This window comes from Janthinobacterium agaricidamnosum, assembly GCF_003667705.1.
Taxonomy (GTDB): domain Bacteria; phylum Pseudomonadota; class Gammaproteobacteria; order Burkholderiales; family Burkholderiaceae_D; genus Janthinobacterium.
The window spans coordinates 2342639-2400309 of record NZ_CP033019.1; the positions used below are offsets into that span (position 1 = coordinate 2342639).

45 protein-coding genes (2 of these 45 running past the window's edge) are annotated in these 57671 nt (G+C 66.1%); 24 read left to right on the forward strand and 21 right to left on the reverse strand.

All coding sequences use genetic code 11. The features are described from left to right. Nucleotide 1: a 1-nt sliver of an ankyrin repeat domain-containing protein gene (locus D9M09_RS10695; RefSeq protein ID WP_121669232.1), read on the reverse strand. Its footprint begins 533 nt before the window's first position; just 1 of its 534 coding nucleotides falls inside the window; only part of the start codon is in view: it crosses the left edge, with 1 base visible at nt 1; its stop codon lies off the left edge, out of view. A 39-nt stretch (nt 2-40) separates the two neighbouring features. Next, nucleotides 41-1240: a YbfB/YjiJ family MFS transporter gene (locus tag D9M09_RS10700; RefSeq protein ID WP_121669233.1), complete on the reverse strand. Its 1200-nt coding sequence runs from the start codon at nt 1238-1240 to the stop codon at nt 41-43. 306 nt (nt 1241-1546) lie between these two features. Here D9M09_RS10700 and D9M09_RS10705 point away from each other — a divergent pair, with 306 nt between their 5' ends. From D9M09_RS10705 to D9M09_RS28895, 5 genes are all read left to right on the forward strand, one after another. Next, nucleotides 1547-2221 carry a CsgG/HfaB family protein gene (locus tag D9M09_RS10705; RefSeq protein WP_070288048.1) on the forward strand — a complete coding sequence of 225 codons (675 nt, stop codon included), beginning with the start codon at nt 1547-1549 and terminating at the stop codon, nt 2219-2221. Between the two features lie 17 nt (nt 2222-2238). Then, complete coding sequence (locus tag D9M09_RS10710) at nt 2239-2598, forward strand: DUF4810 domain-containing protein (RefSeq protein ID WP_205602385.1); 360 nt, start codon at nt 2239-2241, stop codon at nt 2596-2598. Then, entirely contained in the window at nt 2595-3257 is a 663-nt protein-coding gene (locus D9M09_RS10715; RefSeq protein ID WP_070221498.1) for a DUF799 domain-containing protein, read from the forward strand. Before D9M09_RS10710 ends, D9M09_RS10715 begins: the two co-directional genes overlap by 4 nt. Nucleotides 3258-3507: 250 nt before the next feature. Next, nucleotides 3508-4173: a response regulator transcription factor gene (locus D9M09_RS10720; RefSeq protein ID WP_070221497.1), complete on the forward strand. Its 666-nt coding sequence runs from the start codon at nt 3508-3510 to the stop codon at nt 4171-4173. Continuing rightward, nucleotides 4167-5477 carry an ATP-binding protein gene (locus D9M09_RS28895; protein WP_162995631.1) on the forward strand — a complete coding sequence of 437 codons (1311 nt, stop codon included), beginning with the start codon at nt 4167-4169 and terminating at the stop codon, nt 5475-5477. Before D9M09_RS10720 ends, D9M09_RS28895 begins: the two co-directional genes overlap by 7 nt. 69 nt (nt 5478-5546) lie before the next feature. Here the strand turns inward: D9M09_RS28895 and D9M09_RS10735 are convergent, their stop codons facing one another. The 3 genes from D9M09_RS10735 to D9M09_RS10745 all read right to left on the reverse strand — a co-directional run bounded on the left by D9M09_RS10735 (nt 5547) and on the right by D9M09_RS10745 (nt 14126). Beyond that, nucleotides 5547-12095, reverse strand: a complete 6549-nt coding sequence (locus tag D9M09_RS10735) for a DUF3320 domain-containing protein (RefSeq protein ID WP_121669234.1) — start codon at nt 12093-12095, stop codon at nt 5547-5549. Between the two features lie 285 nt (nt 12096-12380). Next, nucleotides 12381-13019, reverse strand: coding sequence for an NAD(P)H-dependent oxidoreductase (locus D9M09_RS10740; protein WP_070221495.1), 639 nt, complete (start codon nt 13017-13019; stop codon nt 12381-12383). A gap of 108 nt (nt 13020-13127) precedes the next feature. Further along, nucleotides 13128-14126: an aldo/keto reductase gene (locus D9M09_RS10745; protein ID WP_121669235.1), complete on the reverse strand. Its 999-nt coding sequence runs from the start codon at nt 14124-14126 to the stop codon at nt 13128-13130. A 114-nt stretch (nt 14127-14240) separates the two neighbouring features. On the opposite strand from D9M09_RS10745, the gene D9M09_RS10750 reads away from it, so the two are divergent. After that, the gene (locus D9M09_RS10750; RefSeq protein WP_121669236.1) at nt 14241-15131 is read left to right on the forward strand and encodes a LysR family transcriptional regulator; all 891 of its coding nucleotides are present in this window, start codon (nt 14241-14243) and stop codon (nt 15129-15131) included. On the opposite strand, the gene D9M09_RS10755 is transcribed toward D9M09_RS10750, so the two are convergent. Continuing rightward, complete coding sequence (locus tag D9M09_RS10755; RefSeq protein ID WP_070313146.1) at nt 15128-16213, reverse strand: ATP-binding protein; 1086 nt, start codon at nt 16211-16213, stop codon at nt 15128-15130. The genes D9M09_RS10750 and D9M09_RS10755 overlap by 4 nt on opposite strands. Beyond that, entirely contained in the window at nt 16213-16962 is a 750-nt protein-coding gene (locus D9M09_RS10760; RefSeq protein WP_121669237.1) for a response regulator, read from the reverse strand. Before D9M09_RS10760 ends, D9M09_RS10755 begins: the two co-directional genes overlap by 1 nt. A 133-nt stretch (nt 16963-17095) precedes the next feature. Here D9M09_RS10760 and D9M09_RS10765 point away from each other — a divergent pair, with 133 nt between their 5' ends. The 3 genes from D9M09_RS10765 to D9M09_RS10775 are packed head-to-tail and all read left to right on the forward strand — an operon-like array spanning nt 17096 to nt 22806. Beyond that, on the forward strand, nt 17096-18253 hold the full coding sequence (locus D9M09_RS10765; protein WP_121669238.1) for an efflux RND transporter periplasmic adaptor subunit: 1158 nt from the start codon (nt 17096-17098) through the stop codon (nt 18251-18253). Nucleotides 18254-18286: 33 nt separating this feature from the next. Next, on the forward strand, nt 18287-21433 hold the full coding sequence (locus D9M09_RS10770) for an efflux RND transporter permease subunit (protein WP_121669239.1): 3147 nt from the start codon (nt 18287-18289) through the stop codon (nt 21431-21433). Continuing rightward, entirely contained in the window at nt 21433-22806 is a 1374-nt protein-coding gene (locus tag D9M09_RS10775; RefSeq protein ID WP_121669240.1) for an efflux transporter outer membrane subunit, read from the forward strand. Before D9M09_RS10770 ends, D9M09_RS10775 begins: the two co-directional genes overlap by 1 nt. A gap of 8 nt (nt 22807-22814) precedes the next feature. On the opposite strand, the gene D9M09_RS10780 is transcribed toward D9M09_RS10775, so the two are convergent. Together D9M09_RS10780 and D9M09_RS10785 are read right to left on the reverse strand one after the other, a co-directional pair. Next, nucleotides 22815-23501 (reverse strand): DAPG hydrolase family protein, encoded by a 687-nt coding sequence (locus D9M09_RS10780; protein ID WP_121669241.1) that lies wholly within the window; start codon nt 23499-23501, stop codon nt 22815-22817. 4 nt (nt 23502-23505) lie between these two features. Next, nucleotides 23506-24687, reverse strand: coding sequence for an MFS transporter (locus tag D9M09_RS10785; protein ID WP_070288076.1), 1182 nt, complete (start codon nt 24685-24687; stop codon nt 23506-23508). A gap of 134 nt (nt 24688-24821) precedes the next feature. Here D9M09_RS10785 and D9M09_RS10790 point away from each other — a divergent pair, with 134 nt between their 5' ends. Then, entirely contained in the window at nt 24822-25580 is a 759-nt protein-coding gene (locus D9M09_RS10790; RefSeq protein WP_070224315.1) for an IclR family transcriptional regulator, read from the forward strand. Between the two features lie 198 nt (nt 25581-25778). Here D9M09_RS10790 and D9M09_RS10795 read toward each other — a convergent pair whose 3' ends face one another. Next, the gene (locus D9M09_RS10795) at nt 25779-27254 is read right to left on the reverse strand and encodes a phage tail sheath family protein (RefSeq protein WP_240453608.1); all 1476 of its coding nucleotides are present in this window, start codon (nt 27252-27254) and stop codon (nt 25779-25781) included. 181 nt (nt 27255-27435) lie between these two features. Between D9M09_RS10795 and D9M09_RS10800 the strand changes: the two genes are divergently transcribed. Genes D9M09_RS10800 through D9M09_RS10815 form a run of 4 tightly spaced genes read left to right on the forward strand, consistent with a single transcriptional unit; the run spans nt 27436 to nt 31229 of the window. Then, nucleotides 27436-28716 carry an arsenic transporter gene (locus tag D9M09_RS10800; RefSeq protein ID WP_121669242.1) on the forward strand — a complete coding sequence of 427 codons (1281 nt, stop codon included), beginning with the start codon at nt 27436-27438 and terminating at the stop codon, nt 28714-28716. Between the two features lie 45 nt (nt 28717-28761). Then, the gene (locus D9M09_RS10805; RefSeq protein WP_121671043.1) at nt 28762-29391 is read left to right on the forward strand and encodes an NAD-dependent dehydratase; all 630 of its coding nucleotides are present in this window, start codon (nt 28762-28764) and stop codon (nt 29389-29391) included. Between the two features lie 47 nt (nt 29392-29438). Beyond that, a complete protein-coding gene (locus D9M09_RS10810; RefSeq protein ID WP_121669243.1) occupies nt 29439-29915 on the forward strand; it encodes a GNAT family N-acetyltransferase in 477 nt (158 codons plus the stop codon). Nucleotides 29916-29939: 24 nt separating this feature from the next. Beyond that, the gene (locus D9M09_RS10815) at nt 29940-31229 is read left to right on the forward strand and encodes a glycosyltransferase (RefSeq protein WP_121669244.1); all 1290 of its coding nucleotides are present in this window, start codon (nt 29940-29942) and stop codon (nt 31227-31229) included. On the opposite strand, the gene D9M09_RS10820 is transcribed toward D9M09_RS10815, so the two are convergent. From D9M09_RS10820 to D9M09_RS10845, 6 genes are all read right to left on the reverse strand, one after another. Continuing rightward, nucleotides 31226-32173, reverse strand: a complete 948-nt coding sequence (locus D9M09_RS10820; RefSeq protein ID WP_240453609.1) for a DUF2145 domain-containing protein — start codon at nt 32171-32173, stop codon at nt 31226-31228. The genes D9M09_RS10815 and D9M09_RS10820 overlap by 4 nt on opposite strands. Then, nucleotides 32170-32601, reverse strand: coding sequence for a hypothetical protein (locus D9M09_RS10825; RefSeq protein WP_070224319.1), 432 nt, complete (start codon nt 32599-32601; stop codon nt 32170-32172). Before D9M09_RS10825 ends, D9M09_RS10820 begins: the two co-directional genes overlap by 4 nt. A gap of 92 nt (nt 32602-32693) precedes the next feature. Further along, nucleotides 32694-33491 (reverse strand): HDOD domain-containing protein, encoded by a 798-nt coding sequence (locus tag D9M09_RS10830; protein ID WP_227741955.1) that lies wholly within the window; start codon nt 33489-33491, stop codon nt 32694-32696. A 150-nt stretch (nt 33492-33641) separates the two neighbouring features. Beyond that, complete coding sequence (locus D9M09_RS10835) at nt 33642-34748, reverse strand: acyl-CoA dehydrogenase (RefSeq protein ID WP_121669245.1); 1107 nt, start codon at nt 34746-34748, stop codon at nt 33642-33644. Between the two features lie 68 nt (nt 34749-34816). Further along, complete coding sequence (gene gstA / locus D9M09_RS10840; protein ID WP_121669246.1) at nt 34817-35431, reverse strand: glutathione transferase GstA; 615 nt, start codon at nt 35429-35431, stop codon at nt 34817-34819. Between the two features lie 185 nt (nt 35432-35616). Then, nucleotides 35617-36336 (reverse strand): SDR family oxidoreductase, encoded by a 720-nt coding sequence (locus tag D9M09_RS10845; RefSeq protein ID WP_070288097.1) that lies wholly within the window; start codon nt 36334-36336, stop codon nt 35617-35619. Between the two features lie 96 nt (nt 36337-36432). Here D9M09_RS10845 and D9M09_RS29920 point away from each other — a divergent pair, with 96 nt between their 5' ends. The 3 genes from D9M09_RS29920 to D9M09_RS10855 all read left to right on the forward strand — a co-directional run bounded on the left by D9M09_RS29920 (nt 36433) and on the right by D9M09_RS10855 (nt 37928). Beyond that, complete coding sequence (locus tag D9M09_RS29920; protein WP_275528092.1) at nt 36433-36555, forward strand: hypothetical protein; 123 nt, start codon at nt 36433-36435, stop codon at nt 36553-36555. A 98-nt stretch (nt 36556-36653) separates the two neighbouring features. Continuing rightward, nucleotides 36654-37454 (forward strand): TOTE conflict system archaeo-eukaryotic primase domain-containing protein, encoded by an 801-nt coding sequence (locus tag D9M09_RS10850; RefSeq protein ID WP_121669247.1) that lies wholly within the window; start codon nt 36654-36656, stop codon nt 37452-37454. A gap of 24 nt (nt 37455-37478) precedes the next feature. After that, nucleotides 37479-37928, forward strand: a complete 450-nt coding sequence (locus D9M09_RS10855; RefSeq protein ID WP_099410861.1) for a VOC family protein — start codon at nt 37479-37481, stop codon at nt 37926-37928. A gap of 127 nt (nt 37929-38055) precedes the next feature. Here D9M09_RS10855 and D9M09_RS10860 read toward each other — a convergent pair whose 3' ends face one another. Then, complete coding sequence (locus tag D9M09_RS10860) at nt 38056-38301, reverse strand: hypothetical protein (protein ID WP_070224327.1); 246 nt, start codon at nt 38299-38301, stop codon at nt 38056-38058. A 294-nt stretch (nt 38302-38595) separates the two neighbouring features. On the opposite strand from D9M09_RS10860, the gene D9M09_RS10865 reads away from it, so the two are divergent. After that, the gene (locus D9M09_RS10865; RefSeq protein WP_176741231.1) at nt 38596-39996 is read left to right on the forward strand and encodes a PLP-dependent aminotransferase family protein; all 1401 of its coding nucleotides are present in this window, start codon (nt 38596-38598) and stop codon (nt 39994-39996) included. A 42-nt stretch (nt 39997-40038) separates the two neighbouring features. On the opposite strand, the gene D9M09_RS10870 is transcribed toward D9M09_RS10865, so the two are convergent. Beyond that, nucleotides 40039-41100 carry an NAD(P)H-dependent flavin oxidoreductase gene (locus tag D9M09_RS10870; protein ID WP_121669248.1) on the reverse strand — a complete coding sequence of 354 codons (1062 nt, stop codon included), beginning with the start codon at nt 41098-41100 and terminating at the stop codon, nt 40039-40041. Nucleotides 41101-41187: 87 nt separating this feature from the next. Between D9M09_RS10870 and D9M09_RS10875 the strand changes: the two genes are divergently transcribed. Together D9M09_RS10875 and D9M09_RS10880 are read left to right on the forward strand one after the other, a co-directional pair. After that, nucleotides 41188-42063 carry a LysR family transcriptional regulator gene (locus D9M09_RS10875; RefSeq protein WP_121671046.1) on the forward strand — a complete coding sequence of 292 codons (876 nt, stop codon included), beginning with the start codon at nt 41188-41190 and terminating at the stop codon, nt 42061-42063. Continuing rightward, nucleotides 42060-43190 carry a YbfB/YjiJ family MFS transporter gene (locus D9M09_RS10880; protein ID WP_240453610.1) on the forward strand — a complete coding sequence of 377 codons (1131 nt, stop codon included), beginning with the start codon at nt 42060-42062 and terminating at the stop codon, nt 43188-43190. The genes D9M09_RS10875 and D9M09_RS10880 overlap by 4 nt, the downstream gene beginning before the upstream one ends. A gap of 3 nt (nt 43191-43193) precedes the next feature. On the opposite strand, the gene D9M09_RS10885 is transcribed toward D9M09_RS10880, so the two are convergent. Genes D9M09_RS10885 through D9M09_RS10895 form a run of 3 tightly spaced genes read right to left on the reverse strand, consistent with a single transcriptional unit; the run spans nt 43194 to nt 46041 of the window. Then, entirely contained in the window at nt 43194-44240 is a 1047-nt protein-coding gene (locus D9M09_RS10885; protein ID WP_121669249.1) for a serine hydrolase domain-containing protein, read from the reverse strand. After that, nucleotides 44231-45028: an alpha/beta fold hydrolase gene (locus D9M09_RS10890; RefSeq protein ID WP_121669250.1), complete on the reverse strand. Its 798-nt coding sequence runs from the start codon at nt 45026-45028 to the stop codon at nt 44231-44233. Before D9M09_RS10890 ends, D9M09_RS10885 begins: the two co-directional genes overlap by 10 nt. Next, nucleotides 45025-46041 carry a M14 family zinc carboxypeptidase gene (locus tag D9M09_RS10895; RefSeq protein ID WP_121669251.1) on the reverse strand — a complete coding sequence of 339 codons (1017 nt, stop codon included), beginning with the start codon at nt 46039-46041 and terminating at the stop codon, nt 45025-45027. Before D9M09_RS10895 ends, D9M09_RS10890 begins: the two co-directional genes overlap by 4 nt. Before the next feature lie 207 nt (nt 46042-46248). On the opposite strand from D9M09_RS10895, the gene D9M09_RS10900 reads away from it, so the two are divergent. The 4 genes from D9M09_RS10900 to D9M09_RS10915 form a co-directional block, all read left to right on the forward strand. Next, complete coding sequence (locus tag D9M09_RS10900; RefSeq protein ID WP_162995632.1) at nt 46249-46992, forward strand: hypothetical protein; 744 nt, start codon at nt 46249-46251, stop codon at nt 46990-46992. Beyond that, nucleotides 46989-47564: an RNA polymerase sigma factor gene (locus tag D9M09_RS10905; RefSeq protein WP_121669253.1), complete on the forward strand. Its 576-nt coding sequence runs from the start codon at nt 46989-46991 to the stop codon at nt 47562-47564. The genes D9M09_RS10900 and D9M09_RS10905 overlap by 4 nt, the downstream gene beginning before the upstream one ends. Nucleotides 47565-47572: 8 nt before the next feature. Next, a complete protein-coding gene (locus tag D9M09_RS10910) occupies nt 47573-48544 on the forward strand; it encodes a FecR family protein (RefSeq protein ID WP_121669254.1) in 972 nt (323 codons plus the stop codon). A 153-nt stretch (nt 48545-48697) separates the two neighbouring features. Beyond that, nucleotides 48698-57671 carry the 5' portion of a filamentous haemagglutinin family protein gene (locus D9M09_RS10915; protein WP_121669255.1) on the forward strand. Its footprint extends 3656 nt past the window's final position, so the window shows 8974 of its 12630 coding nt (coding positions 1-8974); it begins with the start codon at nt 48698-48700; its stop codon lies off the right edge, out of view.

Sequence of the window (57671 nt, forward strand, 5' to 3'; positions counted from 1 at the left end):
TCGTGTGCTTTCTGTGAGGTTGGGCCAGGCTTGCAGTCTACTATGCGGCTGGCACCAGCGCCTTTTGCCGCGCAGCCAGCGCTGCACCGATGAAGAGGGCGATGGCCGAGGCGATCAAGCCCCGCTCCAGTCCGGCCGGGCCGTCGGCGATCCAGCCGACCACGATGGGGCCGGCGATCTGGCCCAGCGCGAACACGGTCGTGTAGGCGCTGATGCCGGCCGTCCACGATTGCTGCGGCAGGTTATGCCGCACCAGCGCCGTGGTCGACGCCACCACCGACAGGAACACGGCGCCGAAGACCAGGCCGGAGAGGAAGACGACGGGCACAAAGCTCGTCAGCGCGGGCAGGATGGTGACCACGCCCAGCACGCCATTTAATATCGCCAGCGATTCGCCGCCCCTGTAGCGGTCGAGCATGCGCGCCCAGATGCGCGACGAGGCCACCACCGCCAGGCCCAATACCGTATAGAACACGGTGATCAAGTTGGCACGCATGCCTTGCTGCTTGAGCAGGGCGATGACGAAAGTCATGTAGCCGATGTAGCCGACGCCAAACATGAAATAGCCAGCCAGGCTGGGAGAAAAGTCGCGCCAGGCGAAACGCCGCGGTGTGTCGACGGCGCGCGGCGTTTCGCCGATCGTTTTGGCCGGCAGGGCCATGAGGGCGGTGGCGGCCAGGCAGGCGAGTCCCAGGGCCAGCCACGGCCATTGCCAGGCATGCGCGGCGCCGTGGTCTTGCGCGGCGGCCAGTGCCGTCGGCACCAGCAGGGCCGACAGCGCGATGCCGAAGCCCGTGCCGCCGTAGTACAAACCGATGTAGAAGCCGGCGCGCTGGCTGTGCATGGAACCGAGCCGCGCCGCCAGCACGCCGCCGGCGATGAAAATGAAGGCGCTGGCCACGCCCGCACACACGCGCTGCAGGAACAGGGCGGCCGTATCGCTGACCAGGCCCGACATCAGCATGAAGACGCTGGCCAGCACGGAACCGGCGATCAGCAGGCGCCACACGCCCAGGCGGCGCATCAGGGCCGGCGTGGCCAGCGCGCCGAGAAAATAGCCGAGCGCATTGAAGGTGTTCATGGCCCCGGCCAGCAGGTAGGACCAGCCCAGATCGTCACGCATGGGCGGCAGCAGCAAGCCATAGGAAAAGCGCGACAGGCCCAGGGCGACTGCGGCACCCAGCGAGAGCGCCAGCGCCGTGGCCAGCGGATGGGACGGGGAATGATCGTGTGTCGGCATGGCCTCAATACCCGTTTATGTGAGAGCGTGGAGTGGGCGCCGGGCGGGGCAATCGGCGGGCAAGGTCTGTGCGGGACAGCGGCTGTGGCGCTGACGACACGCTTTTTTACTGCCAAGTTAATGAACAGGAGCCTGGAAGTCAAGCAGGGCCGCGCCTGTCATGGCAGTCAACAATGCAAATTCTGTCATCGTTACTTTTGGAGAGAATTGTGAGACATGCAATCTCATATAATTGCAATTAGGAAATTAACTTGCCAAAATTCAATTTTGCGGGTTGCTCCTGATCCTCCATATCTTAAGGGCACTATGAACAAGAATAAACCTGGCGCGTTGTTGATTGCAGCGCTGATTGGTGCGGCGTTGGCTGGCTGCGCTTCCGAATCGTCGCAAGCCCTGGCTGTTCCCACAGTCGCCAGTGCGGCCCGACCTTACGTCGGTCCACGCACGCTGATCGCTGTCGGCAAATTCGACAACCGCTCCAACTTTATGCGCGGCATCTTTTCCGATGGTGTCGATCGTCTGGGCAGCCAGTCGAAGACAATTCTGATTGCACACCTGCAAACATCCAACCGCTTCAACGTCCTCGACCGCGACAATATGGCCGAGCTCAAGCAGGAAGCTGACTTCAAGAAGCAGGGCCAGAACATCAAGGGCGCGGACTTTGTCGTCACGGGCGACGTGACCGAATTCGGCCGCAAGGAAGTGGGCGACAAGCAATTGTTCGGCATCATGGGCCGCGGCAAGACACAAGTGGCATATGCCAAGGTCACCTTGAACGTCGTCAATATCGCCACCTCGGAAGTCGTGTACTCGGCCGGCGGCGCCGGCGAATACAGCCTGTCGAACCGCGAAGTGCTGGGTTTTGGCGGCACCGCCAGCTATGACGCCACCCTCAACGGCAAAGTCCTGGATCTGGCCATGCGCGAAGCGGTCGAGCGCCTGGTGGCTGGCGTCGAAGCGGGCGCATTGCGCAAACAATAAGGTATTCCATGACAACAATGATGAACAAGGGCGCAGCCCTGCTGGCCATGCTCGCCTGTGCCGCCCTGACCGGTTGCGCCACGCAATCGAAGACCCTGTACCAATGGGAAGGCTACCAGCCGCAAGTGTACGAATACCTGAAGGGCGAAAGCCCGGAGCAGCAGATGGCCGCCATGGAAAAAGACCTGCAAGTGATCGCTGCCAAGGGCAATCATGCGCCGCCGGGCTTCCATGCCCACCTGGGCATGCTGTACTCGATCGCCGGCAAGCCGGAGCAGGTCGCCGCGCAGTTCGAAGACGAGAAAAAACTGTTCCCGGAATCGACGCCGTACATGGACTTCCTGTTGGGTAAATTGAAAAAAGGCGAGAAATTATGATGTCGCGCATGTTGAAAATGGCCCTGTGCCTGGGTCCCGCCATCTTCATGGTCGGTTGTGCCACCAAGCAGGCGGCATACGATTACACCGCCTTCAAGGCGGCCAAGCCCCGTTCCATCGTGGTCTTGCCGCCGTTGAACAACTCGCCGGAAGTCAATGCCGGCAACAGCGTCTATGCGCAAGTGACCTATCCGCTGGCCGAAGCGGGCTACTACGTGCTGCCGGTGGCCGTGGTCGGTGAAACCTTCAAGCAGAACGGCTTGACGAACGCGGCCGATATCCACGGCGTCGATGCCAAGAAGCTCAACGAGATCTTTGGCGCCGACGCGGGCCTGTACGTGACGATCTCCAAATACGGCACGACGTACGCCGTGATCGACAGCGTGACGGTGGTGGCGGTCGATGCCAAGCTGGTCGACCTGAAGACGGGCGCCTTGCTGTGGCAGGGCGCTGCCAGCGCATCGAGCAATGAAGGCAACAACAGCGGTGGCGGCGGCCTGATCGGCGCCCTGGTGACGGCGGCGGTCAAGCAGATCATCAACACCAGCACCGATGCCAGCCATCCTATCGCCGGCACGGCGAATGCGCGCCTGCTGTCGGCCGGCGTGCCGAACGGCTTGCTGTACGGCCCGCGTTCGGAACGCTACCTGGCGCAGTAAGCGTCCTGCCGCACCCGCACAGGCCCTGCATCCGCCAGGGCCTGTCGCAGGCCTGCCAGGCCGGTGTCGAAAGGCATGCCTGGCAGCGCCGAACTGTTCGTCCACGATCATCACATCCCGGCCTGCGCGATGTGCACCCGGACATGACGCAGCCCGCAGTCCGCGGAGCCTGTGAGACTTCGACTGGCGCAAGCCCACTTTCCCCAGCCACGTTAAGATAGCGGTATTTTCAAGACTGCGAGGGGACCAGGTGCGCGTGTTGCTGGTGGAAGACGATCCGATGATCGGGGAAAGCCTGGTCGAGGGCTTGCGCGGCGAGTGCTATGCCGTGGACTGGGTGCGCGACGGCCACGATGCGGAGCTGGCGCTGGCCGGCTTCGCCTACGATTTGATGCTGCTGGACCTGGGCTTGCCCGGCAAGCAGGGCATGGATGTGCTGCGCGCCATGCGCGCGCGGGGCGCCGAGTTGCCCGTGCTGATCATCACGGCGCGCGACGGCACGCCGGCCCGCGTGGAAGGACTCGACAGCGGCGCCGACGATTACCTGGTCAAACCATTCGACCTCGACGAGCTGCTGGCGCGCATCCGCGCATTGCTGCGGCGCCGGGTCAGCCGTTCGCGCTCCGTCATCGAGCATGGTGCGCTGATCCTCGACCTGGCCAGCCACGACGTCACGTTCGAGGGCGAGCAGATCAAGCTGCCGCCGCGCGAGTTTTCCGTGCTGCGCGCCTTGCTCGACCATCCGGGCAAGGTGGTGTCGAAGCGCCAGCTGAGCGAAAAGCTGTACGGCTGGGATTGCGAAGTGGAAAGCAATACCGTCGACGTGTACGTGTACCAGCTGCGCAAGAAGCTGGGCGCGGACGCCATCCAGACCGTGCGCGGCGTGGGCTACAAGATGCGGGTGGCGTCTTGCTGACCATCCGCCGCCAATTGCTGCTCGGCTTGCTGGCCGCCACCTTGCTGTGCGTGCTCGGTGCCGGCATTTCGCTGTTCCGCTCGCTGCTGGAAGAAACCAATGAACTGGCCGACTTGCAGCTGCGCCAGCTGGCCGTGGCCTTGCCCGACGAGTTCGAGCCGCAGGCGGGCCTGGCCGCCGCGCAGGAGCCGGAAGAGGCGTTCGTGCTGCAGGCGTGGGACGAGGAGGGCCAGCCATTGCCCGTCCTGCAGGGCCAGCCGGCATTGCCGCGCTATGCGCTGGCCGGCTTTGCCGATGTCACATTGCACGGCGAGGACTGGCGCCTGTACGGCGAGACGCGGCGCGGCCGCTACGTGCAGGTGGCGCAGGCGCAGGCCGTGCGCGACCAGCTGGCCTGGCAGATGACCATGCGCGCCGGCGCGCCCCTGCTGGTGTTCGCCCTGATCCTGGCGCTGCTGATCGTCGCCGTGGTGGGGCGCGCGCTGGCGCCGCTGCACCGGCTGGCCGAATCCGTGGCCGGCCGTTCGCCGGAAGCGCTCACGCCGCTGGCGGCCGACGACATGCCGCCCGAACTGCGGCCCGTGGCGCTGGCGCTGAACAGCTTGATGGGCCAGTTCGAGGCGGCGCTGACGGCGCAGCGCACCTTTGTTGCCGATGCCGCGCATGAATTGCGTTCGCCGCTGACGGCGCTGAAACTGCAGCTGCAGGTGGCCGAGCGGGCCGGCAGCGAGGAAGAACGCCGCGTGGCGCTGGCGCGGCTGCATGAAAGGCTGGACCGCAGCACGCACCTGGTGCGCCAGCTATTGAGCCTGGCGCGCCATGAAACGGCGCTCACGGCCAGTCAGCTGCACACGGTGGACCTGGGGCAGTTGCTGGAAGCGGCCGTGGCCGACCACAGCGCGCTGGCCGACAGCCGCGCGATCGACCTGGGCGTGGTGGAAACGCTGCCGGCCCCGGTGCTGGTACAGGCCGATCCCGACGGTTTGCAGGTCTTGCTGAATAACCTGATCGACAACGCCTTGCGCTACACGCAGCAGGGCGGCCGGGTCGATCTGCAGGCGGCGCTGGAAGAGGGCAGGCCCCTGCTGCGCGTCTCCGACAACGGCCCCGGCGTGCCAAGCCAGCACCATGCACGGCTGTTCGACCGCTTCTTCCGGCCCGACGGCAACGACGCCTGGGGCTGCGGCCTGGGCCTGTCCATCGTGCGCCACATCGCCGAGCACCACCAGGCGGACATTGTGCTGGCCGACGGCGAGGCGGGGCGGGGCTTGCAGGTGACGGTGCGCTTTCCGCAAGCGGCCTGAGTGGATAAGAAAAAATGGATGCCGATCAGCGTGACTTTACTGCTCAACACGCTAAAAGAAGAGCCGGCGCTAGCCCATGGCGTTGTCCAGCGCAGTCTCCAGCCTCTTGCGGCTGCTCGCCCGAACATGATGCATGCCAAGTCGCTTGGCCATCGCCATCACGGCATCGTCACCAGACCGACCTTCTTCCGCCACCAGTTGGGCAAGGGATATCAGTTCCGCCATACAAATTTCGTCTACGCTGCGCCCACCTTTGCCATCGTGGCTGAACAGGATAGGTAGCTCAGGCTCTCGATCACGTGCCCAGAAGAACATGCCGACGTCCTCCTCCGTGAATTTCAGGCACGACAGCGCTATTGAGGAGACGCGCTCCTGAATGCGCGCTCCGGTACGCTGCCAACCGTGCGCCCGCGCGATTCTGCGCGCCAGTACGGTGTCGCGTGACGGTCCATCGAGATCAACGATCTGCTCAATCATCTGTCGAAGCTGGCTGTCATAGGATGCATCAAAGAAAGTGTCGGCGTTCATGCTGCCCATTGTTGCCTGCTCGCTCATTTCAGATTGCGGACTTATCGTCGAGTGTATATCTTGACCGGCTTCAATACGTGAGGCGTATTGGACTTCAGGAACGGGTACTGTCTGTTCTTCCAATTCCACGGATGCGGCCGTTTCCGCTTGCGCCTGGGCCAGGATTTCTTTTGCTTCGGCCTCTGCCGCCTTGCGCTCTGCCACTTTGCTGCGCTGTTGCCGGCTGAGTTCAAGCAAGCGCTCCAACGCCGCGTGCGTCTTTTCCAGCGTACCTGCCCGGTCTATCCACCAGTCGGTAGACCAGATGCGCACGATTTCCCAGCCTAAACCGCGTAATACCTGCTCACGTAACATGTCACGGTCGCGTGCCGTTGCCGAGCGATGGTAGGTGGCACCGTCACATTCGACTCCGCACAGATAGATGCCAGGCGCATCGGGATGCACTACACCTAAATCCACCCTGAATGACGACGCGCCGATCTGCGTATGCACCAGCCAGCCGCGAGAGGCCAGGGCTGCAGCCACGGCTTCTTCAAACGGACTGTCGAAGCCACCGAGGCTACCTTTGGTCACTTCGGCCAGCGCCCGCGGACCACGTTCGGCAAACTCCAGAAAGTGCTTAAGGTCGCGCACCCCACTGGCCTGCGTGCGAGATAGGTCGAATTGCTCCGGCTTCAGACTGGAAAACACGCGCAATTCTTGACGTGCGCGCGTGATCGCCACATTCAGGCGGCGCTCGCCGCCATCACGGTTCATCGGGCCAAAGTTCATCGAAACCGTGCCTGCCAGGTCTGGACCGTAGGTAATCGAGAAGTAGATGATATCGCGCTCGTCACCCTGCACCGATTCCAAGTTCTTGATAAACAACGGTTCGAGTTCCGTCTCCGAAAAATATGGTTCCAGTAAAGGGTCCTTGCGGCGCTCCTCGTCAAGCAAGTCTTCGATCAGGTTCATCTGTTCGGTATTGAAGGTGACGACGCCGATCGTCAGTTTCGATTCCTTAAAGTTCGGCGCGCGCAGCTTTGCAACGATATCGGCTACCAGCTCCTTCGCTTCACGCTTGTTGATACGTGCGCCACCTTTCTCGTACACACCGTCGACGTGATGAAAGCTGACGGCGCGGTCGTCAGCGACCGGCGACGGGAATGTTACGAGGCCGCCGCCATAGTAACGGTGGTTGGAAAACGCGATCAGGGATTCGTGACGGCTGCGATAGTGCCAGGCCAGATTCATTGTTGGCAGGTTCGCACCCATGCATTCATCGAGAATGCTTTCCAGGTCGCCCTCGACATCCCCGTCATCCTCCGACGACTCGGCGCGATCAAAAAACGCGGTTGGCGGTAACTGCTTCGGATCCCCCACCATCACCACTTGCTTGCCACGCGCCATGGCGCCTATCGCATCCCATACCGGGATCTGCGATGCTTCGTCGAACACTACCAAGTCGAACGCACTCGCATCGGCTGCCAAATACTGTGCAATCGATAGTGGACTCATTAAAAGACATGGCGCCAGTTTTCCGAGCACCGAGGGAATCTTTTGTATCAATTCGCGCAATGGCATGTGCTGCTTCTTCTTGTTGATTTCACGACGCAGATCGCCCCATTCCGATTGACGCGTAACTTCGTCGGTGCGCGGCATGCCGGCGCATAGCGAGGCGCGTACCCATGCGCGCGTGACATCCGTAAATTGCCGGTCAAGAGCGCGGAAGTCCCCGATCCGCTTTTCATGTTCGACAGAAACGAAGTTGCGGATGACGGTTTCGTTGTCGACAGCCTGGTTGAGCCACCAGCGACTATAGTTGGTTTCAAAGGCGCGCAGTGCTTCTGCCGGCTGCACTGTACCTTTCTCCATTGCATCGACCAGCGACACTAGCGACAACGAAAGCGCTTCCGTGCGTACCTTGCGCCATGCACACCACGCCTTCAGGCGTGGTTCGACAGCAACGATATGCTGGCAGCAGGCGATCAGTTCGTTCAATGGCAGCTCGTTGAACTGCATGCTCACGCCTTCGCTGAACGTGCCGACGGTGGCAAGACTGGCGAGCGCGGGTTGCAAGGCATCAAGCGCGGCCCGATACTGCGTGCCGATGCTGGCTAGAAGACCGGATGGACTCAACAATGAGTTGCCATCAACCACCAATTGTTCGAATCCCTGACGCAGCACGCCAGCGTCTTCGACCGTCTCGGCCAAGTTGGCAATTGCCGTTGCAAGCACCGAATGAAAAGTTGCTACGCAGTCGATGTCGTCTGCGCGGGTCTGCAGGCCAGCCCAAGTGCCGCCGGTTGAGGCGCGCAGATAATCAAAGGCGCGCAGTTTATCTTCTAGGATGGCACGCTGTCGTACATGCTCGTAGTCAGCCGCCAGTTCCGGGCCACAGTCTGATGCCGCGACCTCGTCATGTTCGCCTTGCAGTGCGCCGGCATCCTGCACGGCGCGCAGGGCAAGCGCGAAGCGCATGGCCGCTGCCAGCAAATGCGGGTGTGTCGCCTGACCATTCCACAGTCCGGCTGTCTCTGCGGCCAGCGGCAGCATGTCGGCGATCTCGGCATTGAGCGTGCGCAGTTGCCTCAAGCGTTCCAACTCCAGTGCAAGCAACTTGCCGCAACGCTCGCTTTCGATCACGTCAAATCCCTGATCGTCCCAAGCTTCTTGCCGGCGTGCCTGTCCAAGTACATGCTGCAAGCGAAGCGCTGCCTGCACGAATTCAGGGCGCGTCTTTATGCCCGCCCAGATGCCTTCGCCCAGTGCACCCATTTCCACCTTCTCGATTGACGACCGTAATTCACGGATACGCACCAGTAAAGGCAGGTCGCGGGCAACATCGGCATCGCCGTCGCCGGTCACGCAATCGGTCAGTACTTTGGTGAGCTGGCGCTTGCGCATCCACGACAAGGGCCAAGCACTGCGTTCAGCCTCCATCCAACCACGTTGCAGCTGGTGCACGTTCAGTGCGTCCACCTGTTCACCATACTGCACGGACAGATTGCTTGCACTGGCAGCCAGATCGTCGAGTAGCTGCAATGCTTTTTCGAACTCGGCCAGAATGTCGTTAGACCAGGGATGGCCCAGTAGCGACATCACACGGTCACGCTCATCGAGTAGCGTCAGCGCTTTTTTGCATCGGGCGACGACCGACTCGGTCCATGCAGGACGGATGTGCGTAGTCAGATGACGATGCTGAAGCAGCAGTTGGTATCCTTCACGCAGATGAGACAGCAGCTCGCGCGCATCAGGGCGGAACACGAAGCCCCATTGATGGCCAAAGGCATCGGGCAGCGCCTGCGCCAAGTCGGCCATTGCCAGACGCGCCCGCCGGCCAGTCGGCAAGCCTGCGAGACCGGTTGCATTCTCAAAGCCGGTAATAGCCAATTGTAGTGCTTCAGCAGCCGGCACCACCGCCTTCGTCGCGCTGATGAACGACTGCTGCCAGGAAGGTGTCCACTCCGCTTGCCCGACTGCCATTAGCGGACCTTTAAGCAACTCCTGAGCGCCAACCGCCCCGGCATTGATCTCCAGACGGCTAGTCAATTCGCGCATCGCCTCAAGCTGGGTATGGTCGTGCGCATCGGCTGTGCTCCACGAAAGACCAAGTGTGGGTACATCTTCGCCATCGACCACGATGCCGATGGCCTTGTAAATCGTCAGTCCGTTACGATGTCGATGATGTAGCCGGGCGACATATTGGTTCAATTCGTCGCGCAGCCGCTTCAACTTAACCGCCTGCGCTTGCCATTCTTCAGGGTCAACCGCCCCCTGGGCCTCCCAAGCCCTTTGCAGCTGGGTGATCACATCGAGCTTGCGTGCCTTGCTTGAGTGCAGTTCGAGACAGAATTCGCCCAGGCCCACCTCGCGCAGGCGTCGGTACACGACATCGAGCGCGGCGATTTTCTCCGATACGAACAATACGCGTTTTCCTTCGGCCAGACACTGGGCGATCAGATTGGCAATGGTCTGGCTCTTGCCCGTACCAGGCGGCCCGATCAGGACAAAATTCTTGCCTTTGGCTCCAGCCATAACTGCCGAGAGTTGCGATGAATCGGCAGGAAGTGGACAGAATGTCTTGTCTGGAGAGAATTGCGCATCGAGTTCTTTCGCCAGCGGAAATGCTACCGTGGAGGGATAGGGCTCACGTGGACTGTCAATCAGGTGGCGCACGACCGGATTCTGGCGTAGCTGATCCGTGCGCTGTGTCAGGTCGACCCACATCAGGTATTTAGCGAACGAGAAAGAAGACAGCACCACTTCGTCCGATACTTCCCATCCCTTGATGTCGCGCACGGCATGTGAGACAGTACGCCAGATCAGCGCGACGTCAAGACCTGCGGCATCCTGCGGCAACTTGCCATCCATGACACCCAGGTTGAGATGGAAATCTTGCCGCAGCATCTCGATCAGCGTCGGATTGAAGCGTGGTTCGTCTTCATGCAGGCACAAGGTAAAACCGGAGCGCGCACTTTTGCGTTGCAACGATACTGGAATCAGGATCAGCGGCGCCTTGCACTTCTGTCCCGCTTTGTCTTCTCGCGTCCAGTTCAAAAAGCCCAGTGCCAAGAATAGCGTGTTGGCTCCGCCTTCCTGCAGCACCGTGCGGGCACTCCGGTACAGATCTACGAGCCGTGCCTCCAGCTCCAGCTCGCTCACGCTGACGAATACCTCGCGTCGTTTGAGTGCATCGAGGGCATGCTCGCGATGGACATCTTCGCGTGAGCGCTGTTCGTGTATCGCCAGGTTGCGTGGATCTTGCCCATCCATCAGGTCCGGTCTTGGCAACAGGCGTATCGGTGCCCCGTCGGACAGCACATCCTCCAGCATGCCAGGTTCCGGTGCATCGATCCTCAGCGATTTCTTGCCACTCTTGAAATTGAGGAGATTGTTACGTAGCGATAGGTCAAGCAGCTTGCGTTGCCATCGGGCCAGTCTGTCCTTCGGATCGAGCTCCGGCGCCTCGGTGGTCATCTCGTCATCCGGAAACTCAGGTGCGCTATTGTCAAACGTGCTTGCGGTCGCTTCCATCGCGCTATCGGCCGGCGGTACGATGACCTCGTTTGCACCACTGGCAAGCGGTTTGATCCGTTGCATGCGGGCACGCCGGATATCAATCACCAGCTCAAATTGTTCCTCGGCCTGTTCGGCGACCTGACTGGCGGCCAGATCGGTGGCATATGTAAAGGACGGTGCCGGTCGCGAAGTAATCAGCGTCGTTTCGAACAGAATCAGTTCTTGCAACCTGACGCGTTTGCGGATGGCCGTCACGTCATCGACAACTACTGTGGAAAATTCTTCCTGACGTAGCCATACGCCAGAGAACGCGTGCCCCTTCGTGAATATAACAAGCGGATTCAAGCCTGCCTGTTCCAGTGCAGAGCAAAACATCAGAGTCAGGTCGAGACAGGTGGCAATGCGGGCGTCCATCACCTGTGCTGTACTACGTACCTTCTGGCCACGGTGCTCGAAACTGGCTGGCGGCAATGCATAGTCCAGTCCCAGCGCTGCCACGGCGGTCCACAGTGCCGAAGCCAATTCCCACGCTCGTTTTGCGCCGCCGCGATAGCCGTCCAGCGCCGGGCTTTTGCCCGCCTGCCGCAATATCTCGGCGGCCTGCTTGAGCAAGCGGTCGATTGCCGGCTCATTTGGCTGCACGAACGCTGCAACGAGGTCAGGCAGGTGGGACAGCCCCCCCCATTGGTTGCGAGGCAACAGCTCGACCTTGCGCTCTTCTGTCGCCAGCACACGCTCCGTGATCGAGCCTGCTTTGCCAAGCAGTGTCAGAGTAATTGTTGAGGTCTCGGCCTCGGTCAGTTTGCCTAGTATGATACCGTCCAGCTGCACATCGCAATCCCTGATGTCGTAGTTGGATTTTGCCTGACAGGCATCGATTACCCAGGTTTTCGCTTTTAAAAATGGAGGAAACGATTCCAGGCGCAATCGCAAGTCAGTAATCTCGCCATTGCTGTCATTGACGATGGCCAGTTCACGCAGCAGAGGAATGGAGTTCTGGAAGTCTGCCAGGTTCAGCTTGCTGGCATTCGAGATTCGAATTGCGTATTCAGGTGTTGCAGGTGTTGCGTTGACGGGCTGCTCCGCCATGTTTTCTACTTGGTCCACGTACTTCCCCGTTAATGACTGCGATGAATTTTGTATCTATTTTGAAAACTAATTTGCTGTATAGACATTCATCGAACGACATTAACACATTGGAAAGAGGCAATTACTCACCAAATCTCACTTCATTGATATTCGGTGCCGTTAGTGTGTTCTTACAGCGATGCGTCCACGCTACTTGGCCAGTTAATATCATGAGGTAAGGGTGAGCCGCCATGAAAAAAGCGGATGCCGGCGAGGGCATCCGCTTTTCAGTCACGCGCGAGGCGCTTAGGCCAGCTCGGTGATGAATTGCTCGCGCGCGGGGCGCACTTTTTTCAGGTCCACCAGCCAGTCGCCCTCGTCGGCACGGTAGCCCAGCGGCAGCATGACGACGGAGCGCAAGCCTTTTTCACGCAGCTTCAGGATCTCGTCGACCTTGGCCGGATCAAAACCTTCCATCGGCGTCGAATCGACTTTTTCCTGCGCCGCGGCGATCAGGGCCGTGCCCACGCCGATATACGCCTGGCGCGCCGCGTGCTGGTAGTTGGTCTCGGCATCGCGCTGCGGATACGTGGCCAGGATCTGCTGGCGGTACGCTTCCCAGCCTTCATTCTTGAAGCCGCGTACGGTGTTGACCAAGTCAAAGCGGGCGTTGATGCGTTCGACCGTGTAATTGTCCCAGGCGGCAAACACCAGCAGGTGCGAGGCGTCCGTCACTTGCGACTGGTTCCACGCGTGCGGCTTGATCTGCTCGCGCAGGGCCGGATTCGTCACGACGAACACTTCGTAAGGATGCAGTCCGCTGGAGCTGGCCGTCAGGCGCACGGCTTCCAGGATGCGCTCGACCTTGTCTTGCGGCACCGTTTTCGTCGGGTCCATTTTCTTGGTGGCGTAGCGCCATTGCAGTGTTTCGAGCAAATCGGACATGTGAATCCCTTTCAGAGTGAATAGTTCAGATTGGAAATGATAGCGGATTCAGCCATTTCAAGTGCGGCCCCTCAAAGAGAGTTGTATAGATGAGCTGTCTCTTGCCCTTTACAGCCCCACCATGGCCAGCTCCACTGCCGGGTAGCGCTCGCCTTGCACGCTGGCGGGCGCGATGGCGGCGCCGATGGCGGCCAGCTCGGCGCCGCTCAGAGTGAGTTGCGCGGCGGCCACGTTCTCTTCCAGGTGGGCCAGGCTGCGGGCGCCGGGAATCGGCACGATGTCGTCGCCTTGCGCCAGCAGCCAGGCCAGGGCCAGCTGGGCCGCCGTGGCGCCGCACGCCGCCGCCAGGCGCTGCAATTCGGCAACGAGATGTCCGTTGGCCGCCATCGCCGGCGGCTGGAAGCGGGGCAGGCTGTGGCGGTAATCGTCCGGTGCCAGCGCGGCGCTGGATGCGAGCCGTCCCGTCAGGAAGCCCCGGCCCAGCGGGCTGTAGGGCACGAAACCGATGCCGAGCGCGCGGCAGGCGGGCAGCACGTCCGCTTCCACGTCGCGGCTCCACAGCGAGTATTCGGACTGCACGGCCGCAATCGGATGCACGGCGTGGGCGCGGCGCAGGGTGGCGGCCGACACTTCCGACAGCCCCAGGTGGCGCACCTTGCCCACCCGTACCAGCTCGGCCATGGCGCCGACGACGTCTTCGATGGGCACGGCCGGGTCCACGCGGTGCTGGTACAGCAAGTCGATGCACTCGATGCCGAGCCGGGACAGCGATCCTTCCACCGCCTGGCGAATATGTTCGGGGCGGCTGTCGACACCCGCCATGCGCTCCACGCCTTTTCCTTCAGGCAATATCTTGAAGCCGAACTTGGTAGCGATGCTGACTTTGCCGCGCAGCTGTTTCAGGGCGCGGCCTACCAAGTCCTCGTTGGCGTAGGGGCCGTACACTTCGGCCGTATCGATCAGGGTCACGCCCAGCTCCACGGCGCGGTGCAGCACGCGCAGCGAGGCGGCCTCGTCGGCGCCGCCGTAGGCAAAGCTCATGCCCATGCAGCCCAGGCCGATGGGGGCGACGCGCAAGCCGGAGTTGCCCAGTGTTCTGTGTTCCATTGTCATTTCCTTTCAAAAAAAGATGCAAGAAGTATGGATGACGGAACAGCATGCGATAAGATGGCTAATCCTGCATGCATTACTGAAGTTTTTTCATGAATTTTTTCCTCGACAATGGCTGACCTCAACGAATTGACGGCCTTTGCCGCCGTCGCCCGCCTGCGCAGCTTCCGCAAGGCGGCATTGGAGCGGGGCGTGTCCGCCTCCGCCCTCAGCCATGCATTGCGCGCGCTGGAAGAGCGCCTGGGCGTGCGCCTGCTGAACCGTACCACGCGCAGCGTCACGCCGACCGAGGCGGGGCAGCAGCTGCTGGCGCGGCTGGCGCCGGCCATGCGCGAAATCGACGATGCCTTGCAAGACTTGAGCGCCCTGCAGGATGTGCCCGCAGGCACGCTGCGCCTGAACGTGCCCCGTCCCGCCGCCCGGCTGCTGCTCGCGCCCATGCTGGCCGGTTTTGTCGCGCGCTATCCGCGCGTGCAGGTCGAAGTGGTCACCGATGACGGCATGATCGATATCGTGCGCGACGGTTTTGACGCGGGCATCCGCTTCGGCGAACAGGTGGCGGCCGACATGATCGCCGTGCCCGTGGGCGCGCCGCAGCCGTTCGTGGTGGTGGCGTCGCCCGCCTACCTGGCGGCGCATGGCGCACCAGGCACGCCACGCGACTTGCTGGCGCACGCCTGCATAGGCCGGCGCTTTCCCAGCGGGCGCCAGTATGCGTGGGAGTTCGGGCAGGATGGGGAAGCCGTCAGCATCGCCGTCGGCGGCCCGCTGGTGTTCGACGATGATGAACTGATGCTGCGCGCGGCCCGCGATGGGGCGGGACTGGCCTATGTGTACGAAGCCGACGCGCACGCCGATATCGCGGCGGGCCGGCTGGCGCGCGTGCTGGAGCGCTGCCTGCCGCCGCCCTCCCGTTACTTCCTGTACTACCCGAGCCGGCGGCAGATGCCTGCCGTGCTGCGCGCCTTTGTCGACATGGTCCGCGCCGACGGTCTTGCCTAGGCGGCGGCCGGCGGCGCGCCGTGCTCGACCGGCCACTTGACGGTAAACACGCTGCCGCCCGCCTTGCCGCGCGTGCAGGCCGCGCTGCCGCCATGCGCGCGCGCGATGGCTTCGACCACGGCCAGGCCCAGGCCGCTGCCCGCGTTCAGGTCGCCGCCGTCGCTGTCGCCGCGGCGAAACGCCTCGAACACGTGCGGCGCCAGTTCCTCTGCAATGCCGGGGCCCGCATCCTCGACGCTCAGGTAATACTGGCCGGCCTGCACGCGGGTGCGCACGCGCAGCAGGCCCGGCTGCGCATAGCGGCGCGCGTTGTCGAGCAGGGCCAGCACGATTTGCCGGATGCGCGCCGCGTCGCAGCAAACGGGATGGTCGGACAGGTGCAGTTGCAGCGTAAAGCCGGCCGCTTCCATCTCCTGCGCCAGCAGGCGGCCCACTTCCTCGATTTCCAGGGTCAGGTCCGTCCACGCCATGCGCAGCTGCATGTGGCCGCTGTCGGCCAGGCTCAGGGTGCGCAAGTCCTCGATCAGGCGGCCCAGGTCCTCGACTTGCGCCAGCAGGCTGGAAAACGGCACTTCCTCGGGCTTGAAGACGCCATCGACGACGCCCTGCAAGGTGCCGCGCAGGATGGTCACGGGCGTGCGCAGTTCGTGCGCGATGGCGGCATTCCACGTTTCGCTTTCCTTGGCGCCCCGCTGCAGGCGCTCGGCCATGCTGTTGAAGTCATCGACCAGCATGGCCGTTTCGCCCAGGCTGCGGTCGCCCGCGAAGGCGCGCGCGGACAGGTCGCCGTGGGCCACGCGGCGCACGCTGTCCATCACGGAATTGATCGGTTTCAGGATGCGCGCGGCCAGCTTGAAGGCGAAAAAGGCGGCCAGCCCCAGGCCGAAAATGGTGATGGCAAAGATCCACAGCCATTCGACGGTGCTGGGCGACCAGTCGTCGGGCTCGGACAGCATGCCGGGATCGATCTTGAAGGCGACGGCGAAGAAGATCCACGAGCCGATCCAGATGATCAGGATGCTGCACACCATCAGCACGGACATCGACAGCACGATCTGCCGGTTCAGGCCTGTAAAGCGCATCAGGCGTCGCTTTCCAGCCGGTAGCCCACGCCGCGCAGGCTGGCCGGCATGTTCATCACGCCCGCTTCCTCGAGCTTCTTGCGCAGCTTGCTGACGTGGCTGTCCACCGTGCGTTCCATCGAATTGCTTTCGGGCATGCACGACTCCAGCAATTCCAGGCGGCTGCAGACGCGGCGCGGCGTGCGCGCCAGGTGCGCCAGCAGGCGAAATTCCGTCAACGTCAGGCTCAAGGGCACGGGCGCGCCGTCGCGCAGCACGCTGGCCACGTACGTTTCCTGGTCGATCTCGATGGGGCCGCAGCGCAGGCGCTGGCCGCCGACCGGGTGGTGGCGCACGCGCGAACGGCGCAGCACGGCCGCCACGCGGGCCACCACTTCGGCCGGATTGAAGGGCTTGATGATGTAGTCGTCGGCGCCCACGCGCAGGGCGGCCAGCTTGTCGGCATCCTGGTCGCGGGCCGTGAGCATGATGACGGGCGTCTCGCCGCGCCGCCGCACTTCGGCCAGCACGGCCCAGCCGTCGACGCGGGGCATTTGCACGTCGAGCAGCAGCAGGTCCGGCGCCAGCGCCAGGTGCTGCTGCAGCGCTTCCTGTCCATCGAGGGCGAAGGCCGTGCGGTAGCCGTCGCGCTCCAGATAACCGGCGAGGATGCGGGCGATTTGCGGTTCATCTTCGGCGATCAGGATGAGGGCGGAAGGGGGCGTGGTGGCAAGAAAAGAGGGCTGGCTGGCGCTGTGATGATAGTTCATGCAAATAGTCTAGCATTCTTCTTTCTCTCCATCGAATCTCCACATTTCTTTGACGAAATATCCACCTTGGCCTTTTATGCTGCGCTTATCTGTCGACCGGACCGCCGGTTGGGATCTGCCATAGAGAAAGACCATGCATCCGAGCCACTTCACCAAGAAAAACATGTTGATCGCCGCGGCACTGCTCAGCCTTGCCGCCTGTTCCAAACCCGCGCAGGAAGAAGCGGCCGCGCCGCCCGCCGCCGTGACCGTGCTCAAGCTGCAGGCGGCGCCCGTCGTCCTCAGCGATGAATTGCCGGGCCGGGTGGCCGCCTTCCGCACGGCCGATATCCGCCCGCAGGTGGGCGGCATCGTGCTGCGCCGCCAGTTCGAGCAGGGCGCCGACGTGACGGCGGGACAGAAGCTGTTCCAGCTGAACCCCGCGCCATTCCAGGCGGACGTCGATTCGGCCGCCGCAGCCCTGCAGCACGCGGTGGCCACGGCGAACCGCGCCAGCAGCCAGGCAGACAGGTTAAAACCGCTGGTGGAAGCGGACGCCATCAGCCGCCAGGCGTATGACGACGCCGTGGCCCAGCGCGAGCAAGCTGTGGCTACCGTGGCGCAGGCGCGCGCGACCCTGGCGCGCCGGCGCCTGGACCTGGCCTTTGCCAGCATCGAGGCGCCGATTGCCGGGCGCATCGGCTCCGAACTGGTGACCGAAGGCGCGCTCGTAGGCGTGGCCGATGCTGCGCCGATGGCGCGCATCCAGCAGATCGACAAAGTGTATGTCGACGTGCGCCAGCCGGCCGCCGCGCTGGCCGCGCTGCAAGCCTCGGGTACGGGTGGCGCGGACAAGCTGCCCGTGACCATTCTGGGCGCCGACGGCCAGCCGCATCCCGTCACGGGCCGCATCCTGTTCTCGGGCATCAGCGTCGATGCGGGCACGGGCGACGCCGTCATCCGCGTGCTGGTCGACAATCCGCAGCGCCAGCTCTTGCCCGGCATGTTCGTGCGCGCCCGCATCGCCCGCGCCGTGCAGGCCAACGGCGTGCTGCTGCCGCAGCAAGCCGTCTTGCGCAGCAGCGGCGGCCAGGCGCAGGCCTGGGTGCTGGACGGCACGAACAAAGCCAGCCTGAAACCGATCGCCGTGGGCGACGTGGTCGAGCACCAGTATGTGGTCAGCGGCGGCCTGAAGGCGGGCGACACCGTCGTCATCGAAGGCCAGGAACGCCTGCAGCCGGGCGCCATCGCCGCGCCGCAGCCATGGAAGCCGGCCGTCGTGGCAGCCGCAGCTGCCGCCAAAGCGCATTGATGCGCCATTTGAATCCAATGAAAGTCTAACGACATGCCTCAATTTTTCATCAACCGCCCCGTCTTTGCGTGGGTGGTGGCGGTCTTCATCGTCCTGTTCGGACTGATCGCCATACCGCAATTGCCGATTGCGCGTTTTCCTTCCGTGGCGCCGCCCAGCGTCAGCATCAGTGCCGTGTATCCGGGTGCCACGCCGCAAACCATGAACGATTCCGTGGTGGGCTTGATCGAACGCGAACTGTCGGGCGTCAAGCACCTGCTGTATTTCGAGTCGTCCACCGACACCTCGGGTTCGGCCTCGATCACCGTCGCCTTCCAGCCGGGCACGGACCCGGAAATGGCGCAGGTGGACGTGCAAAACCGCCTGAAAGCCATCGAGCCGCGCCTGCCGCAGGCCGTGCGGCAAAACGGCTTGACGGTGGAATCGGCGTCGTCCGGCTTCCTGATGATCGTCAGCCTGATTTCCGAGAATGGCCAGCACGATGAAGTGGCGCTGGGCGACTACCTGGCGCGCAACGTGACGGAAGAGCTGCGCCGCATTCCCGGCGTGGGCAAGGTGCAGCTGTTCGGTTCCGAGCGGGCCATGCGCATCTGGGTCGACCCGGCCAAGCTGGTGTCGTACAACATCGCCATGGGCGAGCTGACGGCCGCCATCGCGCAGCAGAATGCGCAGATCGCCCCGGGCCGCCTCGGCGATTCGCCCGCCGTGCACGGCCAGCGCGTGACGATTCCGCTGACGGTGCAGGGCCAGCTGCAAACCCCGGCCGAATTTGCCGCCATCGTGCTGCGCGCGAACGCGGATGGCTCGAAAGTGACCATCGGCGACGTGGCGAAAGTGTCGCTGGGCGCGCAAAGCTTCAATTTCAGCATACGCGAAAACGGCCAAGCCGCGTCGGGCGCCGCCATCATGCTGTCGCCCGGTGCCAACGCCGTGCAGACGGCGGCCGCCGTGCGTGCGCGCATGGCCGAACTGGCGCACACCATGCCGGCCGGGATCAAGTACTCGGTGCCGTTCGATACGGCGCCGTTCGTGAAGATATCGATCGAAAAGGTCGTCGTCACCTTGCTGGAGGCGATGGTGCTGGTCTTCCTCGTCATGTACCTGTTCCTGCAAAAGATACGCTACACCCTGATTCCCGCCATCGTCGCGCCGATCGCCCTGATGGGCACATTTACCGTGATGCTGATGGCCGGCTATTCCATCAACGTGCTGACCATGTTCGGCATGGTGCTGGCCATCGGCATCATCGTCGATGACGCCATCGTGGTGGTGGAAGCGGTGGAGCGGCTGATGGCGACCGAGGGCCTGTCGCCGAAGGAAGCGACCTCGAAAGCGATGCGCGAAATCACGGGGGCCGTGGTCGGCATCACCCTGGTGCTGACGGCCGTGTTCATCCCGATGGCGCTGGCCAGCGGTTCCGTGGGCGCCATCTACCGCCAGTTCACCCTGGCGATGGCCGTGTCGATCCTGTTCTCGGCGTTTCTGGCCTTGACCCTGACGCCGGCCCTGTGCGCCACGATGTTGAAACCCATCGGACCGCATGATCATGATAAAAAAGGCTTTTTCCTGTGGTTCGACCGCCAATTTGAGCGCATGACGGCACGCTATGAAAAAGGCGTGGTGGCGATGCTCAAGCGCGCCGGCCGCTCGATGGTGCTGTACGGCGCCATCGTCGCGGCGCTGGGCGTGGCCTTCATGCAGCTGCCGTCGGCCTTCCTGCCCGAGGAAGACCAGGGCTACTTCATCACCTCGATCCAGCTGCCGTCCGACGCCACCATGGAGCGCACGCTTGATGTCGTCAAGCTGTACGAGCAGCACGTGGCCACGCGTCCCGGCATCGAAGTGAACCAGTCGATCCTCGGCTTCAGCTTTTCCGGCGCGGGACCGAACGCGGGCCTGGCCTTCACCATGCTGAAGGACTGGAAACAGCGCAACGGCGCCACGGCGCAGGAAGAAGTGGCGCTGGCGCAGGCGGCCATGTCGCAGGCGAAGGAGGGCGTGATCATGAGCCTGATGCCGCCCGCCATCGATGAACTGGGCAATTCGTCCGGCTTTTCGATGCGCCTGCAAGACCGCGCCAGCCAGGGCATCGCGGCCCTGCAGGCGGCGCAGAACCAGCTGCTGGGCCTGGCCGCGCAAAGCAGCAAGGTGGCGGGCGTGTATCCGGACGGCTTGCCGCCCGGCGCCAGCGTGCGTCTCGACATCGACCGCACCAAGGCCGAAGCGCTGGGCGTGCCGTTCACGGCGATTGCCGACATGCTGACGGCGGCCATGGGGTCGACCTATGTCAACGATTTCCCGAACGCTGGCCGCATGCAGCAGGTGATCATCCAGGCCGACGCGCCGTCGCGCATGCAGCTCAACGACGTGCTGGCCTTGCGCATCCGCAATAACGCGGGCGGCATGGTGGCCCTGGGCGAGCTCGTGCGACCCGTGTGGAGCGAATCGCCGCTGCAGCTGGTGCGTTACCAGGGCTACCCGTCGGCGCGCATTTCCGGCAGCGCGGCGCCCGGCGTGTCCAGCGGCGACGCCATGCTGGAAATGGAGCGGCTCGTGAAGCAGTTGCCGCCGGGCTTCGCGCTGGCGTGGACGGGCCAGTCGCTGCAAGAGAAGGAATCGGCGTCGCAGGCGCCCATGCTGATGGCGCTGTCGATGCTGGTGGTCTTCCTCGTGCTGGCGGCCCTGTATGAAAGCTGGTCGATTCCCGTCTCCGTGATGCTGGTGGTGCCGCTGGGTTTACTGGGCGCCGTGCTGGCCGTGATGTTGCGCGGCATGCCGAACGACGTGTTCTTCAAGGTGGGCATGATCACCATTATCGGCCTGTCGGCGAAGAATGCGATTCTGATCGTCGAGTATGCGCGCCAGTTGCAGGCGCAGGGCAAGGGGCTGGTCGAGGCGACGGTGGAAGCGGCGCGCCTGCGCCTGCGCCCGATTTTGATGACGTCATTGGCGTTCGCGCTGGGCGTGGTGCCGCTGATGCTGGCCACGGGCGCCAGCGCCGAGACGCAGCACGCGATCGGCACGGGCGTGTTCGGCGGCATGATTACCGCCACCGTGCTGGCCGTATTTTTCGTGCCCGTGTTCTTTGTCGTGGTGCTGGGCGCCGTCGACAAGATGGGCACGTACTTCAACAAACGCAGTGATCGCATCGCCGTCAAGGCGGTGGAAGGAGAGTTGTAATGCGTTTATTTTTTCTCACGCCCCTGGCCGCGCTGGCCTTGTCGGCGTGTTCCCTGACGCCGCCGCTGGTCAAGCCGGCGGCACCGATACCGGCCAGCTATGCAGAGATTGCCGCGCCAGCCGCGGCCGACACCGCGGCCGACCTGGGCTGGCGCCAGATGCTGCTCGATGCGCGCCTGCAGCGCCTGGTCGATATCGCGCTGGAAAACAACCGCGACTTGCGCGTGGCTTCGCTCAATGTGGAAGCCGTGCGGGCGCAGTACCAGATACAGGATGCGGGCCGCTATCCTGCCATCGGCGCGAATGCGGGCGGCGTGCGCCAGCGCGGCGCCGACGCTGTGACACAGAATCAGTTCACTGCCGGCATCGCCATGAGCGCGTTCGAGATCGACCTGTTCGGCCGTCTGCGCTCGCTGTCGGACGCGGCGTTTGCCCGCTATCTGGCCACCCAGCAGGGCCAGCGCGCCGCGCATATGGCCCTGATCGGCGCCGTGGCCGACGCCTACCTGGAGCAGCGCCTGGCCGAGGAACAGCTGGCGCTGGCCCGGCAAACCCTGCTTGACTGGCGCCAGGCGCTGGTCTTGACGCAGCGCCTGCACGGCGCGCAGCAGGGCAGCGGCCTGGACGTGGCGCAAGCCGAAGGCCAGGCCGCCACGGCGGAAGCGGACGTGCAGGCGCGCGTCCGGGCCAGCTCATTGGCGCGCAACAACCTGGAACTGCTGCTCGGTGCGCCGCTGCCGGCCGATCTGCCGGCGGGCCGCGCGCTCGATGGCCAGCCCGTGCTGACGCAGCTGCCGCCCGGCCTGCCGTCGGACTTGCTGGCGCGCCGGCCCGACATCCTGCAGGCCGAATTTGCGCTGGCGGCGGCGAATGCGGAAATCGGCGCCGCGCGCGCCGCCTTCTTCCCCCGCCTGTCGCTGACGGCGTCGCTGGGCTTTGCCAGCCCGGAGCTGGGCGACCTGTTCCGCGGTAGCGCGCGCAGCTGGTCGTTCGCGCCGCAAGTGACGCAGCCGCTGTTCCAGGGCGGCCAGCTGCGCGCGGAACTGCAGCTGTCGCGCCTGCGCAAGGACGTGGCCGTGCTGCAGTACGAACAGGCGATCCAGGCGGCGTTCCGCGAGGTGCGCGACGGCCTGGCCGGCAGCGCCACGTTTGCGCAGCAGATCGCCGCGCAGGAGCGCGTGGTGGCGGCGGCGCGGCAGCGCCAGCGCCTGTCGCAGCTGCGCTACGACGCGGGCCAGGACAGCCGCCTGGAATTGCTCGACGCGCAGCGCCAGTCGTATGCGGCCCAGCAAGCCCTGCTCGACGCGCGGCGCGACCAGTTCAAGTCGGCCGTGGCGCTGTACAAGGCGCTGGGTGGCGGCCTCGAGGAGTAAACCTCCGTCTACCAGGGCAGCGCCACGGGCACGCTGTCGCGGTGCTTCGCCTGGTAGTGGGAACGCAGGAATTGCGCCAGGAAGGTGAATTCGTTGTAGCAATGCATGAGCAGGGCGCGGGCGAATGCATCGGGGAAGAGGGCGGCGATCTCTTGCGGGCTGTGGCCGGCGTCCGGCAAGTCCTGGCCCATGTAGAAATGGCTGCGCAAGGTCATGCCCCAGGCCGTGTCGCGGCCCATGTGCAGCAGGCGCCCGCCAAGGACGGCGCCGTCCGCGGTGCGGGGCGGCGCATAGCTCATGCCCACCCTGGCGCATACGGCGGCAGAAATGCGGCCCTCGGCCCGCGCCGCCTCGTATTGCCGTCCCTCGAAGAATTCACGGGGATCGCGGAACTGGATGGCCAGCTGTTCGGCCGGCATGCCGCTGAAAAACTCTTCCGCCAGATGGATGGAGCCGACGTGCGTCCCGGCGCTGCCTTCAGCCCAGCCGCTGGCCAGGTGGTCGACCGGGTGCCACATCAGGTAGCGCTCCGTGTCGGGCCGCGAGCGGAACCACCATTCAAACATCTCGCCAGTGCAATTTGGCAAGTCGGTGCGGCACGCCACGTGCAGCACGCCGCTGGGCAGCCGTTCGAAGCCCGTTTCCAGCGCCAGGGGAGCGGGGTGCAGCAGGGCGTGGACGTCGTTGAGATCCATGGTCTTACCTTTCAGTGTGGGTGGTGGAAACAGCGGTGGTGCCGGCCGGGCGGCGGCGCAGCAGCGGGGCGGCCGCCACGGCCGCGCCCAGCAGGGCCAGTGCGGCCGTGGCCGCAAACATCGCCGCGTGGCTGCCGGGCAGATACGTCATGAAGGAAGAGAGAAATTGCCCGCCGAAGATGGCCATCGACAGATAGGCGAGGTTGCGGTTGCGGCTGGGCAAGTGGCTGCGCTCGACCGTCATGTGCGTGCACAGGGGCACGGACAGGCCGAAGCCCATCCCCAGCGCCACGGCGCCGGCCAGCAGCGTGGACAGCGCGGCGGCCCCCGCGAACAACAGGTGTGCCAGCGCATAACAGGCGAAGGCGGCGCCCAGGGTGCCGTGTTCATGCAGGCGCCGGACCACCTGGGGCATCAGCCAGGCGGCCGCCACGGCCACCAGCGACACGAAGGAAAGCAAATACCCGGCCCGGTCCTCGCTCCAGCCCAGCTGCTGCAGGCGCAGGGGCAGGATGATGATGGCGGCGAAAAACACCGTCATGGAGAGTGCCGCCAGCGCATGGACGAAGAGCAGGGCGCGCGACGGGCCGGGCGCTGGCGGCGCGCCATCCATGCCGGCATCCCCGGCAGGGGCAAGTGCCGGCACGCAGCGCCAGGCGCATGCCAGCAGCACCCACGAAGCCAGATACAGCAGGAAGGGATAGCGCCAGCCCGCCGTGGCCAGCAGGCCGCCCAGGGCGAGGAACAGCACGCCGCCCAGTTCGATCGTCATGCCTTGCCTGGCGATCATGCGCAGCCTTGCCTGGCCGCTGAACAGGGCCGAGATCAGCCCCGTGCCCGATGCCATCACCAGCGCCGTCGGCGCGCCCAGCAGGAAACGGTTGGCGAACACGGCCAGGTGGCCATGCAAAAACATGCCCGAGACGCCCAGCAAGCCGTACAGGAACAGCCCCGCCAGCAGGCTGCGGTGCAGTCCCAGGCGCTGCATGAGCATGGCGGCGAAGGGGCCGGACAGCACCACGCCCAGCGAGGGCAGCGTGACGAGCCAGCTGGCGGCGTCGGCCACGCCGAGGCGCGCGGCGATGGACGGCAATCCCGGAACCAGCACGCATCCCACCATGATGGTCAGGCTGGCAACGGAAAGGAGCGTGCACGTTGCTGTCTTCGATATACTGCGGCTGGACATGCGCCTCCCCCGGTGCCTGAGTTGAAAACCGTTAATCGGAACACTGTTCCGAATGATGGAACAATTATAGGGCCATGTACAATGCCGGTCAATGCCGTCACGGCAGCTATCGTCATGCACAATTGGGTAAAGAAATGAGTGAAGAAAACGAAGGCAATAGCGGCAAGCAAGTCATTGCGCGCGCGGCGGCGGTGCTGCGCGCGCTGGAAAACCAGACGGGCGGCCTGAGCCTGGCGCAGATCGCCAAGGGCGCGGACTTGCCGCGCACCACGGTGCACCGCATCGTCGCCGCGCTGGAAGCTCAGCAACTGGTCAGTTCCGGCGCCGGCGGGGTGAAGCTGGGTCCGGCCATCGCGCGTCTGGCGGCGTCGGCGCATACGGACGTGGTGGCGGTCCTGCGGCCGTATGCGGAAGCGTTGGGCCGGCGCACGCGCGAAACGGTGGACGTGTGCGTGTACCGCGGCCTGCATGCGGTGTCGGTGGACCAGTACTGTTCCGACCATGAGCTGCGCGTCGTGTCGGCCGTGGGAACGGCCTACCCGATCCACTGCACCGCGCATGGCAAGGCCTTGCTGGCACAGATGCCGGAAGACGCGCTGGCCCGGCTGTTCGGCGAGCGCCTGGAAGCGCGCACGGACCAGACCATCACGGCGCTTGCGCAACTGCTGCCGCACCTGGAACAAGTACGCGCGCAGGGCTACGCCGTCGATATGGAAGAGCACGCGCCGGGCGTGTGCGGCATCGGCGTGGCCCTGAACACGGGAACGAGCGAGCGCTACGCGCTGTCGCTGGGCGTGCCGGCCCTGCGTTTCCACGCCCAGCGGGAACAGCTGCTGTCGGCGCTATTGCAGTGCAAGGCGGAAGTTGAAGCCGTGCTCGGCGTCAAGCCGTAAGCGCCGATCGGGCGCTTGCGCGCCAGGCTCAGCCCGCTTGCTGCACGTGGTCGCTCCAGAGGATTTCCCTAAAGTTCAGCTTGAATTGACCGGACGGCATGTCGTCGGGATGGCTTTCCAGCTCGATTTCGCTGACTGACAGATATCGCCATCACCCTCAAGTGAGCGGGGTAAGCCCGGCAGGCTGCACCCGCTGCCTCACGACTTCTGTATTTGCTGCTGGAAGGTGAGCTCGATGAACTCGTCCGGGCGGCTGATGGCGACCAGGACGGTGACCCGCAAGATGCCTTCCAGGATGTCGTCGGGCGTCATGGTTTCACCCAGGCCGACGTGTACGCTGAAGGCATCGTCCGGTGTGGCGCCCGCCAGGCCGCCGCGCTTCCAGATGCCGGTCAGGAAGTTAAGGGCCATGCTCTTGATCGTGAGCCAGGTGCTGGCCACGTTCGGCTCGAACACATACGCCTTGATCGCCAGGCGCAGCGACTCCTCGAGCATGATCATGGTGCGGCGCACGTTGATGTAGCGCCAGTCGAGGCTGTTGCCGTCGAGGGTGCGCGCGCCCCATACCAGGGTGCCTTCGCCTTCGAAGCTGCGGATGGCGTTGACCGACTTGCCGCTGCTGCTCACGTTGAGGTCTTCCTGGTCCTCGTGCGTAATGTTGACGGCCGGCGCACTCACTGCCACCAGGCCGATGTTGGCCGGCGCCTTCCACACGCCGCGCGCGTTGTCAGTCATGGTGTAGAGGCCGGCCATCGCGGCGCCTGGCGGCAGCAGATTGAGTTGGCCGTGCATGTCCCGCAGTAGCTGCCGGTACAGGGGACTCACGTCGCGCAGTGCACGATCGATGGCGGCGATGCCGCCGGCCTGACCGTTTTCTGAAGACTGCGCGATGGCCATTTGCTCGAACAGGGCCGACACTTGCCGCTGCCCGCCGGCGTCCAGCGGCTGCAGCAGCACGTCTTGCAGCGCACCCCACTGGCTACGGCGGATGTGGGTGAAATTGAGTTCCTCCAGCGAAACGACCGTGGCCTGTACCCACGGATAGTAGGCGGCGCCAAAGGCCAGCGAGTCGCTGCCGATAGCATCCCGGAAAGCGGTCACTGGTCCATCCGTCAACGGCGCCGTGCCATGGTGGATGTCGAGGATGGCGAAGCGGTTCCGCATCTGTTGGCCGCAATGCATGAGCATGTGCCGTTGCAGCGCATGGCAGTCGTCCAACGCCAGCAGCATGGCGTCGGGCACGGCCAGCAGCGTCGCGCCCGGCTCCCGCAGCAGCGCATCGATGCCGGCGCACAATGCGCCGATGTCCGGCGTGTCATGATAATCGCCGACGGAGACGATATGGCAGGCGCCGCCGCCATTCATGAAGAAGAGCAGTATGCTGTGATACAGCAGGAACCGGCCGGCGGCCTGGCGCAGCGTGCACGACGCGCCAGCCGTGCGGCCCGCCTCCAGCATGAATTCGGGCACGGGCGCGCCGCCGAAGCAGGCTTCAAATTCCGCCATCGAGCTGATGCGCGACGGCTGCTTGCGCAGGGAGCGGCCGTCGTGGCTGGCGCTGGCGGTGTAGCCGACAAAGCCCGGCGCGGCCGTCGCCACTTCGACGACGGCATTGGGAAACGCGTTTTGTTCCACGATATACACGCCGGGAGTCTTGTATTGCGCCATGTGCATGCTTTCCTGGTTGGTCAGAGGGAGCGGGGCTGCATCGGGTCACGCATCGGGCCACGCATTGGGCCAGTATAGCCAGTGATAGCACGGGCATGGGCATTTCTCGCTTTACATTTATTTGATAATTCCAGTATTATTGAAATATTGAATATTTATTCGCGCTTTTTCCTGGACCACTGCCCCCATGCTCACCGCCTTCCTGATCTTTCTCGCCACCTTAACCCTCGTCATCTGGCAGCCGCGCGGCCTGGGCATCGGCTGGAGCGCCGTCATCGGCGCCGGCGCGGCGCTGCTGGCCGGCGTGATCCACTGGGGCGACATCCCCGTCGTCTGGCATATCGTGTGGAACGCCACCGGCACGTTTATTGCCGTCATCATCATCAGCCTGCTGCTCGACGCGGCCGGCTTCTTCGAGTGGGCGGCGCTGCACGTGGCGCGCTGGGGCGGCGGCAGCGGGCGCAAGTTGTTTACCTTGCTGGTCTTGCTGGGCGCGCTGGTGTCCGCCGTGTTCGCCAACGACGGCGCCGCGCTGATATTGACGCCCATCGTCATCGCCATGCTGCGGGCATTGAAGTTTTCAGCCAAAGCCACCCTGGCCTACGTGATGGCGGCCGGTTTCATCGCCGACACGGCCAGCCTGCCGCTGGTGGTGTCGAACCTGGTCAATATCGTCTCGGCCGACTATTTCAAGATCGGCTTTGCCGAGTACGCGTCCGTGATGGTGCCCGTCAACGTCGTCGCCGTGGGCGCCACCCTGGCGGCCTTGCTGATCTTTTTCCGCCAGGATATCCCGCGCGACTATGACGTGGTGCAGCTGAAACGCCCGCGCGCCGCCATCCGCGACCTCGGTACCTTCCGCGCCGGCTGGCTGGTGCTGGCGCTGCTGCTGGTAGGATTTTTTTCGCAGGAAGCCCTGGGCGTGCCCATCAGCCTGATCGCCGCCGTCGGAGCCGCGCTGCTGCTGGGCGTGGCGGGCAAGGGGCACGTGATTTCCACGCGCCACGTGCTGCGCCATGCGCCGTGGCAAATCGTCGTCTTTTCGCTGGGCATGTATCTGGTCGTGTATGGCTTGCGCAATGCGGGCTTGACGGCTTACCTGACGGGAGTGCTGAACCACTGTGCCCAGTACGGCGTGTGGGGCGCGGCCATGGGCACGGGCGTGCTGACGGCCTTGTTGTCGTCCGTGATGAACAACCTGCCGACGGTGCTGGTGGGCGCGCTGGCCATCGACCCGACGACGGCGCAGGGCGCCGTGCGCGAGGCGATGATTTACGCCAACGTCATCGGCAGCGACCTGGGCCCGAAGATCACGCCCATCGGCAGCCTGGCTACCTTGCTGTGGCTGCATGTGCTCGACAGCAAGAATATCCACATTTCCTGGGGATATTACTTCCGCATCGGCATCGTGCTGACCGTGCCCGTGCTGCTGGCGACCCTGGCGGCGCTGGCGCTGCGCCTGTCCTGAGTTCCGTGTATGGTGGTGGCTGACAGCAACTTTAACGGGAAAGCCATGAAATTATTGCTTGTGGGCGCCACCGGCCTCGTGGGCCGCGAAGTGCTGCGCCTGGCGCTCAGTGACGCGCGCGTCAGCCAGATCGTCGCCCCCGTGCGCAAGCCCTTGCCCGCGCATCCCAAACTCGATGCGCCGCTGGTCGATTTCGACCGCTTGCCGCCCGGCGCGCCGTGGTGGCAGATGGATGCCGTCATCTGCACCCTGGGCACGACCATGAAGGTGGCCGGTACGCGGCAGGCGTTCCGGCGCGTTGACCACGACTATCCGCTGGCCGTGGCGCGCCTGGCTCTGGCGGCCGGCACGCGCGCGTACGCGCTCAATTCCGCCGCCGGCGCCAATCCCGGCTCGCGCATCTTCTACAACCGCGTCAAGGGCGAACTGGAACGCGACCTGGAGCAGCTGGGTTTTGCGTCGCTCACGTATGTGCGGCCCGGGCTGATCGGCGGCGAGCGCGACGTGACGCGCGCGGGCGAGGGTGCCGCCTTGCGCCTGCTGCGCGTGCTGGGGCCCGTGCTGCCGCGCCGCTGGCGCATCAATCCCGCGCCGCGCATTGCCGGCGCCCTGCTGGAAGCGGCGCTGGCCGCCGCGCCGGGCGTGCATGTCGTCGGTTCGGAACAGCTGGCCTGAGTGCACAGCCCGTATAATCGGCGTTCATGTTCTTTTGAGTACGCAAAATGCAAACAGTACGTCCTTACCGGGCCGGCGACCGCGACGCCTGCCTGGCCCTTTTCGACGGCAATACGCCGCGCTTTTTCGACCCGTCCGAGCGCGCGGCCTTCGTCGCCTGGCTGGAAGCATCAACGCAGCCGTATCTGGTCATCGAACGTGCGGTCGAGGGAACAACGCGCATCGTCGCCTGCGGCGGCCACGCCATCGAGGCGGGCGGCATGGTCGCCAGCCTGTGCTGGGGCATGGTGGCGCAGGACGTGCACGGCCAGGGACTGGGCCGCGCGCTGACGCAGGCGCGCCTGGACGCGATACGCGCCGTGCCGCAAGTGGCCAGGGTGAGCATGAACACCAGCCAGCACACGCAGGGCTTTTATGCGCGCTTCGGCTTTGTGCCGGTCAAGGTGACGCCGGATGGCTTCGGACCCGGCATCGACCAGTGGGACATGATGTTGCAACTGCCGGCGCGTGGGGCGCACCGATGAGCGCCGCCAGGCACGGAGGCCACCATGGCGGATGACCGCCACCCGACGGCGCCGCTCGTCATCGTCGCCAGCAACGGCACCGGCGGCGACATGCAACCTTTTATCGCGCTGGCGCAGGGCTTGCGGCAACGGGGGCGGCGCGTGCTGCTGCTGGTGCCGGGCTGGCAGGAAGCGGCTGCGCAGGCGTCAAGGCTGCCGTATCGCACCTTCGGCACGCAGGAAGAGGGGGAGGCCATGCTGGGCGACCCGGGCCTGTGGGATGAGCGCAAGGGCTGGGGCGTGGTGTGGCGCGGCCTCGTGCCGTACCTGGGCGCCGTGCGCGACGTCGTGCAAGGCTTGCCGGACGGTGAAGAGTGCGTGGTGCTGTGCCATCCCTTCCTCGTGCCGATGGCCGCCCTGGCACGCTCGGTACGCCCGGACCTGCGCATCGTCGCGGCCTATCTGGCGCCATCGAACCTGTGCAGCAGCCATGATTTCCTGGCGGCCGGCTCGCTGCGCATTCCCGCCTGGGTGCCGCTCGCCTGGCGCCAGGCCCTGTGGCGGCTGATCCACCGCGGCATGGTCGACCCAGCGCTGCTGCCCGGCCTGAACGGTGCGCGCGCGCAGCACGGACTGCCGCCCGAAGCGCATTTTTTCGCGCACATGCTGGCCGCGCCCGATGCCTCGCTGGGGCTGTTTCCCGCCTGGTTCGCCGCCCCGCAGGCGGACTGGCCGCCGCATTTCGTGCAAGCCGGTTTTGCCGGCGCCGCCCCGCATGGCGCCGCGGCGCTGCCGCCGGAGCTGGAACGCTTTCTGGGCGAGGGCGAGCCGCCCATCGTCTTTACGCCCGGGACCGGGCACCAGCACGCGCAGCGCTATTTCAGCATTGCCCTGGACGTGTTGCGGCGGCTGGGGCGGCGCGGCTTGTTCCTCACGTCCCATGCGGCGCAGGTGCCGCAGCACTTGCCCCCCAGTGTCATGTGGCAGGCGTACGCGCCGTTCGCGGCCCTGCTGCCGCGCGTGGCGGCCGTGGTGCACCATGGCGGCATCGGCACCTGCGCGGACGCTTTTCGCGCGGGCATCCCGCAACTGATCGTGCCGTTCGCCTACGACCAGTTCGACAACGGCTGGCGGATCAAGCGGCTCGGCGTGGGGGATGTCTTGCTGGCCAGGCGTTTGTCGGCGGGGCGCATGCGGCGCCAGCTGGCGCGTTTGCTGGCCGCGCCCGAGGTTCAATTGGCGTGCGGCGAGGTGGCCCGCCTGATGGGACAGGGGCCGCAGCCGGCGCACTTGCTCGATCAGGTCGAAGCGGCGCTGGCCGCCCGGACTGCTTAGGGCGTGTCGTGCGGCGTATCGTCGAGGGCGATGACGCGGTCGTGCGGGCCGGGCACGCAGCCGTCGGCGACCGGTTCCCAGCCCCGGTGCACCACCACCTGTTTGCCGTCGTGGCAGATTTCCACGCGCTCGCTGGCGGGCAGGCGCTGGCGCGCGAACGCTTCCAGGCTGGCCGGCAGGCTCACTGCCAGCCGCATCGTGCCGATGGCTTCGGGCGGATGGTCGTCCATGTGCACGAGGGGCACGAAGATGGAACCGAGCATCAGCCAGCGGGCGCCCACGTCGACGGCGGCGGGGTTGTAAGGCGCGGCGCGCAGCCAGTCCTGGGCGCGCGCGCGCAAGTCGCTGCCCGCGGCCAGCTCCCCCCAGGCGGCGGCCAGCATTTCCGCCACCCACTGATTGCAGTTCTGGTATTTCAAATTGAAAGCGTACGCATTGGCGCTGTAGCGGCCCGCCAGCAGCTCTTGCACGCGCACGGGGTCGAGCAGGGCGCGGCGCAGGGGCGGCACGGTTTCGGCCGGCAGTTTCACCAGCGCGATGTAGCCGAGCGCAGGATTGGCCGTGCCCATGGCGAAACCGGCCGTGCCCTGGTCGAAGATGCGCGGACGGCCTTCGTCGCAGGCGTAGTACAGCTGGCGCGCGGACCAGCCGCTGTCGTTGTCGTGGCGCCAGGCCAGCGCCGCGTGCGAATAGCGGATGCCGAAGCGGGCCAGGTCCAGGCCGGAGCGGCTGATGAGGGCCACGCTGCCTTCGCTGGCGGCCAGTTCCTCGCGCACGACGGCGGCAAAGCGCAGCAGCCGGTCCTGTTCCGTGGCCGTGAGCTCCTGCGCGCGGTCGCAAAAGCGCGCGGACGCCAGCGAAGCACCCGCCTGGGCGGCGCCAGCGCTGAAGATGGCGCAAACGCCCAGCAGCAGTGCCGGGCGGTGCGGGAGAAAACGAATCAAAGGCTGACGGGACGCGTGGCCAGTTCGCCGTACCAGTCGTCGGCCAGCACGAGGAAGAAGGCGGCGCGCGTGTCGTTGCGCGAAAATTCGATGCCGTAGGCGCGGTTTTGCGCATGCACCATGTCGCCTTGCGCCAGTTGCTGTTTGTCGAGCGCCGCCTGCGGCAAGTCCAGCACCAGCGGCGTCGCCGTGGCCTCGGCCTGCATGGTCAAACGCGTCATGCCGTCGCGGCCCGGCACGGCGGCCACGTCGATGATGCGGTAGGGGCCATTGGCCACCTTGTTGTCGCGCGAGGAGCTGTTGCTCGAACCGTTGAGCGAATCGGATATGCTGCCGCTCGACTGGGAGCCGGCGCTGGAGGCCGAGGAAACGAAACTGTCGGCGTTGGCGTTGCACGCCATGGTCAGAGCTGCGGCCAGGCCGAGCATGCGTAGGGAGGTAGTCAAGGCAGTTTTCCAGTGCACGTCAATGAAAGCGGGCCGGGTCCGTCCGGGCCTGCGCCATCATAGCAGATCGGCCGTCAGCTGAGCAGCACCTTGATCAGGGCCTTCGCTTCGGCCGACGGCTGCGTGCGCAGCGCCTGCAGCACGGGGTCGTGCTCCAGGTAGGCCTGCAGTGGCGCGCTGATGGTGACGTAAGCCTGCGGCAGCGGCGAAGGCACGGGCGCCAGCGCCTTGGCCAGCAGCAGGGTGTCGCGCAAGCCTTCGGGCGGCAACATGATGGTCGAGCCGGGCAAGGCGTTGACGGCATCGGCCACCGACAGCGGCACGCCCAGCTGGCGCATCAGCGCGCGGCCGATCACTTCCAGCGTGGAGGCCATCTGCGTTTCCAGCTCGGCGTACAGGCCCGGGGTCTTGTCGGCCTGGGCCAGCAAATAAAATCCGGCTACTTCATGCACGATACCGGCGAACAGCGCCGTATCGGCATCCGTCTGCGTGACGGCGCCTGCCAGCGCATGCGCCAGCGCCGCCACATGCACGGTGTGCGCCCACAGCTGGGTGGCGCGGGCGCGCAAGGCTTCGTCGCGGATGCCCGCGTTCAGCTGGCGGATGACGGCCGCCGTCGCCAGCGCATACAGGTTGCGGTGGCCCAGCCGCTCGACGGCGGCGCGCACGCTGGTGATGGCGGGCGTGTGGCCGGACGCGAACATGGCCGAATTGGCCAGCGCCACGGCGCGCGCCGACAAGGTGGGTTCGCACAGCAGCAGCCGGCTGATGTCGGCCGAGTGGCAATCCGGGTTGGCCAGTTCCTTTTGCAGGAGCAGGGCCGTGTTGATACTGGTGGGAAAGGCCAGGGTTTCCGTTTCGGCGCTGGCCAAAAGTTGCGCAAGGCTGCTGAGCGTGTTGACGTGCATGGATAAGAGGGAGCGAGAAGTAGCAATGTCCCCATATTATCAGGCAATCCGGCTGGCATGGCGTTCGCATGCCCAACCGGCCATGCCCGCCATCGGGAGCTGCGTTCCAGCGCCTTATGGCAGCAGCAAGGAGTGCTGGCTGGCCGTATGGAAATCGCGCCACACGCGGTTGATGGCGCTGTCTTCGCGGGCCGCGTACAGGCCGCAGTATGGATACAGTCCATCGACTGCCGCGCGGCAGGCGGCGACCAGGGCCAGCGCACGCTCTTGCACGGCCTGCATGGCGTCCGCGTCGAGCGTTGCGCCGGCGGCCACCGTTGCCCAGCTGTCATCGAGCACGGCATAAAAGCGCGCGCGGGCGGCGATCAATGCGCCTTGCTTGTCTTGCAACATGGATATCACTTCCGACACCTCCAGCAGCGGCAGGCCGGCGCGCGCGTGGCGGCGGTGGCGCATGCATTCTTCGGCCAATTCCATGAAATGGGCGGCCATGCCGGCCACGTTGGCGGCCAGGGTCACGTAGGCGAGCGAATAAAACGGGTAGCGGTACAGGGGGCCGTCGGCCGTCGCGGCCGCGGGACTGATGGTGAAACCGTGTTCCTTGCCGAGCCACTGGCCGTCGATGCGGTAGCTGTGCGAGGCGCTGGCGCGCATGCCGATGCTGTTCCACGAGGGCACCAGCCGCACCAGGGCGGCGGGCACGAGGAAGGCGCGGATGCGCGGCTGGCCTTGTTCGTCGAGCAGGGGCTGGCCAGCGCGCCGCAGCCGGGCGTTCAGGGTGAAGTGGGTGGCCATGGGCGCGCCGCTGGCGTAGTCCCAGCTGCCCGTGATGCGGTAGCCGTCGCCTTCTTCCTCCGCGTCCCCGGTGGCCGCGCCGCTGCCGCCCAGGCAGGCGCGCGGCGTGCCGATGATGGCGCGCGCCATGTCGGGCGCCAGAAAGCCCGCGAACCAGCCGGCGCCCGCGCACAGGGTCAGCACCCAGCCCATGCTGCCATCGACGGCGGCCACGGCTTCTTCCAGGCGCACCACTTGCGGCAAGGGCAGCTCGGCGCCGCCCGCGCTGCGCGGCGCCAGCATCGTCAGCCAGCCGCGCCGGTGCAGCAAGGCTTGCTGCACTGGATGCAGCAAGCGGGCGGCGTCGGCCGCCTGGGCGTGGCGCGCGATGCGCCGGGCATCGCGCCCGGAAAGGGCAGCAAGGGTAGCGAGGGCAGCGTGCGGCATGGGCAAAGTCCGGCAATGGCGAAGGCGGGCATTTTCGCACAGAGCCGGGCGTGCCGCGACACGGCCGTTCAAGCGGCCTTGCTCAATCCTTCCGCTTCCCAAGCAGCCTTGACGCTGTCGCGCTGGGACACTCGGCCCAGGAAGGCTTGCAGATTTGCCAGCGCGGACAAGTCCACGCCCACGTTCGGCGCCCAGCCCGTGATGACGAACAGGTAGGCGTCGGCTACCGTGAACGTGTCGCCGGTCAGATAGGACCGGCCTTCCAGGCGGCTGTCCACCCACTTGAATTTTTTGCCCAATTGCTCGATGAACAAGGCCTTGGTGGCGGCGTCGAAGCGGGGATCGAACAGGGGACTGAACGATTTGTGCAGCTCGGACGTGATGTAGTTCTGCCATTCCAGCACCTGGTAGCGGGCAAAGCTGCCCACGGGCGGCAGCAGGTCCTGCCTGCCGGCCTGTTCGGCGATGTACTGGGCGATGACGGGGCCTTCGCTCAAGGTCGTCCCATCGTCGAGCGCCAGCAGCGGCACCTGGCCTTTCGGGTTGAGTTCATAGTAATTGCCGCCTTCCTGTGTGCGGTGCTGGCCCAGGTCGACCTTGGCCAGGGTGAATGGCATGCCCGTTTCGCGCAAAATAATGTGCGGTGCTTGCGAGCAGGCGCCCGGCGAGTAAAAGAGTTTCATGGCGATCCTATCCTCGAACAGGTTGGGAAGACGCCACTATAGTCCTGCGGGAGCCGCCGGTAAATGCGTGTTCGTGCGGTGGCTGGTCACGCCCGGCGAACGATTGCGCTGGCTCAAAGCCCGGGATAGCGCAAGGGGGCAAGCAGCAAGAAAAACGCGTGCGCCATGCTGCTGGTGCGGATGGCTCACGCGCGCCCGCCGAGGCTGCCTCCGCCATCCACTGCCAAGACTTGGCCTGTCACGTAACTGGCTTGCTCCGATAGCAGGAAGCCGGCGGCGGCAGCGACTTCATCCGGCTGTCCCAGCCGCCGCATCGGTATCGTGGCAAGCACCTGGCGTTCCATTTCGCTGCCGACGGGGCGCGTCTTGCGGAACAGTGCCGTTTCCACGGGGCCTGGGGCGATCGCATTGACCGTCACGCCGTGCTGGGCCAACTCCAGCGCCCAGGTTCTCGTGCAGCCGACCAGGGCGCTTTTGGCGGCGGAATAGGCGGTGCGGTCCACGCTGCCGTAGACTGCACGGCTGCAGATATTCACGATGCGGCCATAGCGGCGCTGCTTCATCGCATCCACGAACTGCTGTGTCACCTGGATGGCGGCGCGCACGTTCAGGTCGAACACGCTCTGCAAGGTGGCAAAGTCGATTTGACCCAGCGGCTGGGGCGAGGCAATGCCCGCATTGTTGACGATGCCATCGATATCAAACTGTTTTTCCAGCGCCTTGAGAACCTGCGCCGTCTGCGCCAGATCGGCCAGATCGCAGGCCACCAAGGTGCCCGGAAAGTCGACGCCCGCAACGTGCCGCGCGATGCCGATCACCCGATGTCCTTGCTGATGCAGCAGGGTGCAGATGGCATGGCCGATGCCGCGTGTCGCGCCGGTGACGAGGAAAGTACGAGATGTCATGGGGAGGAGGTCCTTTGGCCTGGAAATGCCCGCCTTCGAAGGCTACACTTTTTTGCAAGGTCACGTCGCCGCAGCGGCTGACCATTCGCGCAGCAATTGCCCGAACGCTTCGGCGGCCGCCGTGGCGCCGGCGTGGCCCAGCTTGCGCTCGCGCAAGGCTTTGGCGCCGTGATGCTGTACGGCGGCGTGGCCGCCTGCCTGTTCGCCGTGGCCAGCTAGCTGGTGTTTGGCGCCGGACGGGAAGGTGCGTCAAGGGCGGGGAGGCTATAATCGGGGCATGTTGGCAAGTCTTGCTCAACGTCATTACGAGGCCGCCCATGCATAAACTGATTTCCGAACTCACCCGCCTGTACCTGTTCGAGGAACAGCAGCACTACGTCGATGCGCAGGGCGGCGTCCAGCCTTTGACGCCGGCCGTGCTGGCACGCCACCTGTCGGGCGAGCAGACGGTGGCCGTGCAACTCGTGACCGAGAGCGGCCTGACGCGCGCGCTGGTGCTGGAGTTTGGCGGCAAGGGCGGCGGCGAGGCGCACTGGAGCGCGCTGTGCATGATCGCCAATGCCGTGCAGCACGAGCTGGACTTGCCGGCGCCCGCCGTCAGCATCTCGGGCACGGCGTTCCAGTTATGGCTGTCTCTGGCCATGCCCGTGCCCGTTGCCCAGGCGCGCCAGTTCGTGCAGCTGCTGCGTTCCACCTTTTTGCCTGCTTCGACCGACATCCTCGCCGCAGCGCCGCCAGACTACGTGACGCAGGCGGCGCTGCCGCCATGCCTGCAGCCATCGGGCAAGTGGGCCGCCTTCATCCACCCCAGCATGGGCGCCGCCTTCGTCGACGAGCCGGGCCTGGACATGCCGCCGCCGCCCGCCGCCCAGCTGGGTTTCCTGGAAAGCTTGCGCAGCATCACTCCGGCACAATTCGCGCAGGCGCTGGCGAAGCTGCAGGGACATGCGGGGCTGGCTGATGCCGTGCCCGCTCGCGCGCCCGTCGCCGCGCCATTACCGGCGGTAAAGCCCGTTACGCAGCCAGGCTTGCTGCTGCAGGACGCCACACTGGAGGACATCGTGCGCTGGCTGCATGCGCGTAACATCGAGCCGACGTTCCGGCACAGGTTGCCGTAGCGGCTTAGACACCCAGGAGGCAATATGACAGTCAAGCGCATGGACAACGTCGGCATCGTCGTGGAAGACATCGATGCCGCCATTGAATTTTTCACCGAACTTGGACTCGTTCTCGAAGGGCGCGCCCCAATTGACGGCGACTGGGCCGACGGCGTCACCGGTCTGCGCGGCATGCGCGTGGAGATTGCCATGATGCGTACGCCGGACGGTCACAGCCGTCTCGAGTTATCCCGTTTCCTCGCGCCGGCCGTGGTCGCCGATCACCGCGACGCCCCAGTGAACGCTCTCGGTTACCTGCGTGTCATGTTTACCGTCGAGGATATCGACGATACGCTCGTCCGGCTCGTCCAACGCGGCGCGAAGCTGGTCGGCGAAGTAGTCCGGTACGAACACATGTATCGGCTCTGCTACATCCGTGGTCCCGAAGGCATCCTCATCGGACTTGCCGAACAGCTCCCGCGGCAGACGCCCTGAGGGAAGCCGCCGGAAGTAGAAAGCCAAAGGCTCGCCGTCCAATCGCTTGCTGAGGCAGGCCTGCGCGAAACGCCGCGGCGGGAAATTGCTGCCGCATCGCCGCATATCGGCCGGCGCCTTTCTGTCATCAGGGCATGGTCATGTCCAGACCGACCATGCTGACGACGAAGAAGGTGACGATCCCGAGTGCCAGGAGCAATAGCGCGAAGATGGCGACCACCTTGCCGCTCGCGCGCAGCACCGCGCGATTCTGCTTCGCCTTGTCCTTATCCTTCTTGCCTTGATCGTAATGCCACTTGATGGCGAAGAACATGCCGGTGGCGAGCACGAGTGCCTTGAATGTCACGAAGACTATAGGGGTCCAATCGATCATTTTGCGTATTTCCAGTCTATTACTTGATTACTTGACACTATCTGTCGTGAGGCGCACTGCCCCAAATTGCTGCTTCAGCAGCTTCTGTTCCAACTTTTTCTTCCACTATCCCCCCAGGCATCCTGTTTGACTCTTTCATTATAGCCAGCTCTGAAATAACGACGGTATCGAGCGCAGCGATGTGCCGCATGCGGATGAGTGAGGAAAAAACGTCTGCGACTGCCATGCAAGGATGGTGTTGCTGCACGTTATAAGGCATACTACCTTAAAACAATCTCCATACATTGAGACAAAATGTCCCAGTTAAAAACCATACAAGATGAAAATTTGACGGGCTGGTTGCCGCGATTGGCCGGGAACAAGGGGCCCCGTTTTTTGCAAATTGCGGATGCCTTGCAGGTGGCGGTGGCAGACGGCTCGCTGACAGCGGGCGACCGTCTGCCGACGCAGCGCCAGTTGGCGGCACAGCTGGGCGTCGACCTGACGACGATCACGCGCGCCTACGACGAAGCCAGACGCCGCAACTTGCTGGAGGGGCGCGGCGCGCGCGGCACGTATGTCGCGGCGCCGAAAGTCGAATTGACCGCTATCCTCGACCTGAGCATGAATACGCCGCCACCGCCGGAGGGCGTGGACTTCGACGACATGTTGCGACAAGGTTTGTCTCAAGTACTGATGCGCGCCGATAATGAGTTGCTGATGACCTATCACTTGGGCGGGGGAAGCGACTCCGACCGCAAGGCCGGAGCAAGATGGCTGGAACCGATGTTCGGACCTCTGGATTCAAGGCAGGTGGTTGTCTGCCCCGGTGCGCAAGCGGCGATCGCCGCATTGATCCTTGCGCTGACGGAGCCTGGCGATGTGATCCTGGCGGAGCCGACGAGTTATCCGGGCTTGCGTGCCGCAGCGGCCCAGTTCGGCCGGCACGTCATCGCGGTGGGCGCGGACAAGCACGGGATGCTGCCTGAGCTGCTAGAGGAAGCGTGCCGCCAGCACCAGCCCGCGCTGGTCTACCTCAATCCGACATTGCAGAACCCGACCGCCATCACCATGCCGGAACGCCGGCGCAGGGAGCTGGCCGGCATTGCGCAGCGCTGCGATGTACGCATCGTCGAGGACGATCCCTACTGGCTTCTTGCCGATGCGCCGCCGCCGCCCGTTGCCGCGTTTGCCCCGGCACAGGTGCTCTACATCTCGACGCTGTCGAAATGCCTGACGCCCGGCTTGCGTGTCGCCTTCGTGCTGATACGCGACCCGGCGGAGCGCGAGCGTTTCCTGGTCGCGCTAAGATCATTTGCGCTGATGGTCGCTCCTCTGACGGCCGCCCTGGCCACGCAGTGGATACTCGACGGCTCGGCCGACAGATTGATGGAAGGCGTACGCAAGGAGGCGCGCCTGCGCCACCGGATGGCGCGCGATGTGCTGGCGGGACGCTACAGCGGCGCCGGAGACGGTCTGCATGTATGGCTCGAGTTGCCCGCGTATTGGAACTCCTCGCAGCTTGCGCTCGCAGCCGCCAGCTACGGCATCGCCGTCACGCCGGCGGAGGCGTTCGCAACGGGCAGCGCATCGGTGAACGCCATTCGCATCTCTTTGGGCAGCATCAAGGACCGTGGACGCTTGCAGGCCGGTCTTCAGCGGCTGTCTCACCTGCTTGCGCGGCGGCCCGAGTCATTCAGCGCTGCCGTGGTCTGACTGGCCGGGATGCGCCTCCGTATTGCCAGAAGCATCCCGGCATCAGGCCGCCATTTCCCTTGCCAGTGCCGACACCAGTTCCTCCGCCCCCATTTCCCGCGCCAGCGGCGCGCCCTGGCCGGCCCATTGCGCGGCGAAGTCGCTGTCGCCGTGCCGGCTGGCCAAGGCGTTCAATTGTTTGGCGGCATCGTAGGCGACGGGATAGTCGGCTGGGGGCGGGCTGCCCGGCGCTTCGCCATGTTCGATCAGCCGGTTCACCATGCCGCGCGCCAGACGGCCCGAGAGCACGCTGGTCAGGCGCGTGCTTGCGGCCCGCGCGCTTTGCAGGTTGGCGCGGTAGCCCGCATTGGCCGACGATTCCGGGCACAGCACGAACGCCGTGCCCAGCTGGGCTGCCGCGGCGCCCAGGTCCAGCGCGGCGCGGACGCCTTGTCCATCCATGATGCCGCCGGCCGCGATCAGGGGCAGGGTGGTGCGGCCCGCCAGCAGGCGCAGCAGCACGCTGGTGCTGTGGCGCTCGTCCGGCGCTTGCGGGTCGAAGACGCCACGGTGGCCGCCCGCTTCCACGCCTTGCGCCACGATGGCGTCGACGCCCGCCTGTTCGATCAGCATCGCCTCGCACAGATTGGTGGCCGTGGCCATCGTGTAGACGCCGGCCTGGCGCAGGGCGGCGATCTGCTGCCGCGCCGGCAAGCCGAAATGGAAGCTGACGACGGCGGGACGCTGTTCCAGCAGCAGGGCAAACGCTGTCTCATTGCCGAGAAAGGTTTGATATATCTCGTCGAGTTCCGTAGGCACGGCCGCGCCCAGTTCCGCGAACAGGGGCGCCAGATGGGCCAGCCAGTCCGCCTCGCGCCGCGCATCCCTGACCGCCGGCGCATGGCAGAACACATTCACGTTGAAGGGGCGGTCCGTCAGCGCGCGCGTGTCGGCCATCATCTGGCGCGCCTGCGCCACGGTGCCGGCGCCGATGGCCAGCGAACCGAGGCCGCCCGCGTTCGAGACGGCGGCCGCCATGCGCGGCGTGGAGACGCCCGCCATCGGCGCCTGGATGATGGGGTGCTGCAAGCCGAGACGGTCGAGGAAGCGCTGGGACGTGCTCATGATGTTTCCTTCATGAAATTGAGGATATTGCGCAATATTCTTGTTTGAAGAATATAATAGCATAATAATTCTTAAATCGAGAACATGATGGACATGGAATCCCTGACGATTTTTTGCGCCGTGGCCAGTGAACTGAGCGTCACCCAGGCCGCAGCCAGGCTGGGCCGCGCGCCGTCCAGCGTCACCACGCGCATCCAGCAGCTGGAAGCCGATATGGGCGCGGAATTGTTCGTGCGCGCCAATAAACGCATGGCCCTGACGGCGGCGGGCGAGCGCTTTCTCGAGTATGCGCAGCGTTTGCTGGCGCTGGCGGAAGAAGCGCGGCATGTCGTCACGGGCGGGCGCGACGGCGGCACCCTGCGCGTGGGCAGCATGGAAAGCACGGCGGCCAGCCGCTTGCCGGCGCTGCTGGCCGCGTATCACGCCCGCTATCCGGACACGCGCCTGGCGCTGAGCACGGGGCCGTCGCGTCCCCTGATCGAGCAAGTGCGCACGGGTTTGCTCGACTGCGCTTTCGTCGCCTTGCCGCCAGCGTTCGGCGGCGCCGCCGCGCTGAAAGAGCTGGGGCTGGCATCGACCGCCGTGTGGCGCGAGGAACTGTGTTTGCTGTTGCCGGCCAGCGAAGGGCAGGCGCGCCACGCCATCGACGTGCGCACGCGCTCGCTGGCGGCCTTTCCGCAGGGCTGCACCTACCGCGGCATCGCCGAAGAGCTGCTGGGCGTTGCAGGTTCGACCGATTGGCGCGTGCAGGAGCTGAGTTCGTATCACACCATGATCGCCTGCGTGGCGGCCGGCGCCTGCGTGACCGTGCTGCCGGCCACCGTGCTGGCGCTGTCCGATGCGCCGGCCACCTTGACAACGCTGTCCGCCGGGCAAGCCGACACGGTGCTCGTGTGGAGAGTCGGATTCGACGTGCCCGCCTTTCAGCATTTGCTGGCGCTGCTCGGCGAGGCGGCGCCGTGAGCGGGGTGGCCAGGCTGCGCGCGGCCATCGCCGCGGCGGCGATCCTTGCCATCGGCATGGGCTTCGGCCGCTTCGCCTTCACGGCCATCTATCCGCAGATGGTCGAGGAAGGCGTCTTGAGCTTGCGCGAAGGCAGCCTGGCCGCCTCGGCCAACTATGCCGGTTACTTGTTGGGCGCCATCCTGGCCATGCGCGCGCGGGCCCACGACGCGCACCGGCTGTGCCTGTGGTCGGCGGCCGGCACGGCGCTGTGCCTGGGCGTGCTGGCGGTGCCGATGCCCGTCTGGCTCATCGTGGCGGTGCGGGGCGTGGCGGGCGTCTTCAGCGCCCTGGCCATGGTGGCCGCTTCCTTGTGGCTGCTGGAACAGCGCCGGCATGGCCGCGGCGCGCCGCTGCTGTACGCGGGCGTGGGCGTCGGCATCGCCGTTTCGGCCGAATTGCTGGTGCTGGCCTCGCAGCTGGGCTGGCACAGCGCGGGCATGTGGCTGCTGCTGGCCGGGGTCGCCGCGCTGGCGGGGCTGGCGGCCGCGCCCGCGATTGCCGCTGGCGGACTGGCGACGCTGGACGCGCCAGCGCAAAGGGCAGCTCCGGCGCTGGCGTCCGTGGCGCCGTGGCCGCTGGTGCTGATCTACGGCTTGGCGGGACTCGGCTACATCGTCACGGCCACGTATTTGCCCGTGCTGGTCGGCGCGGCCTTGCCCGGCTTGAATTCCGCCCACGTGTGGGCCGTGTTCGGCCTCGGGGCGGCGCCCTCGTGCTTCCTGTGGCACCGGCTGCACGAGCGCCTGGGCACGCGCCAGGCGCTCAGGCTGAACCTGCTGCTGCAGGCGCTCGGCGTGGCCTTGCCCGTGCTGGCGCCCTCGGCCGCCGGTTACCTGCTCAGCGCCATCCTCGTCGGCGGCACGTTCGTCGGCACGGTGACCATCGCCATGCCGGCCGCGCAGCGGGCCGCCGTCAAGGCGGGCACCAGCATGATGGCCGGCATGACGGTGGTGTATGGCGTGGGCCAGATCATCGGCCCCGTGCTGGCCGGCAGCCTGTATGCGCAGTCGCACAGTTTTAATAGTTCGCTGCTGGCGGCCGCCGGCGCGCTGCTGCTGGCCATCATCGTGAGCTTGCGGCTATAAAGTTCAAAGACCGAAGGCGCGGCGCATGAAAGCGTGCCGCAGCGCGTTGACCCGGGCGGAATCGCGCGTGTAGTACAGTTTATTGGTCAGCAGCACCGCATAGCGGCCGCGCCGGGGACTGATCCACAGGGCCGTGCCCGTGAAACCCTGGTGGCACCAGATGTCGTCCTGCGGCCCGCTGCCTGCCGCCGGGTGCCAGAACAGGCCGCGAGACGGGCTCAAGGAACCCGTCTGCACGGTCAGCGAATCACGCACCCAGCCGGCGTCGAACACCTCGCCATGCTGGTCCGGCGCCAGCATCGCCTGCAGGAAGCGCTGCAGGTCGGGCACATTTGAAAACAGCCCGGAAATGCCGCATACGCCGCCCAGCAGCCGCGTCGAAAAATCATGCGTCACGCCGGCAAGATGGGCGCCCGCCTGCTCGCAATACTCGGTCGGCGCGACCAGCTTGCCATGCGCAGCCGGCAGCGGGCCAAAGCGCGTGGCGGCCATGCCCAGCGACCGCAGCACATGTTCTTCCAGGGCCTGGTCCAGGGGCATGCCCAGCAGCCGCTCGATGACCAGGCCGAGGATCAGGGCCGCGCGGTCCGTGTAGTCGACCGCCTGGCCTGGTATGCCTTCCAGCGGTTCGCGCAGCACGCCGCGCACGATATCGTCGTACACCTCGCCATAGCTGGCGTGCAGGCGGGCGCGCAGCGGCAGGCCGGCCGTATGCGTGAGCAGCTGGAAAATCGTGACGGGCGCCAGCGCATAGCCGTGCGTGTCGGGCAGCACGTCGGCCAGGCGGGTGTCCAGGCCCAGGCGTTCCTGCTTCAGCAGCCGGCCCGTCAGCGACCAGACGCTGATGATCTTGGTCAGCGACGCGATGTCGAACAGAGTGTCGACCTGCATCGCGGCACTGGCGGGATCGGGCGTGAGCCGCCCGGCCGCGCCCGCCACGCCGTCGTCGACGGTGCCCACGGCCCAGGCCGCACCCGGGAAAATCCGCTCCTGCACTCCGGCCTCCGCCAGCGCCGCCAGTTGCTCCGTACTGCTGCTTGTTATCTGCATGATGATTGTGCCGTCCTGCCGTGGTCTGTCACTTCTTCCCCCTGCCAGCGCGCCACCGATTGCGCTACCCATTCGCCCTCATCGAGCGGCAAGTCGTGGCCTGCGTCGCCATGGATCAGGCAATCGGCTTGCCAGGCGCGCGCCAGGCGCTGCGAGCAGCGGTGGTCGACCAATTGATCTTGCGCGCCGGCCATCACCAGCACGGGCATGGCCGGACGGCTGGCGGGGGCGCGGTAGCGGGCGGCCGACAGCAGCTGGCGCAGTGCATTGCAGCGGCTGACCGGGTATTCCTGCTGGTAGCTGAGCCAATCGGCCAGCAGCGCCGGATTGCCATGGGCGTGCCTGCGGCTGGTCAGGCGCAGGATCAGCGCTTCCTGGCTGCGTGCATCACCGGCCAGCAGCTGGCGCAGCAGGGCGCCGTAGTTCTGCCAGCGCAGGCGCCGGTAAAACGGATTGAACGGCCGCATGCTGGTGTTGACGAGCACGCAGCGTGCGATTTCCTGCGGATAGCGGCTTGCCCATTCGACGGCCACCATGCCGCCCAGGGACAGCGCCAGCAAGTGGTATGGCGCGGGGATGCCGCGCGCCAGCAAGTGCTGGCGGCAGTCTTCCACCATGACGGCCACGCGGGTGGCGCTGTCTTCGTCGTGGCGCGTGCCGTTGCCGGGCAGGTCGGGCGTGACGATGCGGGCGCCGGGCAGGGCGCGCGCCAAGGTGGCGGGAAACTCCCCCCAGTGGCGCTGTTCGCGCATCAGGCCGCGCAATAAAATCCAGATGGGCGTGGTCATGATTCGTACCATTGCGCCAGGGCGCGCCGGCGCTGCGCCTTGCGCAGCAAGCCTTCCGGCATCCAGCGGCCGTGGCTGCTGGCGGCGCGCATGAGGAAATCGAACCACACCAGGTGCCGCCGCAGCACGCGCTGCAAGCGGTGCGCGGCCGTGGGGTTGAAGATGCTGACCCGGTTGAACAGCTGGCGCGGATTTTTCTTGACCCACAGCCACGAGCCCATTTCCAGGGTCAGGGGCAGGAACACGCGGCCCGTGTAGCTGGTGCCGTTCAGGTACAGATAGTCCCACAGGTCGCCATGCGTGCGGTATTGCCGGCTTTGCGGCTCGAACACATAGTTGTGGTTGGGGTAGCTCTGGCTGAACAGCTCTTCCAGCGCGCCGATCTCGGCCAGGTGTTCGATCGGCACCTTGGTATGCGCATGGGGAAACCAGATGCGGTCGCGCAAGCCGAAGCCGGAATGGCAATCGAGGGCGATGCTGAACTGGCGCGACAGCAGTTCGCGTTCGACGAGGTCGCACACGGCCTGGCTTTCCGCCTCCATCGGCCCTCCGGCCGCGCCCCGGTACCAGGGCAGGCGGGGGCTGTAGCGCTGGCCGCCCAACATGAACGGCACTTTTTCGCGCGCACTCAATGGCGCGTTGCGCATCAGGTCCACGCCGCGCGGATTGCAGCGCGTCGCTTGCCACATGCCGCCCGGATTGACCAACGGCATGAACACGAGGCGCATGGTTTCCAGTTGCTGGTGCAGGGTGGCGTCCCAGCGCAGGCGCGCGACCAGGCTTTCCAAAAAGGACAGCAGCACTTGCGTGCCGATGCGTTCGAGGCCGTGGATGCCGCCGAAAAAGCCCAGCACGGGCACGTCGGGGCTGGGATTGCCCATGGCGATCGAATACACGGGAAATGCGCGTCCATCGATGGCGATGCTGCAGGGCGCGGCCACTTCCAGGTGACTGCCGCCCTCGTCGATGAGGCGCTTCAGCATGACCAGCTCGGGCAGATTCTTTTCGATCATCAGGCGTCTGAAAGGGAAAGTAGCAGCCAGTGTAGCCGAAATCATTGCCGCGCCCGACGTCCCGCATGGCGAAATTTATTGGTGATAAGCATGTCACGAAGCCGTCATGTTTGCTGTGTAGTCTGTTGCAGTTGACGCAAGGATTGTTCATTGTAAACACCCCAGGCGTCCGCTTTACTCCTCACACGATAGCGACACGATAGCGATATGACAGGCAGCCCGGCATCCGTTCATGTGCTTGCGCTGGCCGGATACCTGGTACTGCTGGGTTTCCTGGCCGCGGTGGGGCCCGTGCGGGCGCAGCCGGCCGACGGCGCCGTCTTGCAGTTCGATATCGCCGCGCAACACCTCGGCGACGCGCTGGACCTGTACAGCCGCCGCACGGGCATCGCCGTGCTGATCGACCAGCGTTACGCGCAGCGCCAGTCGGCCGCCGTGCGCGGCCCCTATGCGGCGGGAGCGGCCCTGCAAGTCTTGCTGGAGGGCACGGGTCTGCAATCGCGCCTGTCCGACGCGCAAGCCGTCATCGTGTATGCCCCGGCCGCGGCTTCGGCGCTAGCCGCAGCGGACCTGCCGCCGGCCGCCATGCTGGCCGCCGCCGACATCCCGGGCGCCACGCAGGGCGGCGGCGACCACGCGGCCTATGTGGGCCGGCTGCAGCGCGTGCTGCTGGGATTGCTGTGCCGCGCCGCGCAGACGCGCCCCGGCGGCTACCGCCTGGCGCTGCAGCTGTATCTGAACCGCGCCGGCGTCGTCGACCGCGTGCACCTGCTCGACAGCACGGGCTTGCGCGCGCGCGACACGGCGATTGCGCGCGTGGTGCTGGGCATGCGCGTGGGCGCCGCGCCGCTGCCGTCGATGCCGCAGCCCGTCTCCATCCTGCTGCTGCCGCAAGGGCCGGGCAGCGAAGTCGATTGCGCCGCTGGCGCGCAAGGAATCTCCGCGCCATGAGCCTGCCCGACCTGCGCACCAGGCTCAAAGGCCACCTCAGTGCGCGCTATGCCGTGCTGCGCTGGCGCCTGGAACGCGTGGTCGGCTGCAAGCACCATGCGGCCGATGCGCTGCAGGAAACCTGGCTGCGCCTCGAGGCGATGGTGGCGCCCGGTCCCGCCGCCGCGCCCGTCCATAATCCCGACGCCTACCTGCTGCGCATGGCGGCCAATATCGCCACCGATGCCTACCGCCGCGACCGCATCATCGTCACCGAGCGCGAACGCGAGGAGCTGATGCACATGGCCGACGAGACGGGCGACGACATCGGCGACCCGGCGCGCATCGTCTCGGCGCGGCTCGACGTGCAGGCGCTCGACGTGGCGCTGGCCGGCCTGTCGCCGCGCCGCCGCGCCATCCTGACGGCGGCGCGCATCGACGGCATGCTCAATGCGGAGATCGCCGAGCGCTTCGGCATTTCCGTGGCGATGGTGAAGAAAGAATTGCAGGCCGCCATGCAACACTGTAAAACGTGCATGGCCGACGCCGATGCGGCCCAGCGCAGTGATGTGTCGGGCCGCCGTAAATATTGATGAATCCCATGACCGCTTCCGACCGCGATCCACGCGACCTTGTTGAACATGACGACACTGCCATCGGCCGGGAAGCCGCCGCCTGGTGGGCACGCCTGCGTGCCGACGATTTCACGCAGGCCGACGCCGACGCCTTGCGCGCCTGGTGCGCGCGCAGCCCCGCGCATGCGCGCGCCTGGCGCGAACTCAGGCAGGTGTGGCAGGCGCTCGATCCCGCCTTGACCCGCGCCGCCGCGCCGCCGCAGGCGAACGTGCTGGCGTTCCCGCTCCGTCCCGGACGGCGCGCTTTTCTCGGCGGCGCGCTGGCGGCCGGCGTGGCCGTGCTGGCCCTGCGCCCGCCGCTGGGCGCCTGGCCGTCGCTGCAGGAGCTTGGCGCCGACTACCGCACGGGCACGGGCGAGCAGCGGCAACTGGCCCTGTCGCAGCAGATGACGGTGCAGATGAATACGCAGACGCGCATCGATGTGCGGGCGCCCGAGTCGATCGAACTGCTGGGCGGCGAAGCGGAAATCCTCGCCAGCGGCGCGCGCCAGCCCGTGTCGGTGGTGGCGGGCGCGGGGCGTTTATTGGCGCAGTCGGCCCGCTTCAATGTGCGCCACACGGGCGATGCCGTCTGCGTGACTTGCCTGGCGGGCGCCGTCGAGGTGGTCTGGCAGCAGCGGCGCCAGACTCTTGATGCAGGACAGCAACTGGTGTACGACGACGGGGGCGCGCAGGCGGCCACGGCCGCACCAAAGGGCGAAGCGAGCGCCTGGCGCACGGGTGCGTTGTCGTTTGCCGGCCAGCCGCTGTCCCAGGTGGTCGATGAAATCAACCGCTACCGGCCCGGCCGCGTGCTGCTGCGCAATCCGGAACTGGGCCGCCGCCTCGTGCGCATGCGCTTTTCCATCCGCCAGATGGATGGCGCGCTGGCGATGATACGCGACTTGACGGGAGCAGAAATGATCAGTTTGCCGGGCGGCATCGTCTTGCTGAGCTGATCTCGGCGGATGCCGGATGCCCCGGCGGCACGCGTATCAAAATATTTTTCAAAAAACATTATCCCTTCCGCCGCCCAGCTACGTCATGGAGGCATGGACGCTTGCGCTAACGCCAGGCTCCGTTCCCATCCCACTAGCCAGGAAACCATTGCCATGACCAAGCTTCACACTGCCCAGCGCCCAGTCCCAACCGTTGACACGGGCGCGCAGCGTACTTCCACGCTGGGCAGCCGCCTGCGGCTCACGCCGCTTGCTTACGCACTGACCACCATGCTGATGGCGGGCGCCTTCAGCACGCCGGCGCGGGCGCAGCAGGCGTTCAGCGGCGGCTGGTTCGCGGCCAAGGGGGCGGCGCAGAATACGGCTGCCACCTCGGGCCGCCTGCCGAATGGCCAGCCGCTGCCGTTGGGCAGCCGGCCCGAGGGCCAGCAACAGCAGGCCAATCAGCAGTTGCAGCGCTCGCTCAACAACCTGAACCTGGCCGCGCGCGCCATCGCCGCGCAGCAATCGGCCCAGGCGCAGGCGCGCCAGAGTGCCGCCGGCGGCGCCAGCGCGCCGAACGGCCTGGCGCAGGGCGGCTTGCAGGTCGACTCCAACAGCCTGACGGCCGGCTGGCTCAATGCCCAGGCGCCCGTGCAGACGGTGGCGAACGGCAAGACGGCCGTGGTGGTGCAGCAGACGGCGGACAAGGCCATCCTGAACTGGGAAACATTTAATGTGGGCAAGGATACGACCCTGACCTTCCAGCAGCAAAAGGACTGGGCCGTGCTGAACCGGGTCAACGATCCGCAAGCGCGTCCCAGCCAGATCCAGGGGCAGATCAAGGCCGACGGCACGGTGCTGCTCGTCAACCGCAACGGCATCGTGTTTACCGGCACGAGCCAGGTCGACACGCGCAGCCTGGTGGCGGCCGCGGCCCGCATCAGCGATACGCAATTCCAGAAAAACGGCATCTACAGCGCCGGCACGGCCGGCGCCACGACATTTACTGACGCGGCCGGCAAGGTACAGGTACAGGCGGGCGCGCGCCTGGCCAGCAATGCGCCCAAGGGCAGCACGGAAGGCGGCGGTTACGTGATGCTGCTGGGCAAGGAAGTGCACCAGGCGGGCGAGATCGCCACGCCCAAGGGCCAGGCCCTGCTGGCCGCCGGCGACAGTTTTACCATTAAAAAAGGCGTGGGCACGGATGGCAATCCGCTGTCGAGCACGCGCGGCAGCGAAGTCACGCCGCAGTTCGCGGCCGGCAGCACGGCGGGCAAGGTCGTCAACACGGGCCTGATCCAGGCGCGCGAAGGCGACGTTACTCTGGCGGGGCGCGACGTGCGCCAGGAAGGCGTCGTGCTCGCCTCCACCACGGCCGCCACGCGCGGCACCGTGCACCTCAACGCGCTGGGCAGCGACGCGGCCGTCACCGTGGGACGGGGCGCCACCACGGCCATCGTCATCGAGGACGATGGCAAGACGACGGCGCTCGACAGCCAGCGCGACGCCATGCGCGGCCCGGCCGCGACGTCCACGGAAAACATCGTTGCCGTCAATGACCGCCGCGACCAGTCGCGCATCGAGATCGGCAGCGCCGGCACGGTGGAATTCCTCGGCGACTCGCTGACCCTGGCCACGGGCGGCCAGATCGCCGTCAACGCCGCCAGCCGCAGCCTGCTGCGCGACGGCGCCCAGCTCGACGTCTCCGGCGCCGTGGGCGTCAAGGTGGCCATGGAGGCGAACAATATCGAGATCAACGTGCAGGGCAACGAGCAGCGCGACGCGCCCGTCAACCGCGACGGCAAGGCCTTGCTCAACAGCAGTATCTGGGTCGACCGCCGCAAGCTGGTATTCGTACCGAAAGGCACGAACGGCTACGACAGCGACCGCTGGTACACGGCCGGCGGCTTGCTGGAAGTGGCCGGCTACCTGGGCACGCAGGGCCATTCCGTCAGCGAGTGGATGGCGCAGGGCGGCACCGTCAGCTTCGGTGGCAAGGATGTCGTCACGCAGCTTGGCTCCGCCATCAACCTGTCGGGCGGCACCCTGGACGTGCAGACGGGCGCGGTGCGCCAGACCTGGCTCAAAGGCGTGGACGGCAAGTTGCATGAGGCGGGCAGCGCGCCGGCCGACTTGCCGTACGCGGGCGTGTACAAGGGTTATGAGGAAGAACATGCGCGCTGGGGCAAGGATGCCAGCGCGTTCTACGCCAATCCATTGATCGCCGCGCAACAGCGCCTGGAAAACGGCTACACGGTGGGTCGCGACGCCGGCAAGCTGGTGGTCGCCACCGGTTCGGCCGTGCTGGAAGGGGGCATCGCGGGCGAGGTCTTCCAGGGCGAGCGCCAGACCCAGGCGCCGCAGGCCCTGCTCGACGGCTACCAGCAGTCGCAGCTCGCCGCCGCGCAGCGGGGGCAGCTGATCGTCGGCCAGTACCAGCCGATGTTCGACAAGCGCACGGGCGTGCTGCAGCACGCATTGTCGGCCGTCATGGACGAGGTGCGCCTGACGCGCGTGCAGGACGGCATCGCCGCCGGCCTCGACGTGGCCGACGTGCTGGCTTCAGAGCGCCAAGGCAAGCTGCTGCTCGATACCAACTTGCTCAACAGCCAGCAACTGGGCGCCATCCGCCTCGCCGCGAAAGGCGCGATCACCGTCGACAGCGCGCTGCAGGTGGCCGACGGCGGCAACATCACCCTGTTCGGCAAGGACGTGGCCATCAACGCCAGCCTGCGCAGCCATGGCGGCAGCATCATGGCCGGCAATGTGCTGAACCAGCTCGGCGCGCTGGGCATGTTGGACACGGTCGTCAATCCGGGCGGGCCAGCGGGCAAGCTGGTGCTGGCCGACGGCGTCACGCTCGACACCAGCGGTCTGCTCAGCAACGTGCTGCGCGACCCGCTGGCCGCCGCCGGCCTGCCGTATATCAATGGCGGCAATGTGTCGCTGCGGGCGAACGGCGACGTGCGCATCGGCAGCGGCAGCCTGATCGACGCCGGCTCGGGCGCGGCCATCCTGTCGCAGGCGAAACAGCAGGGTGGCAAGGGCGGCAACGTGAGCCTGGCCAGCTATGGAACGACATCGGACCTGGTGCTGGGCGAAGGCGCGCAAGTGCGCGGCCATGGCGTTGCCGGCGGCGGCAAGCTGGAATTACAGGCAAACAAGATTTTGATCGGCAAAACTGAAAAACCCGAGGCCGGCACCCTGCAACTGGGCGGCGACTTTTTTGAGCAGGGTTTTTCCAGCTACAGCCTGGTCGGCAAGCAGGGCTTGACGGTCGCGGACGGCACGCAGGTGGACGTGCGCATGCCCGTGCTGCGTGTAGTGGACAATGAAAAACTGGCCCTGTGGATGCCGGAGCAATACACGGAAAACCCGCTCAAGGGCACCTTGACCCAGCGCAAGGGCGCCAGCCTGGCCCTGCAGGTGGGCGATATCCAGTCCGGCGCGGCCGACATGGCCAGTGCCGAGTTGCTGATAGGCAAGGGCGCCGTGGTGAGCGTCGATGCGGGCCAGTCCATCAAGCTGGCCAGCGTGGGCCAGTTGACGGTGGACGGGCGCCTGAACGCGTGGGGCGGCAAGATCAGCCTGGGCGGCGTGGGCGTGGGCGTGGACGTGAACGTGTCCGAAGCGGTGGAAGCGGCCGGCCATGGCCGTTCCCTGTGGATCGGCGACAATGCCGTGCTCGACGTGGCGTCGCGCGCCGTCACGGCCACCGATGCACAGGGCCGGCGCTACGGCAAGGTGGCGGACGGCGGCAGCATCGTCGTCGGCGGCGAAATCGACCACGCGCAGGGCAGCACGTCGGCGGCCAGCCTGTTCGTCGTCGTGCGCGACGGCGCCGTGCTCGACGCGTCCGGCGCGCATGCGGTGCTGGACGTCAATGGCGCGGCTGTCGACGTGGCCAGCGCGGGCGGCAGCATCGCGCTGGCGTCGAACAACGGCTTGTACCTCGATGGCCAGCTGCTGGCCAAGGCGGGCGGTGCGGGCGCGGCGGGCGGCAGCCTGTCCGTGGCCACGGGCACCCCGGTCTACCTGAAAACGCTGGCGACGGACAAGGTGCTGCAGGGGCGCCAGCTGATCCTCTCGCAGCGCCAGCTTGCCAGCGACCTGGCCGACGGCGTGCATGCGCAGGATGCGGCGCAGCTGCTGCAGTACGGCCATGGCCGCTACTCGGTGGAGCAAGTGGCGGCGGGCGGCTTCGGCAACCTGGCCCTGCTGGGCGCCGCCTCCTTCGATGGCGACGTGTCGCTGACGCTGCAGCAAAGCTTCCAGCTGTATGGCGCGCCCGTGCTGGCGCCAGGCAGCAAGCCCGGCGCGAAGGTCGGCATCGCGGCGCCGTACGTGCGCCTGGCCAGCGTCAAGCCGGCGGGACGCGATTTCTATGTCACGCCGGGTACGGCGGGCCAGTCGCCGATGGCCGGCCAGGTCAGCATAGCTGGCGACCTGATCGACGTGCGCGGCCTGGTCGACATTCGGGCGGACGACGTGCGCCTGACGAGCCGCGGCGACGTGCGCTTCCTGCTGTCGCCGCTGGGCTGGGACGGCAACCAGCCGACGACGGTGCTGTCCACGCCGGGCGACATGACCCTCAGCGCGGCCCAGCTGTACCCGGAAACGGGCGCCGGCGCCGCCGTGCGGGCCGGCTATGGCATCGTCAACGGCAAGATTGGCTACGATCCCGCCCACAGCCTGAACATCGCCCGCAGCACGGCTGACGTGCCGCTCATGCCGTATTCCGCTTTCGGCTCGCTGGAACTGGCCGCCGCGCACATCGAGCAGGGCGGCGTCGTGCGCGCGCCGCTGGGGCGCCTGGCCATCGGCGCGGCCGGCTATGAGAACGACAGGAGCCTGACCGTTAACTTGTTGCCAGGTAGTATCACCTCCGTCAGCGGCGCCGGCCTGGTCATGCCGTATGGCGGCACCGTCGATGGCCAGACCTGGAACGTCAACGGCAAGCCGGTCACCCTGATGGGCGTGGGCGGCATCAATGTGCAGGGCGGCCTGCGCATCGGCGTGGACATCGCCGGCGTGGCCGTGGACGTGCGGCCGGGCGCGCTGCTCGACCTGTCGGGCGGCGGCGAACTGACGGGTGCAGGTTTCATTTCCGGGCGCGGCGGCTCCACCGACGCGCGCACCCATCCGCTGGTGCAGGTGGGCGCGAATGGCGGCTTCATCCTGCCGGGCCTGGCAACGAACCCCGTGTACGCCATCGTGCCGGGCGCGCAAGCGCCGCAGGCGCCGTCGGGCGGCGACAAGGGCGCCTCCGATGCGGCCATCGGCCGGCAGGTGACGATAGGCAGCGGCGTGCCGGGTCTGCCCGCCGGCACCTACACCCTGATGCCGTCGACCTATGCCTTGCTGCCGGGCGCTTTCCGCGTGGAACTGAACGGCCTGGCGGGGCAAGGCAGCGCCGGCTCGCTGGTGCAGCCGCTGCGCAACGGTTCCTGGGCCGCGCCCGGCACCTTGTCGATCGCCGGCACGGACATCCGCGCGCCGCTGGCCAGCCAGCTGATACTCACGCCGGCCAAGGTCTTGCGCACGTATTCCCAGTACAACGAAACGGGCTATGCGGCGTTCGCCCTGGCCGATGCGAAAACGCGCGGCATTCCCCGCGCACTGCTGCCTGCCGACGCGAAAACGCTCAAGCTGACCCTGGCGCAAGGCGGCGGCCCGGACACGTTCCAGTTCAAGGGCACGGGCAAATTCTCCACGGCCGAGGGCGGCTACGGCGGCACCGTGGTGCTGGGGTCGAGCAATGTCACCGACGGCGACATTGAAATCCTCGCCGACGGCGCGCCGGCCGCCAGCGGCGCCGGGCTGGTCAGCGTGCGTGCTTCAAGCCTGAACAATATCGGCGCGGCCCGTATTGTGGTGGGCAATGCACCGTCCGTGGAATATGGCCAGGGCGGCAACTACGTGAACTTCGGTTTCAACACGGCGCGCGCCATCTACCTGCGCGCAGGCGCCATCCTGTCGGCGCCGGAAGTGTTCCTCGTCGCCCAGGACCCGGGCAATGACCAGCTGGGCGACGGCTTGATCGATATCGCGCCCGGCGCCGGCATCAGCACTGTGGGGCGCGGCAAGGCCGCGTACGACGCCAACGACGGCTTTATCTACCAAAAAGGCCGCGCGGACGTGCACATGCTGGCCGCCTCGAACGGCTTGCTCAACGTGGCGCCCGTCAGCGGCACGGCGCGCGGCGGCATCCGCATCGGCGTGTGCGGCGACACCTGCACCGACAAAGGAACAGCGAGCCTGTACTCGGAAGGCACCTTGCTGTTGTCGACGAACGGCAGTTTCGCACTGGACGACACGGCCCGCTACGGCACGCGCAACCTGAGCCTGGCCGTGGGTGCCATCAACATGGGCAGCAGCGAGGCGCTGGCGGCGGCCCAGGCCAACGGCACGCGCTCGAGCGGCCTGGCCATGAACCAGGGCGTGCTGGACCGCCTGCTGCGCGGCGACACCAGCACCGGCGCGCCAGCCCTGCAGGCGCTGATGCTGAACGCGGCCGACAGCGTCAATTTCTATGGCGACGTGGTGCTCGACACCTACGACAAGGGCACGGGCAAATCCACCTTGGACCGCCTGGTGCTGACCACGCCGGCCATGTATGGACAGGGCGGCGCCGACACCGTGGCGACCATCCGCACTGCCAACCTGATCTGGGGCGGTGCCCTGTCGCCGGCCGGCAATGTCATCACGCATGGCGCCGGCACGGGCAGCGGCACCCTGAACCTGGAAGCGGAACGCATCGATTTCGGCTTCGGCCCGTTCACGCAGCCGGCCGGCGTCGCCTCGTTCGACCGGCTGGCGCTGGGTTTTGCCAACGTCAACCTGAAGGCGTCGGGCCAGGTGACGGCCAACCACAAGGGCAGCCTGTCCGTCTACCAGGCGCAGGGCGCCTACGAGGCCGGCAAGGGTTTCCAGTACAGCGGCGGCAACCTCAATATCAGCACGCCGCTGCTGACGGGCGAGGCCGGTTCGGCGCACAGCTACACGGCGGGCGGCGCGCTGAAGGTAGCGGCCCCGGCCGGTACGGCGCCAGCGGCTCCCGTCAAGAATAACGCTGCGCTGGGCGCGCAGCTGGCGCTGAACGGCGACAGCGTGAGCGTGGCGACGGCCGTGGTGCTGCCGAGCGGCAAGCTGACCATCAACGCGCAGCACGACATCGCCGTGGCCGACGGCGCGCGCATCGATATGGCGGGCCGCAAGAGCACCTTCTTCGACGTGAACAAATACAGCTGGGGCGGCGACGTGATCCTGGACAGCCGCGCCGGCGATATCGGCCAGGGCGCGGGCAGCGTGATCGACCTGTCGGCCGAGAACAACCGCGCCGGCAGCCTGAAGGCCGTGGCCCTCGATGGCGCGGCCGGCATGGTGGACTTGCAGGGCAAGATACTGGGCGGCGCCAGCGGCAGCTACGACGCGGGCGGCACCATGGTCCCGTACAAGAAGGGCAGCGTGGACGTGCGCGCGCAAACCCTGGGCGCGGGCGGCGCGCCGGACAGCCGGTTCGCGTTGCTGAACACGCGCCTGAACGAAGGCGGCGTGACGGGTGCGCGCAGCTTCCAGCTGAAGCAGGGCGACCTGACGATAGCCAATGAGCTGAAGGCGGGCGAAGTGCAGGTATCGCTCGACAATGGCCGCCTGACGGTGGCAGGCACGATCGACGCCAGCGGCGAGCGCGTGGGCAGCATCCGCCTGGCCGGCAAGCATGGCGTCACCCTGGCCGGCAACGCCGTGCTCGACGCGCATGGCACGCTGTTGCGCGTTGACAGCTACGGCAAGATCATCGACAGCCCGAACCGGGCCATGGTCGAACTGAACGCGGGCGAAGGCGTATTGAGCCTGGCCGGCGGCGCGCAGATCGACGTGCGCCATGCCACGGCAGCCGTGGCCGGCAAGGGCAAGGGCGAATACGACGGCGCCGCGCGCGGCACGGTGGAACTGAGCGCGCCGCGCCTGGGCAGCGGCGGTTCCCGCACGGATGCGGACGCGGCCACCTTCGGCGACATCGCCATTGCGGCCGGCGGCGGCTTGACGATACGCGGCGCGAAATCGATCGCCGTCAACGCCATGCAGCGCTACGACGATGCGGCCTACGCCGCGGACCTGTCGGCCAGCGGCCGCCCCTACCAGGTGATCAACCAGGCATATCTCGACAGCAAGCATGCGGACAGCACCGCTTTCATCGATGCGGCGCTGGCCAACACGAACTTGCGCAATATCAAGCTGGCGGGCCTGGCCACGGCCGCGTATGCCGATGCGCTGCATCTGCGTCCCGGCGTCGATATCGTCAGCAAGACGCCGGACGGCGACCTGGTGGTGCAGGGCGACCTGGACTTGTCGGGCATGCGCTACGCCAGCCTCAATCCGCGCTTTCAAGCAACAAATGTGCGCGGGTCGGGCGAGGTGGGCAACCTGCTGCTGCGCGCCGGCGGCGACTTGAGCATCTACGGCAGCATCAACGACGGTTTCGCGCCGCCGCCCGCCACCAAGGATGACGGCGGCTGGGTCCTGCTGCCGGGGCGCGACATCAATGGCAGCGACGTCATCGTCCCGGGCCAGGGCGTGACCCTGGCCGACGGCACCTTGTTCCCGGGCGGGATCGCGCTCAATTACGACGTGCCCGTCAAGGGTTTCAATCTGCTGGCCAATACGCGCCTGCCCGTGGCCGTCGTGCTGGACCAGGCCATGACGGTGCGGGCGGGCACCGTGCTGGCCGCCGCCGTGCGCGACAGCGACGGCAATATCGTCCACGCGGCCGGCACCTTGCTGACGACGCAACAAGTGTTTACGCCCGGCATGCGCCTCGATGCGGGCAGCGTGCTGGCGCAAGCGGTCAAGGTGCGCGCCATGAGCTGGCCCAAGGGCGTGCCGCTGCCGGGCGTGGCTGGCGAACGCAGCGTTTTCGTACTTGATGGCAACCTGGCGCTGGCCGTGGGCGCATTGATCCCGTCCGGCACCGACGTCAAGCTGATGCCCGATGTGAAGTCGATTCAGCTGCGCCCGGAAGTGGCGGGCAGCCAGGGCAAGCTGTGGGCGATCGCGCCCATGCTGGCCGAAGGCTCGCAAGCGTGGGGCATGCGCCTGGTGGCCGGTGCCGACCTCGATGCGGCTGACACGCGCGGCGTACAGG

Coding starts and splice junctions, on each gene's coding strand:
- D9M09_RS10780 (WP_121669241.1), bottom strand. CDS start 23,501: ATGGATCTCAACGACGTCCACGCCCTGCTGCACCCCGCTCCCCTGGCG.
- D9M09_RS10825 (WP_070224319.1), bottom strand. CDS start 32,601: ATGCTCGGCCTGGCCGCAGCTCTGACCATGGCGTGCAACGCCAACGCC.
- D9M09_RS10735 (WP_121669234.1), bottom strand. CDS start 12,095: ATGGCGGAGCAGCCCGTCAACGCAACACCTGCAACACCTGAATACGCA.
- D9M09_RS10865 (WP_176741231.1), top strand. CDS start 38,596: ATGTCCCAGTTAAAAACCATACAAGATGAAAATTTGACGGGCTGGTTG.
- D9M09_RS10875 (WP_121671046.1), top strand. CDS start 41,188: ATGGACATGGAATCCCTGACGATTTTTTGCGCCGTGGCCAGTGAACTG.
- gstA (WP_121669246.1), bottom strand. CDS start 35,431: ATGAAACTCTTTTACTCGCCGGGCGCCTGCTCGCAAGCACCGCACATT.
- D9M09_RS10750 (WP_121669236.1), top strand. CDS start 14,241: ATGGCTGACCTCAACGAATTGACGGCCTTTGCCGCCGTCGCCCGCCTG.
- D9M09_RS10800 (WP_121669242.1), top strand. CDS start 27,436: ATGCTCACCGCCTTCCTGATCTTTCTCGCCACCTTAACCCTCGTCATC.
- D9M09_RS10805 (WP_121671043.1), top strand. CDS start 28,762: ATGAAATTATTGCTTGTGGGCGCCACCGGCCTCGTGGGCCGCGAAGTG.
- D9M09_RS10785 (WP_070288076.1), bottom strand. CDS start 24,687: ATGTCCAGCCGCAGTATATCGAAGACAGCAACGTGCACGCTCCTTTCC.
- D9M09_RS10715 (WP_070221498.1), top strand. CDS start 2,595: ATGATGTCGCGCATGTTGAAAATGGCCCTGTGCCTGGGTCCCGCCATC.
- D9M09_RS10770 (WP_121669239.1), top strand. CDS start 18,287: ATGCCTCAATTTTTCATCAACCGCCCCGTCTTTGCGTGGGTGGTGGCG.
- D9M09_RS10700 (WP_121669233.1), bottom strand. CDS start 1,240: ATGCCGACACACGATCATTCCCCGTCCCATCCGCTGGCCACGGCGCTG.
- D9M09_RS10890 (WP_121669250.1), bottom strand. CDS start 45,028: ATGACCACGCCCATCTGGATTTTATTGCGCGGCCTGATGCGCGAACAG.
- D9M09_RS10745 (WP_121669235.1), bottom strand. CDS start 14,126: ATGGAACACAGAACACTGGGCAACTCCGGCTTGCGCGTCGCCCCCATC.
- D9M09_RS10860 (WP_070224327.1), bottom strand. CDS start 38,301: ATGATCGATTGGACCCCTATAGTCTTCGTGACATTCAAGGCACTCGTG.
- D9M09_RS10710 (WP_205602385.1), top strand. CDS start 2,239: ATGATGAACAAGGGCGCAGCCCTGCTGGCCATGCTCGCCTGTGCCGCC.
- D9M09_RS10905 (WP_121669253.1), top strand. CDS start 46,989: ATGAGCCTGCCCGACCTGCGCACCAGGCTCAAAGGCCACCTCAGTGCG.
- D9M09_RS10900 (WP_162995632.1), top strand. CDS start 46,249: ATGACAGGCAGCCCGGCATCCGTTCATGTGCTTGCGCTGGCCGGATAC.
- D9M09_RS10885 (WP_121669249.1), bottom strand. CDS start 44,240: ATGCAGATAACAAGCAGCAGTACGGAGCAACTGGCGGCGCTGGCGGAG.
- D9M09_RS10755 (WP_070313146.1), bottom strand. CDS start 16,213: ATGCGCTTTACAGGCCTGAACCGGCAGATCGTGCTGTCGATGTCCGTG.
- D9M09_RS10765 (WP_121669238.1), top strand. CDS start 17,096: ATGCATCCGAGCCACTTCACCAAGAAAAACATGTTGATCGCCGCGGCA.
- D9M09_RS10795 (WP_240453608.1), bottom strand. CDS start 27,254: ATGCACATGGCGCAATACAAGACTCCCGGCGTGTATATCGTGGAACAA.
- D9M09_RS10740 (WP_070221495.1), bottom strand. CDS start 13,019: ATGTCCGATTTGCTCGAAACACTGCAATGGCGCTACGCCACCAAGAAA.
- D9M09_RS10845 (WP_070288097.1), bottom strand. CDS start 36,336: ATGACATCTCGTACTTTCCTCGTCACCGGCGCGACACGCGGCATCGGC.
- D9M09_RS10760 (WP_121669237.1), bottom strand. CDS start 16,962: ATGAACTATCATCACAGCGCCAGCCAGCCCTCTTTTCTTGCCACCACG.
- D9M09_RS10895 (WP_121669251.1), bottom strand. CDS start 46,041: ATGATCGAAAAGAATCTGCCCGAGCTGGTCATGCTGAAGCGCCTCATC.
- D9M09_RS10855 (WP_099410861.1), top strand. CDS start 37,479: ATGACAGTCAAGCGCATGGACAACGTCGGCATCGTCGTGGAAGACATC.
- D9M09_RS10910 (WP_121669254.1), top strand. CDS start 47,573: ATGACCGCTTCCGACCGCGATCCACGCGACCTTGTTGAACATGACGAC.
- D9M09_RS10815 (WP_121669244.1), top strand. CDS start 29,940: ATGGCGGATGACCGCCACCCGACGGCGCCGCTCGTCATCGTCGCCAGC.
- D9M09_RS10835 (WP_121669245.1), bottom strand. CDS start 34,748: ATGCCGCACGCTGCCCTCGCTACCCTTGCTGCCCTTTCCGGGCGCGAT.
- D9M09_RS10790 (WP_070224315.1), top strand. CDS start 24,822: ATGAGTGAAGAAAACGAAGGCAATAGCGGCAAGCAAGTCATTGCGCGC.
- D9M09_RS10705 (WP_070288048.1), top strand. CDS start 1,547: ATGAACAAGAATAAACCTGGCGCGTTGTTGATTGCAGCGCTGATTGGT.
- D9M09_RS10775 (WP_121669240.1), top strand. CDS start 21,433: ATGCGTTTATTTTTTCTCACGCCCCTGGCCGCGCTGGCCTTGTCGGCG.
- D9M09_RS10850 (WP_121669247.1), top strand. CDS start 36,654: ATGCATAAACTGATTTCCGAACTCACCCGCCTGTACCTGTTCGAGGAA.
- D9M09_RS10870 (WP_121669248.1), bottom strand. CDS start 41,100: ATGAGCACGTCCCAGCGCTTCCTCGACCGTCTCGGCTTGCAGCACCCC.
- D9M09_RS10810 (WP_121669243.1), top strand. CDS start 29,439: ATGCAAACAGTACGTCCTTACCGGGCCGGCGACCGCGACGCCTGCCTG.